The 57,671-nt window shown below is 44.6% G+C and carries 53 protein-coding genes (1 of these 53 running past the window's edge); 34 read left to right on the top strand and 19 right to left on the bottom strand.

What is annotated here, in order from left to right; all coding sequences use genetic code 11:
* Positions 1-76: 76 nt before the first annotated feature.
* From R7070_RS17120 to R7070_RS17155, 8 genes are read right to left on the bottom strand one after another with little or no spacing between them, the layout of a single operon-like run.
* Positions 77-847, bottom strand: a complete 771-nt coding sequence (locus tag R7070_RS17120) for an EAL domain-containing protein (protein ID WP_005375023.1) — start codon at positions 845-847, stop codon at positions 77-79.
* Positions 848-866: 19 nt separating this feature from the next.
* A complete protein-coding gene (flhA, locus tag R7070_RS17125) occupies positions 867-2,957 on the bottom strand; it encodes a flagellar biosynthesis protein FlhA (RefSeq protein ID WP_005375024.1) in 2,091 nt (696 codons plus the stop codon).
* 31 nt (positions 2,958-2,988) lie between these two features.
* A complete protein-coding gene (gene flhB, locus R7070_RS17130; protein ID WP_005375025.1) occupies positions 2,989-4,116 on the bottom strand; it encodes a flagellar biosynthesis protein FlhB in 1,128 nt (375 codons plus the stop codon).
* Positions 4,113-4,889, bottom strand: a complete 777-nt coding sequence (fliR, locus tag R7070_RS17135; protein WP_005375027.1) for a flagellar biosynthetic protein FliR — start codon at positions 4,887-4,889, stop codon at positions 4,113-4,115. The genes flhB and fliR overlap by 4 nt, the downstream gene beginning before the upstream one ends.
* Positions 4,889-5,158, bottom strand: a complete 270-nt coding sequence (gene fliQ / locus R7070_RS17140) for a flagellar biosynthesis protein FliQ (protein ID WP_005375036.1) — start codon at positions 5,156-5,158, stop codon at positions 4,889-4,891. The genes fliR and fliQ overlap by 1 nt, the downstream gene beginning before the upstream one ends.
* Positions 5,159-5,170: 12 nt before the next feature.
* A complete protein-coding gene (fliP, locus tag R7070_RS17145; RefSeq protein WP_005375037.1) occupies positions 5,171-5,929 on the bottom strand; it encodes a flagellar type III secretion system pore protein FliP in 759 nt (252 codons plus the stop codon).
* 18 nt (positions 5,930-5,947) lie between these two features.
* Positions 5,948-6,319 carry a flagellar motor switch protein FliN gene (gene fliN, locus R7070_RS17150; protein WP_005375038.1) on the bottom strand — a complete coding sequence of 124 codons (372 nt, stop codon included), beginning with the start codon at positions 6,317-6,319 and terminating at the stop codon, positions 5,948-5,950.
* Positions 6,316-7,134 carry a FliM/FliN family flagellar motor switch protein gene (locus R7070_RS17155; protein WP_005375039.1) on the bottom strand — a complete coding sequence of 273 codons (819 nt, stop codon included), beginning with the start codon at positions 7,132-7,134 and terminating at the stop codon, positions 6,316-6,318. The genes fliN and R7070_RS17155 overlap by 4 nt, the downstream gene beginning before the upstream one ends.
* Positions 7,135-7,513: 379 nt before the next feature.
* Between R7070_RS17155 and R7070_RS17160 the strand changes: the two genes are divergently transcribed.
* Genes R7070_RS17160 through fliJ form a run of 8 tightly spaced genes read left to right on the top strand, consistent with a single transcriptional unit; the run spans position 7,514 to position 15,537 of the window.
* Positions 7,514-8,533, top strand: coding sequence for an OmpA family protein (locus tag R7070_RS17160; RefSeq protein ID WP_248525440.1), 1,020 nt, complete (start codon positions 7,514-7,516; stop codon positions 8,531-8,533).
* Entirely contained in the window at positions 8,533-9,864 is a 1,332-nt protein-coding gene (locus R7070_RS17165) for a sigma-54 interaction domain-containing protein (protein ID WP_165935329.1), read from the top strand. Before R7070_RS17160 ends, R7070_RS17165 begins: the two co-directional genes overlap by 1 nt.
* 15 nt (positions 9,865-9,879) lie before the next feature.
* Positions 9,880-10,236 carry a flagellar hook-basal body complex protein FliE gene (gene fliE, locus R7070_RS17170; protein WP_005375045.1) on the top strand — a complete coding sequence of 119 codons (357 nt, stop codon included), beginning with the start codon at positions 9,880-9,882 and terminating at the stop codon, positions 10,234-10,236.
* Between the two features lie 3 nt (positions 10,237-10,239).
* Entirely contained in the window at positions 10,240-11,991 is a 1,752-nt protein-coding gene (gene fliF / locus R7070_RS17175; protein WP_005384024.1) for a flagellar basal-body MS-ring/collar protein FliF, read from the top strand.
* Positions 11,960-12,973 carry a flagellar motor switch protein FliG gene (locus tag R7070_RS17180; RefSeq protein ID WP_005375048.1) on the top strand — a complete coding sequence of 338 codons (1,014 nt, stop codon included), beginning with the start codon at positions 11,960-11,962 and terminating at the stop codon, positions 12,971-12,973. The genes fliF and R7070_RS17180 overlap by 32 nt, the downstream gene beginning before the upstream one ends.
* A gap of 4 nt (positions 12,974-12,977) precedes the next feature.
* Positions 12,978-13,733, top strand: coding sequence for a flagellar assembly protein FliH (fliH, locus tag R7070_RS17185; protein ID WP_064354936.1), 756 nt, complete (start codon positions 12,978-12,980; stop codon positions 13,731-13,733).
* Complete coding sequence (fliI, locus tag R7070_RS17190) at positions 13,726-15,072, top strand: flagellar protein export ATPase FliI (protein WP_005375057.1); 1,347 nt, start codon at positions 13,726-13,728, stop codon at positions 15,070-15,072. Before fliH ends, fliI begins: the two co-directional genes overlap by 8 nt.
* Positions 15,073-15,096: 24 nt before the next feature.
* Positions 15,097-15,537, top strand: coding sequence for a flagellar export protein FliJ (fliJ, locus tag R7070_RS17195; protein WP_005384016.1), 441 nt, complete (start codon positions 15,097-15,099; stop codon positions 15,535-15,537).
* 16 nt (positions 15,538-15,553) lie between these two features.
* On the opposite strand, the gene R7070_RS17200 is transcribed toward fliJ, so the two are convergent.
* Together R7070_RS17200 and R7070_RS17205 are read right to left on the bottom strand one after the other, a co-directional pair.
* Positions 15,554-16,612, bottom strand: coding sequence for a S1 family peptidase (locus tag R7070_RS17200; RefSeq protein ID WP_017634716.1), 1,059 nt, complete (start codon positions 16,610-16,612; stop codon positions 15,554-15,556).
* A gap of 73 nt (positions 16,613-16,685) precedes the next feature.
* Positions 16,686-17,579 carry a LysR substrate-binding domain-containing protein gene (locus R7070_RS17205; RefSeq protein WP_033906699.1) on the bottom strand — a complete coding sequence of 298 codons (894 nt, stop codon included), beginning with the start codon at positions 17,577-17,579 and terminating at the stop codon, positions 16,686-16,688.
* Between the two features lie 128 nt (positions 17,580-17,707).
* Here R7070_RS17205 and R7070_RS17210 point away from each other — a divergent pair, with 128 nt between their 5' ends.
* From R7070_RS17210 to R7070_RS17235, 6 genes are all read left to right on the top strand, one after another.
* On the top strand, positions 17,708-18,631 hold the full coding sequence (locus tag R7070_RS17210) for a DMT family transporter (RefSeq protein WP_053307934.1): 924 nt from the start codon (positions 17,708-17,710) through the stop codon (positions 18,629-18,631).
* Positions 18,632-18,730: 99 nt separating this feature from the next.
* Complete coding sequence (locus R7070_RS17215; RefSeq protein ID WP_005375065.1) at positions 18,731-19,177, top strand: SRPBCC family protein; 447 nt, start codon at positions 18,731-18,733, stop codon at positions 19,175-19,177.
* An 83-nt stretch (positions 19,178-19,260) separates the two neighbouring features.
* Positions 19,261-20,013 (top strand): phosphatase, encoded by a 753-nt coding sequence (locus R7070_RS17220; protein ID WP_005375066.1) that lies wholly within the window; start codon positions 19,261-19,263, stop codon positions 20,011-20,013.
* 156 nt (positions 20,014-20,169) lie between these two features.
* Entirely contained in the window at positions 20,170-20,559 is a 390-nt protein-coding gene (locus R7070_RS17225; RefSeq protein WP_256900241.1) for a cytochrome b562, read from the top strand.
* A gap of 173 nt (positions 20,560-20,732) precedes the next feature.
* Positions 20,733-21,092 (top strand): hypothetical protein, encoded by a 360-nt coding sequence (locus R7070_RS17230; RefSeq protein ID WP_122069469.1) that lies wholly within the window; start codon positions 20,733-20,735, stop codon positions 21,090-21,092.
* A gap of 151 nt (positions 21,093-21,243) precedes the next feature.
* A complete protein-coding gene (locus R7070_RS17235; protein ID WP_256900242.1) occupies positions 21,244-22,683 on the top strand; it encodes a PepSY-associated TM helix domain-containing protein in 1,440 nt (479 codons plus the stop codon).
* Between the two features lie 51 nt (positions 22,684-22,734).
* Here R7070_RS17235 and R7070_RS17240 read toward each other — a convergent pair whose 3' ends face one another.
* From R7070_RS17240 to R7070_RS17250, 3 genes are all read right to left on the bottom strand, one after another.
* Positions 22,735-23,118, bottom strand: coding sequence for a VOC family protein (locus tag R7070_RS17240; RefSeq protein ID WP_039975779.1), 384 nt, complete (start codon positions 23,116-23,118; stop codon positions 22,735-22,737).
* A gap of 11 nt (positions 23,119-23,129) precedes the next feature.
* Positions 23,130-24,059 carry a LysR family transcriptional regulator gene (locus R7070_RS17245; RefSeq protein ID WP_318141263.1) on the bottom strand — a complete coding sequence of 310 codons (930 nt, stop codon included), beginning with the start codon at positions 24,057-24,059 and terminating at the stop codon, positions 23,130-23,132.
* A 77-nt stretch (positions 24,060-24,136) separates the two neighbouring features.
* The gene (locus R7070_RS17250; protein WP_256900244.1) at positions 24,137-24,610 is read right to left on the bottom strand and encodes a hypothetical protein; all 474 of its coding nucleotides are present in this window, start codon (positions 24,608-24,610) and stop codon (positions 24,137-24,139) included.
* 565 nt (positions 24,611-25,175) lie between these two features.
* On the opposite strand from R7070_RS17250, the gene R7070_RS17255 reads away from it, so the two are divergent.
* The 4 genes from R7070_RS17255 (at position 25,176) to R7070_RS17270 (ending at position 28,932) form a co-directional block, all read left to right on the top strand.
* On the top strand, positions 25,176-25,859 hold the full coding sequence (locus R7070_RS17255; RefSeq protein ID WP_005384002.1) for a spondin domain-containing protein: 684 nt from the start codon (positions 25,176-25,178) through the stop codon (positions 25,857-25,859).
* 9 nt (positions 25,860-25,868) lie between these two features.
* Positions 25,869-26,564, top strand: a complete 696-nt coding sequence (locus R7070_RS17260; protein ID WP_215810084.1) for a spondin domain-containing protein — start codon at positions 25,869-25,871, stop codon at positions 26,562-26,564.
* A 146-nt stretch (positions 26,565-26,710) separates the two neighbouring features.
* On the top strand, positions 26,711-27,442 hold the full coding sequence (locus tag R7070_RS17265; protein ID WP_256900245.1) for a response regulator transcription factor: 732 nt from the start codon (positions 26,711-26,713) through the stop codon (positions 27,440-27,442).
* 116 nt (positions 27,443-27,558) lie between these two features.
* Positions 27,559-28,932, top strand: coding sequence for a sensor histidine kinase (locus tag R7070_RS17270; RefSeq protein ID WP_033906708.1), 1,374 nt, complete (start codon positions 27,559-27,561; stop codon positions 28,930-28,932).
* 27 nt (positions 28,933-28,959) lie between these two features.
* Here the strand turns inward: R7070_RS17270 and R7070_RS17275 are convergent, their stop codons facing one another.
* Positions 28,960-29,475, bottom strand: coding sequence for a superoxide dismutase family protein (locus R7070_RS17275; protein ID WP_017635497.1), 516 nt, complete (start codon positions 29,473-29,475; stop codon positions 28,960-28,962).
* A gap of 541 nt (positions 29,476-30,016) precedes the next feature.
* Here R7070_RS17275 and R7070_RS17280 point away from each other — a divergent pair.
* The 11 genes from R7070_RS17280 (at position 30,017) to R7070_RS17330 (ending at position 43,730) form a co-directional block, all read left to right on the top strand.
* Positions 30,017-31,426: an aminotransferase class V-fold PLP-dependent enzyme gene (locus R7070_RS17280; RefSeq protein WP_005375092.1), complete on the top strand. Its 1,410-nt coding sequence runs from the start codon at positions 30,017-30,019 to the stop codon at positions 31,424-31,426.
* Between the two features lie 62 nt (positions 31,427-31,488).
* Positions 31,489-32,421 carry a transporter substrate-binding domain-containing protein gene (locus tag R7070_RS17285; RefSeq protein WP_042521667.1) on the top strand — a complete coding sequence of 311 codons (933 nt, stop codon included), beginning with the start codon at positions 31,489-31,491 and terminating at the stop codon, positions 32,419-32,421.
* Positions 32,418-34,748, top strand: coding sequence for a putative bifunctional diguanylate cyclase/phosphodiesterase (locus R7070_RS17290; RefSeq protein WP_053303866.1), 2,331 nt, complete (start codon positions 32,418-32,420; stop codon positions 34,746-34,748). Before R7070_RS17285 ends, R7070_RS17290 begins: the two co-directional genes overlap by 4 nt.
* Before the next feature lie 212 nt (positions 34,749-34,960).
* Complete coding sequence (locus R7070_RS17295) at positions 34,961-36,154, top strand: glycine C-acetyltransferase (RefSeq protein WP_256900246.1); 1,194 nt, start codon at positions 34,961-34,963, stop codon at positions 36,152-36,154.
* Positions 36,155-36,198: 44 nt separating this feature from the next.
* Positions 36,199-37,230: an L-threonine 3-dehydrogenase gene (tdh, locus tag R7070_RS17300; RefSeq protein ID WP_005383983.1), complete on the top strand. Its 1,032-nt coding sequence runs from the start codon at positions 36,199-36,201 to the stop codon at positions 37,228-37,230.
* A gap of 389 nt (positions 37,231-37,619) precedes the next feature.
* A complete protein-coding gene (locus R7070_RS17305) occupies positions 37,620-38,165 on the top strand; it encodes a spore coat U domain-containing protein (protein WP_021035866.1) in 546 nt (181 codons plus the stop codon).
* A 39-nt stretch (positions 38,166-38,204) separates the two neighbouring features.
* The gene (locus R7070_RS17310; protein WP_017635493.1) at positions 38,205-38,702 is read left to right on the top strand and encodes a spore coat U domain-containing protein; all 498 of its coding nucleotides are present in this window, start codon (positions 38,205-38,207) and stop codon (positions 38,700-38,702) included.
* Positions 38,703-38,722: 20 nt separating this feature from the next.
* Complete coding sequence (locus R7070_RS17315; protein ID WP_053303865.1) at positions 38,723-39,478, top strand: molecular chaperone; 756 nt, start codon at positions 38,723-38,725, stop codon at positions 39,476-39,478.
* A complete protein-coding gene (locus tag R7070_RS17320; protein ID WP_411912990.1) occupies positions 39,478-41,904 on the top strand; it encodes a fimbria/pilus outer membrane usher protein in 2,427 nt (808 codons plus the stop codon). The genes R7070_RS17315 and R7070_RS17320 overlap by 1 nt, the downstream gene beginning before the upstream one ends.
* Positions 41,901-42,869, top strand: a complete 969-nt coding sequence (locus tag R7070_RS17325; protein ID WP_047102359.1) for a spore coat U domain-containing protein — start codon at positions 41,901-41,903, stop codon at positions 42,867-42,869. Before R7070_RS17320 ends, R7070_RS17325 begins: the two co-directional genes overlap by 4 nt.
* 141 nt (positions 42,870-43,010) lie before the next feature.
* Entirely contained in the window at positions 43,011-43,730 is a 720-nt protein-coding gene (locus tag R7070_RS17330) for a carbonic anhydrase (protein ID WP_017820518.1), read from the top strand.
* 72 nt (positions 43,731-43,802) lie between these two features.
* On the opposite strand, the gene R7070_RS17335 is transcribed toward R7070_RS17330, so the two are convergent.
* A complete protein-coding gene (locus R7070_RS17335) occupies positions 43,803-44,906 on the bottom strand; it encodes a mechanosensitive ion channel family protein (RefSeq protein ID WP_005375107.1) in 1,104 nt (367 codons plus the stop codon).
* A gap of 301 nt (positions 44,907-45,207) precedes the next feature.
* On the opposite strand from R7070_RS17335, the gene R7070_RS17340 reads away from it, so the two are divergent.
* Positions 45,208-45,555, top strand: a complete 348-nt coding sequence (locus tag R7070_RS17340) for a helix-turn-helix domain-containing protein (protein WP_005375109.1) — start codon at positions 45,208-45,210, stop codon at positions 45,553-45,555.
* A 90-nt stretch (positions 45,556-45,645) separates the two neighbouring features.
* Here the strand turns inward: R7070_RS17340 and lldD are convergent, their stop codons facing one another.
* Positions 45,646-46,785, bottom strand: coding sequence for an FMN-dependent L-lactate dehydrogenase LldD (gene lldD / locus R7070_RS17345; protein ID WP_033906713.1), 1,140 nt, complete (start codon positions 46,783-46,785; stop codon positions 45,646-45,648).
* A gap of 315 nt (positions 46,786-47,100) precedes the next feature.
* Positions 47,101-48,792, bottom strand: coding sequence for an L-lactate permease (locus R7070_RS17350; protein WP_005375111.1), 1,692 nt, complete (start codon positions 48,790-48,792; stop codon positions 47,101-47,103).
* 162 nt (positions 48,793-48,954) lie between these two features.
* On the opposite strand from R7070_RS17350, the gene R7070_RS17355 reads away from it, so the two are divergent.
* The gene (locus tag R7070_RS17355; RefSeq protein ID WP_005375112.1) at positions 48,955-49,854 is read left to right on the top strand and encodes a LysR family transcriptional regulator; all 900 of its coding nucleotides are present in this window, start codon (positions 48,955-48,957) and stop codon (positions 49,852-49,854) included.
* A gap of 120 nt (positions 49,855-49,974) precedes the next feature.
* A complete protein-coding gene (locus tag R7070_RS17360) occupies positions 49,975-52,008 on the top strand; it encodes a prolyl oligopeptidase family serine peptidase (protein WP_318141264.1) in 2,034 nt (677 codons plus the stop codon).
* Between the two features lie 242 nt (positions 52,009-52,250).
* Here the strand turns inward: R7070_RS17360 and R7070_RS17365 are convergent, their stop codons facing one another.
* Together R7070_RS17365 and R7070_RS17370 are read right to left on the bottom strand one after the other, a co-directional pair.
* On the bottom strand, positions 52,251-53,882 hold the full coding sequence (locus tag R7070_RS17365; protein ID WP_238966356.1) for an ABC transporter ATP-binding protein: 1,632 nt from the start codon (positions 53,880-53,882) through the stop codon (positions 52,251-52,253).
* Between the two features lie 85 nt (positions 53,883-53,967).
* The gene (locus R7070_RS17370) at positions 53,968-54,465 is read right to left on the bottom strand and encodes a hypothetical protein (RefSeq protein WP_017635485.1); all 498 of its coding nucleotides are present in this window, start codon (positions 54,463-54,465) and stop codon (positions 53,968-53,970) included.
* 187 nt (positions 54,466-54,652) lie between these two features.
* On the opposite strand from R7070_RS17370, the gene R7070_RS17375 reads away from it, so the two are divergent.
* Positions 54,653-57,013, top strand: coding sequence for a Lon protease family protein (locus R7070_RS17375; RefSeq protein ID WP_005375118.1), 2,361 nt, complete (start codon positions 54,653-54,655; stop codon positions 57,011-57,013).
* 293 nt (positions 57,014-57,306) lie between these two features.
* Positions 57,307-57,671, top strand: the beginning of a protein-coding gene (locus R7070_RS17380) for a methyl-accepting chemotaxis protein (RefSeq protein WP_005375120.1). It continues 1,264 nt past the right edge of the window; the window shows 365 of its 1,629 coding nt (coding positions 1-365); the start codon lies at positions 57,307-57,309; its stop codon lies off the right edge, out of view.

Genomic DNA, 57,671 nt, shown 5'->3' on the forward strand with positions numbered 1-57,671 from the left:
TGAAACTCAGTATGTTGTTTAAGAACTGAACAACATGGGGCTACCATGTCTTCTCATCGAATTAAGCAACAAAGCCCTATTCCTCATCAAAAGACTGAAAGGAGAGAGAGGTTGGGATATCGCTGAAATAACCAAAATAATAACTGGCACCCAATAAACGATAACGGTTAAGTTCCGTTTGACTCGCTACACGTCCGGCAACCCAAGTATATTTATGCTTTCTTAAGAACTTAGCAATAGGTAGGAAAGCGTGTCTTTCTTCTTTATCTTCTAGTGTGACTGACAATTTGATCATATCGGGACTAAAGTCTGCGACGCGCTCGAAGTTCACTTGCGATGTCGCGACTTCAAACCAAAGTGAATATGCATTCTCTTTTAACTTTTTGGTGAGTGTGGCGACTTTATCACGATCACATAACGTTTCATCAGCTTGAAGAGAAGGAATCACATGTTGAAAAGCAGAAGAGTGGAATTGAATCGTCTGTTCGAGAAAATAAACCCCAGGCTCCCACAGTAATGCATCAACGCGAATCGGCACGACAACATTACTAATCAAGTCGTGGTGAAAGGCTTCTAACTGAAATTGTGTTTGTCTTAGTGCAAGGTAAAGACTGAACAAATCCAGGCAGTACTGCATTTGTTCAGAGAGTTTGAATTGATAGACACTTTGTTCTCCACGCATACCAAATCTCAACGTCAGGTGTTGGAATTCTACTTCCCCTGATTGAGCTTCCCTAATTGCTTGGCATGCGTGTTGGACATCATTGTGTTTTAAAGCATCAAAGACTAATTGATCGTCATCCGTGACGATATGTTGTACTGCGAGACCAACCAAATGTTCGTACATCGCATGTGTTGAAATAAGATTAACCAAGGTTTCCTACCACATTGATTTGTTTGTTTTCTGGGATTTCGTTGTAAGACAATACTGCCAGCCCTTGTGTAAATGTACGAGCGTAACGCGCTAGAAGAGGGCGCAGCTGTGGCATAACGAGAAGGATCGGAGGTAGCCCCTGTTGCTTAAGCTGTTGTCTGATCAATGGCAAGTTTTGTTGGAACTGACCAAGAATGTTTGGCTCAATTGGGAAGCTATCTAGTGTTACCGTACCAGAAGATTGTGCTTGTTGCAGTGAAGTTAGTAGCATTTGTTCTAGCTCATCAGACAGTGCGTAGACATTTAACTCGTTCTTTTGTCCTGCAATTAAGTTAACAAGCGTACGCTTTAGTGCACAGCGTACATCAGATGCAAGTAGGATCGGGTCCTTTGTATTTTCCGCGGATTCCAACATTGTGTTGGCAATCGTGCGAATATCTTTTAGTGGCACTTGGTCCAATAAAAGCTGACGATATACTTTCAGCTGCTGCGCTGGATTAAGTGCTGCTGCTAATGCTTCTGCTAGTTTCGGGGCTTGTTGTGTCAAACGCTGGGTTATTGCTTCCACATCGTCGTGCGTAAACAATTCTGCAAGGTTTGTCTTCATGATTTTACTAATATGAGTGGCAATAACAGTGCCATCATCGACAACTTGGTAACCCATATTAAGTGCTTTTGCTTTATCTTGATGCTCAATCCACACAGCTGGCAACTGATAAGCAGGATCGCTACCCAAAATGCCATCTACCTCACCGTAAGTTTCGCCAACCGCTATCGCCATTAAACGCTCTGGTTCAATAAAACCTTGCTCAATGACTTCGCCATTTAGAGAAATTGTGTATTGGTTTGGCTTGAGGCTCAGGTTGTCACGAATACGAACTTCAGGTAATAAAAAGCCAACTTGTTCAGAAAGGTTTCGACGCACACCGCGGATACGTTGTGATAAAGGAGCCCCTTGTTCTTTGTTGACTAGATGGACGAGTCGATAACCAAGCGCAAGTGATAATGTTTGGACGTGAGGAATATCATCCCATGTCAGCGGTGTATCATCGTCTTGCATTGCTTGTGAAAGTGCTTCGACCTCTTCAATCTGGGAGTCTTGCACTGGCTTCTTGGTTTGACGCCACCCTGCGAACGCTAATGCGCCAGCAAACGCAAAAAAGGCTAGGTGTGGCATACCCGGTACCATACCGATTACCGCCATAATACCTGCGACAGTAAATAGCGTTGCAGGAGTTGCCAGTAATTGCTTTTGCATGGTTTCCGACATGCCATTATCGCTATCATTAATTCGCGTAACGATAATCGCGGCAGCCGTTGCCAATAGTAGTGAAGGAATTTGAGCAACTAGACCATCACCGATTGTGAGTAGGGCATAAGTTTTAAAGGCGTCAGACGCAGCGAGTCCATGCTCGAAGACACCAATACTGATACCACCAATGATATTGATAAACAGAATCAACAAACCTGCGATGGCATCGCCACGCACAAACTTTGATGCACCATCCATCGAACCATGAAAATCGGCTTCGTTGGCGACTTCTTTACGGCGTAAGCGAGCCGTTTCCTGATCGATAAGGCCAGCGTTTAAGTCGGCATCAATTGCCATTTGTTTGCCTGGTAAAGCATCCAACGTAAAGCGGGCTGAAACCTCAGAAATACGTTCACCACCTTTGGTGATTACGACGAAGTTGATGATCATCAAGATGACGAACACCACCATACCAACGACGTAGTTACCGCCAATGACGACTTCACCGAATGCTTGAATGACCTTACCCGCTGCGTCACCACCATTATGTCCTTCTAGGAGTACAATTCGCGTAGAAGCCACGTTCAATGTGAGGCGTAATAATGTTGCGACCAGCAAAATAGTTGGAAAAACAGAGAAATCTAATGGTCGCTTTGCGGTTGTGCTGACCAGCAATACTAGGATTGCTAAGACGATATTAAAGGTAAACAGCGCATCCAGTAGCAGAGGAGGCAAAGGAAGAATCACCATTGCTAATATCATTAGCAAGACGATTGGAATGCCAACGTAGCCTTTGGTTGATGTTTGAAGTTGTTTTAACCGGTTAAGCATACTTTCGTGTCCTTGGATAAACGCGGGTTAATCAGTGCTGCAAATGTTTTGGAATCGAAAAATGAGGTAAAGGAATTGGCTCTTTTCCCTCACCTTTACGAAAGGCTTTCAATTGCAAAACGTAAGTAAGAATATGTGCCACTGCGATGTACAGTTGGCTTGGGATTGCTTGTTCAATCGCCGTCGTGTGATAAATCGAACGGGTAAGTGGCGGGGAGTTAATGATTTCCACTTTGTTTTCTCGGGCGATACGTTGAATGTGCATAGCAGTTTCGTCTACGCCTTTTGCGACGACAAAGGGCGCGTCAGAAAGCGAAGGCTCGTATTTCAGTGCGACTGCGTAGTGCGTTGGGTTTGTGATGATCACGTCAGCCGTCGGCACCATTTTATCGATCTTACGGCGCGCAAACTGTTGCTGTATTTGACGAATACGTTGTTTTACTTCCGGACGACCTTCATTATTTTTAAATTCCTCTTTCAATTCTTGTTTCGTCATGCGGAGTTCTTTTAGGTGTTCCCAACGCTGATAAGGAATGTCGATAACCCCAAATAACAACAAGGCGAAGCCCATTAAGAGTAAGCCTTCAAACAGAATGGACATTACTAGAGAAAAACCTTGGCTGAGTGGGAGGTTTTGCATGCCAAGTAATGGCTGTAAGTGGTTGTCTAAATAGCCATATAAGATGCCGAAGATCACGGCTACTTTGAACGTCGACTTTAAGAGCTCAACCACTGAGCGGGTCGAAAAAATGCGCTTTATCCCGCTCAAAGGATTAATTTTGCTGAGCTTTGGCATCACGTTCGCGGGACGGAACATCCAGCCGCCTAGCACAAGGCTACTACCACAGGTCACGATAATAATGACGGTAAACAATGGTAATAGCATGTCGATGATGACTGCTAAACTTTGTCCCAATTGCTCGACAAGTTGTTTAGGATTTTCTAGGTCGGCTCGCGTCAGCATCATGTTGTAGCGAAAGATACCCGACATGCTTTCCCAAATACTATTAAGCTGAGAGTAAAAGTAGAGCGCCACCGCTAGAAATATAACCGCAGTAGTAAACTCTTTCGCGCGAGGAATTTGTCCTTCCTGACGGGCTTTCTTTACCTTCTGCGGTGACGCTTTTTCAGTTTTGTCTTGAGAAGATTGATCGCTCATGCTCCCCCCAACATAAAGTTACTCAAGTGTCTAATGGTGTCGTGAACGAGCGCCGTGTAGCGACCAGGAACACCAGAAACTGAGATTAATACGCTGAATAGACCCAGCAGCATCGTCATAGGAAAACCTAACGCATAGACATTAAGTGATGGTGCGGCTCGGTTCATTACACCAAAACTGATGTTGGCTAGAAGCATGGAAACAATAGCGGGTAAAGCCAAAGCTAGTGAAGAGGCAAACATCCAACCGAAAATATTGACAACACCTTGCAGAGAAAGCGATGTGATACCAGATCCGACTGGCCAAACAACAAAGCTTTGAATCACGATATCTATGACGAGTAAGTGTCCTTCTAGCGCAAGAAACAACAAGGTTGAGAAAATCAGAAATATGCGTCCCAAAATGGCGACAGAAAGCCCGTTAATAGGATCATTCATCATCGCCATACCTAAGCCCATTTGCAGAGAAATCACCTGACCAAGCATGGTGAAAACGTTAAAGAGCATGTGCAAAATTAACCCAAACATTACCCCCCAAATAGCTTGCTCAAAAGCAAGGAACAGGGAAGTCATAGAGAATAATTCGACTTGTGGCATGGGTGGCATTAACGGTCCAGTAATGACAACGATCGAGAGGGCCAGTAAAGTACGAACCCAAACAGGAATAATTGCATCACCAAAGAAAGGCATTGAAATAAATACGGCTCCCACACGAAAAAACGGCCACCAGAGTTGACCGAGTATCGCCGAGAGCTCTGCAAATGTGATGGCCATTAGCCAATCATCCCTGGTATGTTGTGGAACAAGAAATCAAACAGTTCCATGATCTTACGGAGCATCCAGTGACCTGCAAAAATCACCATTAATAAGGTAACGAGCAAACGTGGCAAAAAGCTGAGTGTTTGCTCGTTGATTTGTGTGGCAGCCTGAAATACGGCGATACACAAACCGACAATTAAGCCTGGAACAACCAATACGGCAACCATCAAAATGATCAGCCATACTGCATCGGAAAATAACGTTACGGTTAGTTCTGGGGTCATAACTGCTCCTAGTTAACCGAAGCTGGCAGATAAGGTGCCAACTGTCATTGCCCAACCATCCACGAGTACAAATACCACCAACTTAAAGGGAAGTGAGACAATCAAAGGTGATAGCATCATCATACCCATTGCCATCAGGACACTGGCGACAACCAAGTCGATGACCAAAAACGGGATGAAAAGCATAAAACCAATTTGGAAGGCGGTTTTCAGTTCACTAATGACAAATGCAGGCAAGACAACGGCAAATGAAATATCCTCAACGTTTTGGTCGAGAGGCTCATTGGCAATACGTAACATTTGTTCAAGAGAGCTTTGGTGCGTCTGTGCCAACATGAACTCTCTCACTGGTTTCTCTGCAACAGAAAAAGCCTGTATTAGCGTGATTTCGCCGTTGTCGTATGGCTGAAACGCATTTTCATAAATATCGCTCCAGACAGGGCGCATAATCAGTAACGTCAATGCGAGAGCGATCCCGACCAACACTCTGTTAGGTGGGCTTTGTTGAAGACCAAGAGCTTGGCGCAAAATCGCAAGGACAACGACAATTCGAGTAAAGCTCGTCGCCATCAAAATAAATGCTGGAAGAAAACTGAGCGCCGTCATCAACAACAGAATTTGCAGTTTAACGCTGTATTCTTGTTGTGTGTCGCCATCAGAAACGGACAAGATAGTTAAGCCGTTGTCAGCCGCCATTGTTGGGAAAGCAAACAAAAGTGACACCAATACCAAAAGAGGTAACCAACGGTGCCAAGCGCTCAGATTTTTCATTGTGATGCCTACCTAAGATTATTGACCAACGCCACTCAATGCAGAGTCATGTACATCGATCAGACGAAGTCCATACTTATCATTGACAACGACAACTTCAGCGTGGCCCATAAGAGAACCGTTTACTTTCACGTCTAAAGGCTCGCCATTGAGCTTTTCCAACTCGATAACCGTGCCTTCACCCGCTTTCATTAAGTCCCCAAGTGGGATCTCCTTACTCGCAACTTCCAGCGTGACTGTGACAGGAATGCTTTTGAAAAAGCTAAGGTCACGTTCCGCAGTGGCTGGTTCTTGTTGGAGCGTATCTTCGGCTTCAAAGTCTTCTAATTGAAAATCATCAAAGTTCAGTTCTTCTGCGTCGAATGCATTAGTTTCTAGCGCTTCGCTCATCGCTGCGGTTCCTTATCAGGGTTAAAGATCAAAACAAGTTGGCCGTCTTGCTCGGCAATACGACCTGTAAATAGAGATTGGTTGCCAATGCTTACTGGAACCGTGTTAAGAAGCTCAATAGGTAAAATATCGTTGGGTTGTAAGCCAACCACATCACTTAAAGGCATCTTCTTTTTACTTAGAACAACGTTCAGTCGAACGGGGGTCGTCTCTAAAGAACGACAGAAAGGTTGAAACAAATCGGTATCAGGCTGCAGTTCAAGCTGCTCGATTAGCGTTTGAATAAGATGACCATCTAGCTTGAGATGAATTGAGCCTTGATGATCGTCAAACGCAATGTTTAATTGAACGTTAATGCCAATACCTCTAGGGGTCTCATACTCACCCGTGTCCCACATTTCACCAGGAGCAAGCCAACCGATGATGATTCGACTGATGCGCTCTTGTAAACGTAAGTCACTGGCCGTCAGAGTAGCGGCTGAACGCTCTGCACTTGCACCATAAAATCTATCAGCCAACTTTATTAGCGTGTGAGGGTTACCATGGATGAATACCATGCCGCCTTCCTGATGTTGATAGGTCGACGTTTGCTCTTTGTCCATCTCAACCGATGTAAAGCGGTGCAAGTCTACTGAGGTTAAGCTAGCTTCCACTTTTCCTGTGCTGAGCCAATTTTGTAATTCAGTCGTAAGGTTTGAGCAAGATTCTGAAATTAAATTATCGAGCTTCTCACGAATGATATGAATAGGTTTGCCTAATAATTCTACATCAAGTAGTTGACTATCAGAAATAGGCTCGCTAACTCTATTTTCCATTTATATTTTACCGTGCGTTAACAATCGAAAGTGTTTTAACTTAATGGCGTGTAGTCTACACAGAAATTTTAATGATCTTTTAGCTCCAAACTCTAAGATTGTGACTTTAGTTCACATGTTGCTTTGTTCATATAGTCATAATCTTTTAATGAAATTTAAAAAGAGTTAGTTTTCTTTATAAATCTCTTAATAAATAAAATAACAATGTTGAGCGTTTTAGTTGTTATAGATTTTTTAAATTGCCTTTATGGCGTAACAACAACTTCAAATAAATAAATTATAAGATACTGTTTTTTATGCTTAAAGCTTCCGTTGGAGGCTAAGCGTGCTCTCTTGAGCGTTTTGTAACCAATTTTAATATTCAGAATAGGTAATTAAAATGATTAGCTATGCCAGTTCTCTCGGCTTGGTGGCATATTTAATTAAACGGTTTAAGTCATGGGAATGTAAGATATACATGAATCATGTCCGTTTGATAATTTGTAACACAATTATTGTTATCAGTTTTATTTTTTCAAAAGTGTCATATTCAGAAGAAGTCTTAACAATCCCTATGGACCTCTCTAAATGGACATATGAGGGAAATAAATTCAAATGCAACTTGTTGCAATTAAATAATGACTATGGGAAGTTTTATTTCCTAGCGGAACCTAATAATAAATTCTATTTTATTTCCGATATAGAATATGAAAACAATAAATGGAAAACGATTGCTTTAACAACTCAAAATGCTCCTTGGAGTGATGAGCTTTATAGGAAAGAATTTGGCTCCCTTGAATTTACTAAGCCGTCTCAGCGTTTCATCTTTAATAAAGGCGCTGAAGAATTCATGGATTCAATTGCTTCGGGTAGTTGGGTGACGCTGTCACTTAAAGGAAGTAATGCTTCCTCTGTTTCAGAAATTGTGATTCCTACTCTTCAAATTCAAAACGCATTGAAATCATTTAATGCGTGTCGCGCGCGATTGCCTAAATTGTCTTTTTCAGAGGCAAGGGATATGGCGCTCTCATTTGAGTTTGGTCAGAAGACGTTAAGTCGTGGACAGAAAGCAACACTAGAAGCGCTGTATAGCTATGTATCTGTGGATGATCGAGTGACCAAAATCCTCATCGACGGTCACACCGATAACGTTGGTTCAAGTTTAACGAACCTTTCTGTGTCACGTACTCGAGCAGAGCAAGTCACCAATGCTTTGATTGAGCTTGGGGTCGACGAGTCGATGATCGAAACACGAGCTCATGGTTCACGTTACCCAATTGCCAGCAATAACTCGGTTAATGGCCAAGCAAAAAACCGACGTGTCACCCTGCGTTTAGTGAGGGACAACGAGTATACGGCTACGAAACACCACCCAGATCTACAATCACAAAATCAACAAACGAAAGTTAAGGTTCAATGATGACGAAAACGAAAATTTTGTTGGTTGAGCCAAATGAAGCTCTTGCTCAACCAGTATTGGATGTGTTGCAAAATGCAGGTTACACCGCGAAACACACTCGTACTGGTCGAGGCGCTTTGCTTGAAGAGCGAGCAGAAATCACTTTAGTGAGCTCTACGCTGCCGGATATGTGTGTTCGTGAGTTTGTCGCGTGTCACCAAAAGCAGCGAAATTCGGGTGTTGTTATTGCGATTGTCGATCAAGAACAAGGCATCTTGGCTGCTGAGACGATGAAAGCGGGCGCTACTGATTATCTATTACGCCCATTTGAATCTAATCAGTTGGTTAATCTGCTTAAACGTGTTGAAGCGTTAGGTAAGCCAATGGCCAACATTGTTGCGGAGTCTTGGAGAAGCAAACAAGTTCTGCAATTGGCGCATCGTGCAGCATGTACTAACGCGAGTGTGCTTATTACAGGTGAATCGGGAACGGGTAAAGAAGTGCTGGCGCGATATGTGCATGAGCACTCTCCGCGTATCAATGGTCCATTTGTGGCGGTTAACTGTGCCGCCATTCCAGAGTCAATGTTAGAGGCTGTGCTATTCGGTCATGTAAAAGGCGCGTTCACCGGAGCGACAAATTCTCAAAGCGGTAAGTTTGAAGAAGCAAATGGCGGGACGATTCTGCTTGACGAGATTGGTGAAATGTCACCTGCGGTTCAAGCGAAATTGTTACGCGTCCTTCAAGAGCGTGAAGTAGAACGTGTTGGTAGCCATAAAGCCGTTCAGCTCGATATTCGTGTTATTGCGGCAACCAACAAAGACTTACGTGAGGAAGTTCAAAAAGGCACGTTCCGTGAAGATCTTTATTATCGATTAGATGTGCTGCCTCTGCACTGGCCGCCTTTGCGTGAAAGAAAAGAGGACATTCTACCGATTAGCCAATTCTTTATTGAAAAGTATCAAGATAGCAGCCGCTGTCACTTATCCCAAGATGCGATTAGTGCGCTGAGTCAGTATCACTGGCCGGGCAATATTCGTGAGTTGGAAAATATCATTCAACGCGCTTTGGTCATGCGTCATGGTGATTACATTACAGCCCATGACCTGATGCTGCCTATTGAGCTTGTCGCGTCAGTTCCTACAGCAGAGCCAACTTCAAGTTTTGGTCATGTAGAAGCGAAGAAGCAAGCTGAATATCAGTTTATTTTGGAAAAGTTACGTCAGTTTGGTGGAAACCGAACGAAAACCGCAAACGCGCTTGGAGTCTCTACTCGAGCGCTACGCTACAAGCTCGCAGCAATGCGAGAACATGGTATTGATTTACAGTCGGCACTAGGCTCGGCTGCCTAATAGGAGAAAAAATAGATGGCAAGTCAACCTACTCATGCGGTCTCGGCAGAGCAACTTATGTTGTCAAAAATGCAGGCGATGCAGGCACAAGTGCAGCCGCCAGAGTTTATCGTGAGTGCAAATCCTTTAGATCAACAATCACTAAACGCACCTTTATCGTTCTCACAAGCGATGACAAATGTGTTGGATACAGTGAATCAACATCAATCAGTGGCTAGTCAAAAAATGACGGCCGTAGAAACAGGAAAAAGTGATGACCTAGTTGGTGCAATGGTCGCGAGCCAAAAAGCCAGCTTGTCCTTTAATGCTTTGATGCAAGTGCGCAACAAAGTCGTGACCTCATTTGAAGATATTATGAAGATGCCGGTGTAATTCATGTCAGAACTAACCCCCCAAGTCGCCGGAAACACAGCTATGGCTACCGGCACAGCACAGACATTTTCTACTGCCAACGGCATGGACGATGTGACAACGAAGCTGAAGCAAATCTGGTCTAGCAGTCAGAGAAACTTAGTGCTATCTGCGGTGTTAGCTGCGATTGTTGCAGCGATTATTGTGGTTGCACTATGGAGTTCCTCGCAGAGCTTTCGTCCGCTCTATAGCCAGCAAGAGCGTTTTGATATCGGCGAAATTGTGTCGGTATTAGAAAGCGAAGGCGTAAGCTACCGCATGCAAGAGCAAAATGGACAAGTTCTTGTACCAGAAGGTGAGGTTGCGAAGGTACGCATGTTGCTTGCATCAAAAGGTGTTAAAGCTAAGCTGCCGACAGGTTTGGATTCGCTCAAGGAAGATAGCTCTCTTGGTACGAGCCAATTTATGGAAACGGCGCGTTATCGTCATGGTTTAGAAGGTGAGTTAGTACGTACTATCATGTCTTTGAACTCAGTAGCGAACGCGCGTGTTCATTTAGCAATACCTCGTCAAACTCTATTCGTCCGCCAAAACAGTGAGAATCCTTCAGCATCTGTCATGCTTGAGCTCAAACCTGGTGAAGACTTAAAGCCTGAACAAGTTGAAGCGATCATTAACCTAGTGGTCGGCAGTGTCACGGCAATGAAGCCAGAATTTGTTTCTGTCATTGACCAGTATGGCCGTCTTCTTAGTGCGGATGTCGCTTCTGCGGAAGCTGGTAAAGTAAATGCGAAATATCTTGAATACCAGAAGAGTGTTGAAAAACAGATCATCCAACGCGCAGCAGATATGCTTACGCCGATTGTGGGGCCGAGTAACTTCCGAGTACAAGTCGCTGCCGATCTGGACTTTAGCCAAGTTGAAGAAACACAAGAAATTTTGGATAACGCACCGGTTGTGCGTAATGAGCACACCATTCATAACAACTCGGTTGATCAAATTGCGTTGGGTGTTCCTGGTTCTCTAAGTAACCAACCGCCAGTGACAGGATCTGGTGAAGTGGAAACGAACGATAGCCAAAACACGAATGCGCGATCTGAAGTGAATCGTCAATATGCTGTAGGGAGCAGTGTTCGTCGTACTCAATACCAACAAGGCCAAATAGAAAAGCTTAGTGTCTCGGTTCTGTTGAACTCCAAAGCTTCGCCAGATGGTGTCGCGTGGAGTGAAGCCGATAAAGAGCAAATCTCAAACATGATCATGGATGCTGTTGGTATCTCTGCCACACGAGGTGACAGCTTAAGTTTAATGAGTTTCAACTTCACCCCAATTGAAATTGATGCTCCTCCTGCACTGCCGTGGTGGCAAGACCCTACAGTACAGCAGCCAATACGCTACGTTATTGGTGGCTTGTTAGGCTTGGCGATGATCTTCTTCGTACTGCGTCCATTAATCATGCACCTAACTGGCGTTGATAAACCTGTGCCTGAGCTAAATTTTGCTGAGCCTCAGGAAGAACCTGACTACGAAAACTTGCAAACGCGTGAAGAACGCGAGCATGAAGAAGTACTTGATCGCCGCCTATCTGAAAAAGGCATCTCAGCCTCTTCAGGTTTAGATGTAAACAGCGACATGCTACCGCCAGCAGGCTCGCCATTAGAAATTCAATTGAAACACCTACAGCTTATTGCTAATGAAGAGCCAGAGCGCGTAGCCGAAATACTGAAACAATGGGTAAACATCAATGAACACAGTTCTATCAAAGCAGACGCTTAGTTATGTTGAACAAACCGCGCTCGTGCTATTAGGCATGGGCGAGGATGCCGCAGCGAAGGTTTTGCAACACTTTAGCCGTGATGAAACCCAGCGTGTGACTCGTGCAATGGCGAAGTTAAATGGCATTAAGAGCGATTCTGCTCGTGGTGTTATTCAAACTTTCTTTGAAGATTTCCGTGAGCACAGCGGTATTCGAGGAGCCTCTAAGGAATACCTATCTAATACATTGCGTAAAGCATTGGGTAACGATTTGGCAAAAGGGTTATTAAATACCTTATATGGCGATGAAATTCGCAACAATATGCAGCGCTTACAGTGGGTGGAAGCAGAAACTCTCGCTCGTTTCATTGTGAACGAGCACCCACAAATGCAAGCAATTTTTCTAGCGTATTTGCCAGCAGACAGCTCTTCAGCGGTATTGAAGCACTTGCCACAAGATTACCATGACGAAATCTTGTTCCGTATTGCTCAATTGCAAGATATCGATCATCAAGTTGCCGTTGATTTGCATGAACTCGTTGAGCGTTGCATCGAAAAAGTATCCGCAAGTCAAAGCACGCCGTTATCAGGTGTTAAGCAAGCAGCAGATATCATTAACCGCTTTGAAGGTGACCGTGGTTCATTGATGGAAATGCTGAAGTTGCATGATGAAGATGTTGTTAATGCAATTGAAGAAAACATGTTCGACTTTATGGTTCTTGGCCGACAACGCGAAGAAACTATGGACATGTTGGTGCAGCAAATCCCGCTAGAGTTGTGGGCAGTTGCGCTAAAAGGTTCCGATATTACCTTACAACAAGCTATTAAGCGTTCAATGCCGCAACGTATGGTGAAAGCGCTAGAAGATGACATGGACGCACGCGGCGCTGTTGCGTTAAGTCGAGTTCAAAAAGCACGTCAAGACATCATGCAAATGGTACGTGAGCTGGATGAATCTGGTGAAGTTCAGCTGCTTCTCTATGAAGAGCCAACGGTGGAGTAAGGTCATGCTAGAGATAAAATCAAGTACTATGCGATTGCCTCCGAGCGGGTATCGTTTACACCGTTTTCCTCCTTTAGCGCAACCTAAGACTATCGAAGACGAATTCGGGCTAGATAACCAAGGCTGGCAAGAACCTCAAATTGATATCCAACAGCAACTTGAAGAAGGTTTTCAACAAGGTTTGCAACAAGGACATGAGGAAGGCTTACGCCAAGGTATCGAACAGGGCAAGCAACAAGGTCTGTTGGAAGGCCAAAAAGAAGGTTTCCAAAAAGGCTTTGTTTCCGGTGAGCAGTCTGGAAAGCAAGGCTTTTTGGAGGCGGCGAAGCCTGTCAATGAACTTTTTCACGCCCTTTCTCGTTGGCAGGATGAAAAAGAGCAGCAACAACGTCATATGATTTGTGAACTGGTACAAAAGGTAGCTCAGCAAGTGATTCGTGCCGAGCTCACTTTAATGCCTCAGCAGATCCTAGCTTTGGTGGACGAGACATTGTCTGCCATGCCTGGTAAAGCGGAAACAGTAACTGTGCATTTAAATCCGCAAGATTTAGAGCGCATTACTCACATCAATGCTGATTTGCCGCAATCTTGGAAACTGGTCCCTAATACGGAGCTTCCTATTGGTGGCTGTCAGTTAGTGACTGATGACGCAGAAGCGGATGCGAGCTGCGACTCTCGTTTGGAAGCCTGTATGGACAATGTAAAGCAACACCTTTTGGATGAAGTCAGTATTCCACAGGTAGAGTCTGAGCATGAGTAATACCCTAAGCCATGAACTATTAAGTGAGCGTTTGAGCGAAGCCTTGGCTTCGCTCGATTCAATCCCTGTTGCTCGCGTAACAGGGCGATTGATAAAAGTAAACGGCTTAATGTTACAAGCCGTAGGGTGTCGGTTTAAGCTTGAGCAGCGTTGTCTCGTAGAAACCGCGGAAGGCGATATGATCGAAGCGCAAGTTGTGGGCTTTGAACACACTATTGCTTACCTCATGCCTATCCGCCGTTTAGGCGGTCTGTTTGCAGGTGCAAAAGTCATCCCTCTTGATGGTGACAGTACCGTGCAGCTAAGCTCTCAGTGGTTAGGACGCGTACTGAATGGTTTAGGTGAGCCGTTAGATGACGGGGCACCGCTTAAGGGGGGTGATCGAGTTTCACTTGAACCAAAACCGATTAACCCACTGAAGCGACGCCCAGTTGATACGCCACTCAACGTAGGCGTGCGAGCGATTAATGGACTATTGACGGTAGGCAAAGGCCAACGTATTGGTTTGATGGCTGGCAGTGGCGTCGGTAAAAGTGTGTTAATGGGGATGATCACCAAAAACACGGAGGCCGATGTAATTGTGGTCGGGCTTATCGGTGAGCGAGGCAGAGAAGTACGTGAGTTCATTGAGAGAAACTTAACCCCAGAAGCGCGCAAGAAAGCGATCATTATCGCGGCTCCTGCTGATGAATCCCCGCTAATGAGGTTAAGAGCGACACTACTTTGTCATCGCGTTTCAGAGTATTTCCGAGACCAAGGCAAAGACGTTCTACTTCTGATGGACTCTCTAACCCGATACGCCATGGCACAGCGCGAAATCGCTCTTTCGCTCGGTGAGCCTCCAGCTTCTCGTGGTTATCCGCCCTCAGTCTTCAGCGTGTTACCTCAACTCCTAGAGCGAGCGGGTAACAGTGAAAATCAACATGGTAGCTTAACGGCAATTTATACCGTATTGGCAGAAGGGGACGACCAACAAGATCCTGTCGTGGATTCCGCGCGCGCCATCTTAGATGGGCATGTCGTTTTATCGCGTCAACTGGCTGAGCAAGGGCATTATCCCGCGATAGATATCAACGCGTCTATTAGCCGTTGTATGAATACTTGTACGCAGGACGCACACAGCACGATTGCGAATAACTTCCGTCAAATGTACTCCAACTACCTTCAGGTTAAAGAGTTACTGCCATTAGGGGGTTATCAACCAGGACAAGATCCTGAGTTAGATCAATCTGTTGCTATGTATCCAAATTTGCGTGCATATCTACAACAAGCTGCCAACGAGTCTGTAGATTACCCAACCAGTTTGACCGAGCTCGCGCAGCTTTTTCAAAGTGCTTAATCAAATGGGAGTGACAAGGCTGAAATGAAATCCAAGTTAAAAGCCGTAGGCAAGTTACAGCAAATGGAAGAAAAACAGCGTGACCGTGTGGGTCAACAACTTGATGCCATGCGTCAGCGTCACTCCCATCTTTCAATGCAATTGGAACAGTTGTCGGCGTTGAAAGGCCACGCTGGACAATCAACCCGAACCGGCCCGACGCTGACGAGCGCGGCTTTGATGAACTTTAATCGTGTTGACCAAATGCTACAAAGAATGCTTCGTCACCACGAGCAAGAGCAAGCCGTTATGCAAGCGGAATGTGCATCTGTACAGAAAACGCTAGAACACAAGCACGCACGCGTTCAAGGGTTAGAAAAAGTGCTTGAACGTTGGCGTACTAAGCAGAACTATGAAAAAGCGAAAAAAGAGCAAAAGATGATTGAAGACATCATTAACTCTCGCGTTAAGCGCAAGATATTATGATGTCTTGTTGACGCTACTAGGAGCGCGAATAATTTCTGCGGTGTCTTAGCCAACCAAACCAGCCTCCAAGCATGATCAACCCTGATCCGAGAGCACCGCCGCCACTGCTGCCGTTGTTACCAAAGCCAGATGTGTTGGTATCGACAGGCTCAAAGCCAGAGTCCCCTTCGCTATGATAATCTTCCGAACTTGCTAAGAGGGCGTTATAACTGGTTTTTACACCTGAGCTGGTTTGGGTCTCAATCCATGTTGCATAGTTCAAAATCTCGGTAAACACACTTGGAATCGCAGCGGATTCGCAAACTGAAGAACCGTAGCTCACAATGCCAATTTGCTGATACATGCCATTATTGTCTTGATAGGTGAGAGGACCGCCTGAGTCACCACGACAGATGCCAGTGTAGCTTCGTTCAGGAAATCCATTCGCACATAAACTTTCCTGAGCGTTAAACCCTGTTACCAACGAAACGCATTGGGTGTCGGTAAGGGGTTTTACTTCTGCCCAGCGTAAATAGTTAGGGGGGCTTTCATCATTGGTTGAGGTCTGACCTAAACCGAATATCTGATAAACTGACTTGCTGCTGTAGTCTCCAAAGTCTTGCGGTAAAGTGATGGATTGGACGTTATCGGTGATAGGTCTAGTCAATTCAAGGACAGCGATGTCATTAATCCATAAATCGCTAGGCACATAATCAGGATGAATCGTGATAGAGCGAACATCTTTGAATTCTTCAACAAACACGTCATTCATCGTAGGGTTTTTGACTAACACTCGTAGGTCGTTGATTGTCCAGCCGTCAGTAAAAACGCTTGGTTCTACGCAGTGGGCCGCAGTTAAAATGAAGCGGTCGTTTACAATGGTTCCCCCACAAATATTGGCAAACTGATTCGCGCCAGTTTTATGTAGAATAAGACGTGCAAAAAAAGGAAGTTGGTTTTGGGTAGCCTGCTGACCCCCAATAATTGCCGTGGAGATCCCTTGTTCTGAAAGGCGGTTATCATTTTCTACTTCAGCGGTCGTACTCAAAGATACTGCAAAACAGAGTGCGCTTAGCCATATTTGATACTGCTTCATAAACCATCCTTGGATGAAAAGTGCTCTTCTAACTTTATACTAGTTTTTCAGTGAATGCGCTTAACAAAAGTTTCTAATAGTTGAATGATTGTTGTAGCCAAGATCGCAACAGATGAAACGATTCAAGCTTTAGCTTGTGTGGCGGGCATACAAAGTAAAGCTGTTGATGAGGATTAATGACGGGTTCACCCAGCTCGATTAGCTGACCATATTTGATGTCATCCTTCACAAACAAGCGATGAGTGACCAATAACCCCAAACGACGAGTTGTGGCCTGGACGGCTTGTATCGACATGTTAAAAGTGATTGGTTTTTTATTTTTAGGTCGCTGGATACCCGTCGCGTCCAGCCACACGTTCCAGTCATTTTTTCTTCGTTCGTTAGTAACTTCAATGATGGGGTACTGCTTTAAGAGTTGAGTGATGTTTGAGTCCTTTGTCTTCGCTATCAATTCAGGACTGCACACCAAAACCAGTTCATCTTCACTGAGCTTTTCGCAGTAGTAATCCTGCCATTCTTCGGGATTTCCATGCACCAAAGCCGCGTCGATACCTTCTTGTTCTAAATTGAATCTGCCAGACAGGTTTGATAAACGAACGTCTAATTGAGGAGCAAACCCTTGTAAATCTGACATTCGAGGAATCCACCAGTGAAGAGCCAATGAATTCACCATATTGAGCGTAACACGTTGCAAATTCTGATCTTGGATGAGTGCTTCCGTTGCATCGACAATTTGCTCTAAAGCGGGTGCCACCTTTCTGTAATACTTTTTACCGTCCGCATTGAGTTGAACTTGTCTGCCTATGCGATCAAACAGAGGCTTGTTGACTTGACTCTCCAGCGATTTAATTGCCTGACTTACGGCTGAGTGGCTCACACTTAATATCTGTGCTGCTTCTGTCATGCTGCCAGACTCAGCTACTGCAACAAATGCGTAGATGGACTTTAAGGGGACTAGTTTCCGCATAATTTAAAAACCGTAGCTGGTGATAGATAAGTTAAACTGTAAGTTTTTCTTACATCAATGGTTAATATTACTCGCTATTTACGATAAGTGATGTCTTTTAAAATGCTCCATATATTAAGGAGTATTGAATGAATGCTGTAAATAAATCTATCCTTTTCATGTTGATGTCTACGTTAAGCTTATCTGTTACTGGACTGTTAGCAAAGCAGTTGTCAGGCGAACTTTCCGTCACACTATTTAGCTTCTTACGTTTTTTGGTGCCTGCGCTTATCTTACTTATCTTACTTCGTGTGAAAAACCTTACCTTTCCTAAAGCGGGCACGCTAAAGCCTATTTTATTGCGTGCTCTTTGTATCGGTTTGTCACAACTTTGCTTTATCGCGTCATTACAAACGTTAACGCTCGTTGAAGGGGTTGTGTTGTTTGCTACTGGCCCATTATTTATTCCCTTGGTTGAAAAGCTGTTCATGAGGGGGCGCATTCGTGTTTCAACATTGGCGGCTTTAGCAATGGCGTTCACTGGTGTGGTTATGTTGGCGGGCGGTGGAAGTGAGATTACATGGCGAGCGGATTTATTGCTCGGCTTGGCTGGTGGACTCTTCAATTCTGGTTCTCAGCTTACGTTATATAAAGTGAGTAAAACAAATATGTCGCCGCTAGAAATCAACTTTTGGGCGTTTGGTTTTGCTGCCGTATTTCTGTTGCCGCTAACTTTGTTTAATGACTTCGACGCGTTACTTAATATGAGTGTTATGGCGCCTGAGATTTCTTCAAATACGCTGTGGATCGGTATGATGTCTCTGATGATCATTAACACCCAAGTTTTTCGCTCCAAAGCATATAAACTGGCAAGCAGTGGCTCTCAACTTGCGCCACTCATTTTTACTAACTTATTGTTCACTGCGGTTTGGCAGAGCCTGTTTTTTGAAGACCGAATGAGTCAAAGTCAAATTGTTGGGATGAGTTTAATAGTGCTCGCAATCATACTGAACACATGTTGGGTTCGTTTTACGGCGCATCGCAGTGGCGGTTTACAAGCGAGAACTTCTTAGTCTGTCGGAAAATGAAGGGGGCAGGTAGATAAATTGGTCGTGTGGTTTGATTTTTCCTGAGTATGGGCTAGCGTCAAGAAAGGTTCAGGGAGAGAAATCATGCTTACGCTAAATTATTACGTCGAAATTTCGGCGACACCGCAACGAGTGTGGGAAGTGCTAACCGATGTTGAGTTGTATAAACGTTGGGCACAAGCCTTTTCACCGCAGTCTCAATTTGAAGGAGCTTGGGAAGAAGGAGGTGGCATCACTTTTTTTGATCCAGATATGGGCGGGACAAGGGCGATCATAGATACGGTGCTACCGCTTCAAAAACTTGAATTTCATCATGTTGCCATTTTTAATCCGGATAATCGTCAACAACTCGATGCTGACCTAGCATCTAGGTGGATCGGATCGCGAGAGATCTACCAGATCGATACCAACAACGATCGTTTACTACTCAATGTTACCATTCATACTCACAACGACTTTGTTTCCATGTTTAATCACGGATGGGAAAAAGCTTTACCCTTGATAAAAGCCATTAGTGAAGAGCAAGCTTAGGGTTCTTGCTTATCTTGGGCTGACGATGCGTTGCCTGAAGGTATACAATAGCACGCAAGATAGCGCACCTAAGAGAGTGGATGATGGAATTTAAAGTTGATACCCATACACATACGTACGCAAGTGGTCACGCGTACAGTACCTTGATTGAAAATGCAAAGTTGGCAAAAGAGAACGGGCTGGATATGTTCTGCACGACCGATCACGCAGAATCAATGCCGGGTGCGCCTCATTACTGGTTCTTCTCTAACCAGAAAATTCTGCCTCGCTTTCTTGAAGGCGTTGCGATTATTCGTGGCGTTGAATCTAACATTATGAATACCGAAGGCGACATTGATATTCCACTGAGTGTGGACCGCAACTTAGATTGGGTGATCGCGAGTTTTCATGAACCCGTTTTTCGTCCTGCAAACAAGCAAACTCACACGGAAGCACTTGTTAATGTCATTCAGAGTGGTCGTATTGATGCGCTCGGTCATCTTGGTAATCCAAATTTCGACTTTGATTTTCAGACCGTTTTAGCGTGCGCGAAAGAGCACAATGTCGCGATTGAAATTAATAACACCACGCTGAAAGGCAACAGCCGAGTAGGCAGCGTAGACCGTTGCCACGAGATTGCACAAATCGGGAAAGATCTCGGTGTTTTCTTCACCACGGGCAGTGACGCGCATTTCTGTCACGATGTTGGTAATCTGGATTTGGTTGGAGAGTTAATGGACAAAGTGGGTATTGATAGCAAGAAAGTGATTACTCACACCGCTCAGCAGTTTTTGTCTTTCTTAGCTTTGAGAGGCCGTAAACCAATTGCAGAATATGACAGCATTCTCAACGCATAAACTTGATTACATTTAAGGTATGCACCCGACGCCAGATTGCTTTACACTGCGACCCGGAAATACTCAACTAAGCTAGTTTTTCGCCTCTTATGGCGTAGGTTGTTTGGGTGAATAAAGCCGACACAGAATTCGGCACTATAAATGGAGAAGTGAAAAATGTTACGTCCTTTAGTCCTAGGGTGTGCGATTGCGTTTGGCTCAACATACGCAATGGCAGAAGCGGTTGATTTAAAACAAAACATGAAACAGATGAAGATGGAATTCAAACAGGCGGCGGAAGCGTCTGATGTTGAAACCATGAAATCTGCGATTGATAGCTTGCAAGCGATTGTTGAACAATCTAAGCGTGGTAATTACCCACCAGAGAAGTTTGATACTTACTTAGAAGGCTTTAACAAGCTGACGGTAACGCTAGATAAGATTGAAGCGGATCTTGATGCAGGCAAGCTACAAGAAGCAAAAGCTCAACTGCGTGAAATCGATAGCCTTCGTGAAGAGTACCACGACAAACGCAACCCAAGTATCTGGAGCAAACTGTTTAGCTAACCGTTTATCCAACTTGAAGAAATGACCATCAGCCTGCCACTTCGGCGGGCTTTTTTGTGCCTGTCAATCGAGGTATTCAAGAAAACCTGTGAGGTAGCAGCCACTTATTGATCCTGTTTTTGAGCTACCACTCAGAATTGGTTACGCTGTGTGAAATTTGTTAAGTCACCGTTATGCGTAGATTAATTCCTTTTTACCGCTCGATGTTATTTGCTAGTGCTCTCAGTTGGGTGCTAGTGACGCTGATGCCTGTTATCAATGCTCATGGTAACAGCATGGGCGTGTGGGCGACGTTATGTACGCTTAACGGTTTTGAGTTGGTTCAAATAGAAGAGGGCGACAATTCTGTCAGCCACAAAGGTAAGCCTTGTCCTTTTAGCCACTTCTCGACTTTTCATCACGATACACTTCCAACGACACCAATACTCTCAAGACTGAGCTTGGTGATTTCTGACAGCTACGCTTATTTGGCTCTAAGTGTGCGATTTGAAACACCAGTTCCTAGAGCGCCGCCAGTTTTCCTTTTCTCATAACAAAAACCATTACAAGTAAAGTCACATAACACTGCCACTTCGAGCAGTGGTACTCCCAAATCTAAGTCAAATAGCACCGCATACGAATGCGTATGTGCAGGATGCGTTTGGCTGAATTTGGGTGTTCAAGAATGAAAAAAGGAAAATACACATGTTGAGAAACTCGGCAAAGCCTCAACTCAAGGAAGCCTCACGCGCAAAATCCATCTACTTTATGACGTGGCGATGGCACTTCTACGCAGGTTTGTTCGTCATTCCATTTATGCTCATGCTTTCCCTCACAGGGTTGGTAATGTTGTTTGATGACGAAATCGAACTGGCTCGATACGAAGCGACATTGCAAGTTTCACCACAAGAGCAAATGGTTCCTGTATCTGCACAACTGGAAACCGTAAAGCAGGCGTATCCCGATTTTAATGTCACTCAATTTGTACCTGCTAAAGCGGCCGATATGGCCAACCGATTCTCGATTCAAAACCAAGAAGGCAGCTCGCTGATTGTTGCAGTAAATCCTTATACAGGAGACGTACAAGGCACCATTAATCGTGGTGATAGCATCTATGAACTGATGAACAGCATTCACGGCACGTTGCTCATCGGCGACCTAGGCGACCGTTTGATTGAAATCGCCGCAAGTCTGGGGATTTTGCTGTTGGTGTCTGGTTTGTACCTTTGGTTACCGAGAGACAACGCCAGCCGCGCCGGCTTTTTGAAAATTCGCCTTAACAATGGCCCTCGAATTTTGATGCGTGACCTGCATGCGAATTTAGGTGGTGTACTGTCGCTTGTTCTGTTGTTCTTTTTGATTTCAGGATTGTCGTGGGCAGGGATCTGGGGGGCGAAAATGGTGCAAGCTTGGAATACCTTCCCAACCTATTACACATGGGGTGAGAAACCGGAATCCACACTGACACATAAAGATCTTAACCACGGTGCTTCAGAAGAGATGCCATGGAACTTAGAGCTTGCTGCTGTGCCAGAATCGAAAGATAAGCCCGCTCATGATCATGCCAATATGAAGGAAGAGATGGCATACGCAGGCAACCATGATGCGCTCTCTATTGATGATATTATCCTCAAGGCTGAAATGATGGGCTTCACTGGCTATAAGCTGTTTTTGCCACGCTCTGAGACGGGCGTTTACACCGTTGCAGCTAACTCCATGGGCGGCGATATTTCCGACCCAAGACAAGATCGCACCAGCCACTTTGACCAATATTCCGGTCGCTTGTTGGTGGATGTCACGTGGCAAGATTACAGTTTGTTTGCCAAGTTCATGGCGGCAGGTGTGTCATTGCACCAAGGTGATGTCAGTGTACTTAACAAAGTACTCAACGTGGTGTTCTGTCTGGCGTTCATTTTAATCTCAATCACTGGGGTTGTGATGTGGTGGATTCGTAGACCAAGTCGCAGTGCTGCATTGGGTGCGCCACCTAAGTTTCAGCAAGACGGTATTTGGAAGCTTGGTTTAGTAACGTTGGTAGTATTGTGTCTGGCGTTCCCGATGGGCGGTTTGGCGATTGTTACGGTTCTCGCACTGGATTGGCTGTTGTTCAACCGCGTTGAGAAGCTGAAAACAGCGTTGAATTAGTAACAGACAAAGAGTGGAATAGTAGAAGAGCCAGCGAAGTGCTGGCTCTTTTTATTTCTGATAAATTTCCAGCGGTAAGCCATCTGGATCTTGGAAGAAGGTAAAGGCTTTGCCTGTGAATTCGTCAATACGAATTGGCTCAACTTCAACGTCATTCGATTCTAGGTAAGCTTTCACCTGTTCAACATCATCAACCAAAAACGCGAGATGTCGTAGCCCTTGTGCTTCAGGAAAGCTCGGTCTCTCTGGCGCGCCCGGAAAGCTAAACAGTTCCACTTGGCTGCCGTCAGGTAAAGCGAGGTCAAGCTTGTAGGAGTCTCTGGCTTCACGATAGTTTTCAGCAATGACTTTTAATCCCAACACTTCAGTGTAAAAGCGTTTTGACTTTGAGTAATCGCTGCAAATGATCGCGACGTGATGAATAGCATTAAACATGGTTAGCCTCTTCAAACATGGTTAGTATCCTTGGAGACTAAATGCTCCTTAACGAAGTCGATAAACACGCGCAGACGAGCAGGCATGTATGTGGTTTGTGCATACTGCATCGCGATAGCGCCGTGGTAGTTACTCTTGATCATCCAATCCGGCAGAACCTCCATCACTTCTCCTTGCTCTAACGCGTCTTTGATCACGAAGTCATGGAAGATCCCAATTCCCAAGCCAGACTTAACCCCATTCAAGCGCATTTGAGAGTGGTTGACGGCGTAACGCCCGCTTACTGCAATCGAATGAAAGGCTTCCTCTTTAAAGAACGACCAAATGTTGTCTTTGTCGTTCTCGGCAAGGTAAATACAATCGTGCTGCTCAAGCTCGGTTGGGTGCTCAGGCATACCGTGTTTGGTGAGGTAATCTGGAGAAGCGCACAAAACAAGATTGGTCTTGCTGATCTCTTTGAGCACTAGATTCTCATCGGGTTTGTCGGTGAGCTTAAAGGCGACATCAATACCTTGGCGGAACAGATCGATCTCACCATCTGCTGCACGCAGCTTAAGCTGTATATTTGGATAACGTTCTAGGAATGGCAACACAAACGGTTGAAGCACCGAATTAAGAAATGCTTCAGGGGCTGCTACTGTGAGTGCGCCTGTTGGCTCGGCATGATCTTCCGCAGATAGCTCAACGGCTTGCTGCGCGGCATTCACCATTGCAATGCTTTGGTCGTAAACCTTTTGCCCAGCTTGAGTGATGATCAACTTACGAGTCGTGCGCTCAAACAATTTGACCGAGAGGGCTTGCTCTAATCGTGTGATCAACTTACTTAAAGCCGATGGCGTGACGCCGAGTTGTTTGGCTGCAGCGGTAAAACTGCCTTCGTTTACCACTAAGATAAACGAAGCAAGATCAGGAAGTAGGGCAATGAGTTTTGGATTAACCATAATTGTTCAGTTCTGCGCAGCGGAATAACGATATTGTCTGGTACGGTTTCACGGGGTTCAAGTGTCACCATCTCGCTTTAACGATATTTTGCCAAAAATGCATTGAGTGCAGGCAAGCCAGATTCACCAGTATGGTATTGCTGCCAACAGTGATAAATGGCCGTTTCGTGGTCTGCAATCAACTCGATAGCTTCTCGCTCAGCGATTGAATACTGCTGTGAAGCTTTCACTTCTTCATGCCACTCTCGATACTTGACCTCATAAGGTTCTACCCACTTCAGAAGAGTCGCCACCAACTCTTGCCATGGTAAACCAATCCATTTGGTTGCATCTGCCAAGCCTTTATCCAACATCTCTTGGTGTCGACTTTCGACATTCATGCCATTTGTCAGCAGTACAGGTTTGAGCTTTTCTGCGGTGAGTTCTTCCACTTCAATCAAGGTTTGCCACAGCGTTTGTTGTTCACTTTGGGCGTAATGGCTCAAGTAGTGGTTGAAAAAAGCGATGCCGTAGATTTCGCCATAGTAGGCAGACAAAACGTTATGAATCATGGTGAGAATCGTGATTTAAACAGGGAATACCGCATTGTAGGAGGGGAGAGCGCGAAGTGTAAATACCAAAATATACTCAAGTGACTTCAAGATACATGGTTCAGAGCGTTGTCACTGATTCCCTATTTATCGAAAGCAAGCAAGGAAAACAACGAAGCGGAATAGTGAGCTCTTTCCAAGTTGTTTGACGAAGAAATTGCTTCAGTGGCACGCTCCCGAAAGGCGAGTTGCCTTGGTTCGCATGCTTCGTTAACAATTTTCGATTTAGAACCACTAGATTTTCAAATTGTTGCCTCGCCTTCAAACCAAGTCATCCTCGCTGAACCAAGCATCTCGAGGTTACTTGAGTATAAATAAAAAAGTGCTGCTGACAGAATTCGAACAGAACTTGTGAGAATTTTATGAGAATTCGATGAAGTTGCTGATAGATTTGCTCGTCATTCTTAGAGGCAAGAACGCAAAACGTTCGAAACGTAATGCTTAACCTACTCAAGTCACGAACAAAGAAGTAAAGCCGTACACATGGGCTTGGGTAGTTCAACCCTCATTAAAGGATGGAATCACAATGAAAAAACGTACCCAACTCGGACTCGTCATGACTTCAGTCGCTATGGCACTAGGCTCTGCATCAGTGAATGCGGCGGAATTGGAAATCACCGTGACAAACGCAACCAAAGGTATCTACTTTACGCCACTTATTGTTGCCGCACATGGCTCTGATCTTCAAATGTTCAGAACGGGTCAAGCAGCAACGCCAGAACTAGAAGCAATGGCAGAAGGCGGTGATATCTCTGGGCTTGCTAGTGTGATTGGTAATGCTGGTGGTGCGGTGGTTGAGAACCCTGCTGGTGGTATTTTGAATCCGGGTGTTGCAACCACCTTCACCTTGGACAGTGGCGACCACGGATATCTTTCTCTGAGCGCGATGTTGCTGCCAACCAATGACGGTTTTGTCGGTCTAGATAGCTGGAAGATTCCAACGGAAGCGGGTACATACCGAGCAACGCTAAGAAGTTACGATGCCGGTACAGAAGCGAACGATGAACTTGCGTCTAGCATGCCAAACCCACCTTTCATTACCTTTGGTACTGGCGGCACAGGCGTTGAAGCAACGGTAACTAACGACAAAGTTCACGTGCATCCGGGTAACCTTGGTGATAGCGACCCAACCGGCGGCATCAGTGACCTAGACAGCAGCAGCCATCGTTGGTTAAACCCAGTCGCAACCATCACAATCGTTGTGAAGTAAGGGGGATGTATGAAATACAGAATCTTACTAGTAGCAGCTTCAGTCGGCTTGCTCGCCGGTTGTCCAAGCGATGATGATAATGACGTAGTGAAATCGTACCGCTACACCGTCAACGTGGCGAACTTGACTGCGAATCAACCTATGTCTCCGCTTGCGGTACTCACTCACAATGGTGACTACCAACTGTTTGAAATTGGACAAGCGGCATCTGTTGAACTTGAGCATCTTGCCGAGGGCGGTAGTAACGCCGAACTGATTGAGTTGATGAACAGCAATGACAGTGTTTACGAAGGTATTTCGGGTAATGGATTGGTGTTGCCGGGGGCATCGGACGAAGTCACCATCACGGTTGACCCTAGTCGTTACGGTTACTTGTCTGTGGCGTCTATGTTTGTGAATACCAACGATGCCTTTGTTGGCGAAACGGGGCTATCGCTCAAATCGCTCGCAGTGGGTGAAAGCTATGAAATGAGCATGAACGTTTGGGATTCCGGTACAGAGCTAAACGATGAGCTTGCCGCAACCATTCCTGGCCCAGCAGGTGGCGGTGAGGGCTTCAATGCCGCTCGTAATGACAGTAATGACGTTGTTGCATTCCATGCAGGGGTAGTTAGCCAAGATGATGGATTAGCAAACTCAGCACTTTCTGCGAACCATCGTTTCTTGAACCCAGGTGCGAAAGTCACCATCACTCGAGTCGAGTAACACAGGCTCCGATGACGTCTCCTTTCCAAAGCGCTTGTAGCCGAGCGCTTTATCCCTCATGGCGTCATCGGAACCTTTTTTGAAAGAATTTCTAATTTGTTCCGGTCATGTGCAAAGTGAGGATACTCGAAGGCAAGGAAAGGACCATGGAACAACAGGCAATCAATTTAGTCGCGAACATCTTGTTGGTGGAAGATGACGATGATTTGGCAGAACTGGTTCAGATGCATCTCAAGTTTCAAGGACACCAAGTATCGCGAGCCACAAATGTCGCCGATGCTAAAGCGCAATATCAGCAACAACCCTTTGATTTATTGATCCTTGACCGAGGTTTGCCAGATGGTGATGGTCTAGACATCTGCCATTATTTGCGTCAGCAACAAGATTGGAGCCCAGTGCTCATGCTGACAGCCAGAGACGGTGAAATGGACAAGGTTGACGGTTTAGAAGCGGGCGTTGATGACTACATCACTAAGCCATTTAGCGTATTAGAATTCCAAGCACGAGTGCGAAACGTGCTGCGCAGAGTCAGCCAAACCGCAGAAGCCAAATTAGCAAATGAAGTTCTCGACGACGCGATGGATTTTGGTCCGCTGAGAATCATTCCGGAGTTGCACCAAGTATCCCTAAACGATAAAGATGTCACGCTCACCGCGACAGAGTTTACTTTGCTGCAGTTTCTCGCGACTCGTCCGGGCAGAGTCTACAGTAAAGATGAATTGCTCGATCACGTTTGGAACACCAATCATTCTGGTTATCACCACACGGTGTGTAGCACCATAAACCGTTTACGCAGCAAGTTGTCTTTGTCTGATTCTGATCATCACTTCATTCAAACTGTTTGGGGTGTTGGGTATAAGTTTCAACCAAGACACTAATGCAAGAAAGTAAGTCAAAACATCAAGCCAAGACAGTAAGTCGGCAGTTGTTTTCACCGTCACTTTTCAATCATCACGGGTGTTTCTAAAACATCGCTGTTTAAGGAGGCGATAGGATGAGCTTCAAATCTCGCTTAGTGGTATTTACTAGCTTGTGGTTCTGCCTCGCGGCGGTGGTGATTGCACTGACTTACAATTGGCAAAAAGAAACCATTGAGTTACGCACCAAGCAAAGCCTGCATAAAGAGCTAGCCAGCCACATGCGTGATGATAATCCGCTGATGATCGGAACGGATTACAACCCTAAAGCACTTAAGTCGATCTTTCACACGCTCATGCTGATTGGCCCTGATTTTGAAATCTACTTCCTCGATAGCCAAGGCAATATCACCACTCATGCAGCACCGGAAGAGGCGGAGATCATGGGGAAGGTGGATCTCAATCCCATTAAGCAATTCTTAAATGACCAGCCTTTTCCTATTTTGGGTGAAGACCCACGTAATCGTGGTGAGCACAAAGTCTTTTCTGTCGCGGCGATAGAGGAATTAGGTTCTACGGTCGGTTATCTCTACGTGGTGATTGGCAGTACCCGACATGATGCCATTGCCAATGCTCAAGTCGATACCCCTTACATCGCGCTGGCAGGACTGGTCTTAGTTTCCATTTTAGGCTTTGCTCTTGGAGCTTATGTGCTGGTGAAACGTAGCCTATTGAACCCGATTGAGCGTGTGACCAAGCAACTTCAACAGCAAGCCGAACATGATTTCCGCCTGCAACCTGATTTTACTCACCAAGTGCCGGAGCTCGTGCCGATTGCGCACTCTTATCAGATGATGGCGAAGCACATTCAGCAGCAGTTTTTACAGTTGGAGTATCAATCGTCTCATCGTCGTCAAAGCTTGTTGCAGCTTAGTCATGATTTAAAAACGCCGTTATCGAGCGTGCTGGGTTATTTGGAAACATGGCGTTTGCAACATCCGGAATCCGATCCTTTGATTGACGTCGCTTTCCGAAATTGTGAGAAGCTCTCAACTCAATTGCATTCTTTGTTAGACGCCGCGCGCAAAGAAGCTCCAATGCCAAACTACGAGTACCGCCCCGTAGATCTTGGCGCGTTGATGGCAGAATGTGCCGAAACGATGCAGAGCCAGTTTTCTCGTAAAGAAGTGGTGTTGAAAGTGGATATCGATAGCGAAATCCAAACCGTGGGTGACAAGGGGCTATTGGAGCGGTTGGTATTGAACCTGCTTGAAAATGCATTGCGCCACAGCCCAATCGGCTCGGAAGTGCATTGCCAAGCACATTTGAGTGAGGATAAGTCGCGTATCCACTTTACCTTCGTCAATCACATCGAGGAAGAAGCGGAGGGCGGTTCTTTGGGGATCGGGACGAAGATTGTCCAATCGATCTTAATGCTTCACCACAGCTATCTTGAGACCAATGCAACCTCCTCTCAGTATCAACAGAAGTTCACACTTCTCGCAATCTAAAGAGAAGTGTGAGACATAAGTTAATGTTTATTCAATAACACCACATACGACGCGAGCGCCACCACCACCTAGCTTATTTGGGTGATCGGAGTGATTGTCACCACCTGCATGGATCATTAACGCTCGACCTTTTAAATCCGATAATTTTAGGCGAGGTGCGACAACGGGCTGATTGGCATTGCCGTCCATGTCCACATAGAGTGGAGGCAAGTCGCCTAAATGATTGTCATCGGTCCAAGGATAGCCATGCTTCCCTGTGTTGTTAGGATCATAATGGCCACCTGCTGCGCCGCCTAATACGGTTTTGTCATCCTTTTCTATGCTATCGCAAGATGGATTAGTGTGAACATGGAAACCGTGCACACCTGCTGACAAACCTGATAATTGAGGCGTAAAAACAACGCCATAATCACTTTGTGAAATCTCAATGGTACCCGCACTCTCATTGGTGTTGAGAGCAGTCATTTCTACCGTTTTTGCTAGCGCGTTAGGGGCGGCGACAAGAGCGGATGCAACTGAAATGCATAGCAATCCTTTTAACATGGGACCTCCTTCTTTTAGGGTGTACGCTCAAGCACATATTAGTGAAAACCTGTTTTACTTATGTATGTTGAGCGGTGAGTTTATGTCATAGAGTGATGTGTATCACTTTATGGTCTTAAACTGATATCTCGATCCGAAATCAGCTTTCTTTTATTTAGTCTTAACATATTGAGATCGTTAAGATATAAAAAGAATAGACGCCAATCTTAAAATAGCCTGAATATTTTTAAATTAACGCAAAGTTAAATTTTTAATGACTTTATAACAAAGCTCATAATTGTTTTATAAAGAATTTGGTGGAATTGTCCGCAATAAAGAATAGTCAAATTAACGAATATATTAATGTGAACATTGTTGTTTATAGATTTGTGGTCAAACTGTTGCTTATATCATCAAATAAGATAAAAAATTGGAACTAAAGTCACTTAATGGCAGAGGAAAAAATTAAACTCTGATTGTAATGGGTAATAATGTTTTAGTAACAGATAGTTACGCACTTAAAATTAATAATATGGCTAATTTCCGACAAGGATTGAAAAAGATGAAAGACAAGGAATCTATTCAGACTAATAGCAGCCGCCGTAATTTTCTGAAAGGCGCAACAGGAGCTGTTGTTGCTGGTGTGAGTGCTTCCGCTTTCTCAGGCGTAGCTCAAGCACGAGAACAGAAAATTGATTGGAGCAGCCGCGGGCTAGGTAGAAAACACGATAAGCGCTTCTGGCGTAAAGTGCGAAGGCAGTTCGTTTTGGACAAACGAACCACTTACATGAACATTGGTACAACAGGTTCAATGCCAAAACATGTTCTTGAAGATTACGAGCATAACAACAAGCTGGTGGCTAAATATCCTTGGGATATGAAAGGCAAATTTGGCTCTTGGCCGTATGTTTCTGAGATGGTTAAAGACGTCGCACCAGGTTTTGGTGCTAACCCAGAAGAGATCATTCTCAGCCGCAACACTACTGATGGCTTATGCTCGATCATTAATGGCTTACACTTTGAACCAGGTGATGTGATTCTAACGACACACCATGAACATATTGCTGCAACATCACCTATGAACGTAGCGAAACATCGTTTTGGTGTGGATGTGGTAGAAATTCAACTACCAGTATTTACTGGTACTGAAAACGTTTCTGAGCAAGATTACATTCAAGCGTTCCGAGACGCGCTTGATGCGAATCAAAACGTTCGCCTAATTGTTTTCTCTCATATCACATACAAAACAGGAACCGCGCTACCAGCAAAAGCCATTTGTGCTTTAGCAAAAGAGTATGGTGTGCCTACTCTTGTTGATGGCGCGCATACGGTCGGTATGTTTGACCTTGATTTCCACGATATGGATTGTGATTTCTATGCAGGATCTGGTCATAAGTGGCAGTGTGGTCCGGGCGCGACAGGTATTCTGTATGTTCGTGATAATGGTAACCGTTTGAATGAGTATTGGAGTGACCGAGAGAACCCGTTATGGTTGATCAACTCCTCACTTTCTCATGCTGATTACCTGGGTAAACAGCTGCAAATGCAATACATTGGTAACGATAACTATCCTGCGAAACAAGCACTAGTTGATAGTTGCAAAATGTGGGATGAGATTGGTCGAGACCGTATCGAAGAGCGAGTTGTAAGCCTTGGTAGTTTATGTAAAACCTTGCTTCAAGAGTACTTACCACAAGCCAAAATGTATTCACCAAACGTGGAAGGCTTAACCAGTGGCTTAACGACGGTTAATCCGTTCTCCGATGTAACTAATGAAGAGATACTGACGGAATTCCGAGATCGTTTACGTGAAGAGTATGGTTACATCATCCGTACGACTAGCTTTAAGCTGCATAAGGATGATGACTTTGATACTTACGCGCTGCGTATCTCTACGCATTTGTTCCATGACGAACAAGATGTGGAAGGGCTCGTAGTGGCGATGACGAATTTGTATTACTCGTCGTTCTAACATCGTTGTTTATCACTCAAGCGCCCATTATTGGGCGCTTTGTGAAAGGTAAGGATATTATTATGTCAGTCATAACATTCAAAAGAACTTTAGCGACGGTGGCGCTCATGGTTACCTCTGTTGCGTCATCTGCCGCTTGGTCAGACGATTTACAACAAATCCGTGAACGCGGTGTACTGCGTCACATTGGTGTCCCGTACGCTAACTTTGTCTCCTATATTGAACAAGGTGAAGTGGAAACTTTGACTGGCTTGGATGTAGAGATAATAAAAGGTTTTGCCAAGTCGTTAGGTGTTCAGTACCAGTATGTTCCAGCACAGTGGAGCGACGTGGTTGGTAAGTTGACAGGGCAAAATGTGCAATATCACAACAAGCAGGCTGTTGTCGGAGAAAGTGTTCCAATTGAAGGCGACTTGATCGCAAATGGCGTTACTATTCTTGATTGGCGCTCTGAGGTTGTCGATTTTTCACAAGATTATTTTCCTTCAGGTGTATGGTTGGTTTCCAGATCCGACTCTAGTCTGAGCCCGATTAAACCAAGTGGGTCGGTCAATGAAGATGTTAAAAACGTCAAGCAGCTGATCGATGGTCGCGAAGTGTTAGCTTTAGAACATTCTTGCTTGGATCCTAACCTTTATGACTTATATGACACAGGTGCAAAAGTTATATTACCTGATGGGGCGCGTCTCCTTAATGAGATGGTTCCAGCGATAATGAAAAATGATGCGGAAAGCACATTATTAGATGTTGCGGATACGCTAATTGCCCTCGAAAAATGGCCGGGCGAAATAAAAGTCATTGGCCCTATATCTGAAAATCAAAAAATGGCTGTTGCATTCCGTAAAAATTCCCCTGAATTACGCAAAGCATTTGATCGTTATTTAAACTCGATAAAAAAAGACGGTTCATACGAAAAATTAGTAAAAAAATACTATCCATCTATTTACTACTTTTATAACGATTACTTTATAGAAGATAAAAAGAAAGTCCGATGAATAAGGCCGTTAAAAAATTTTCCAGTAAAAGATTTATTACAATAAGCGCAATATTAGTTTCAATTTACCTAGCTATGCTTATTACTGTGACTAGCGTAGGTCAAAATAAATTAAAAGAATCTCAATACAGAGAACTAGATTTAAAAGTTAAAAGTTATGCAAGCACACTCGATAATTTATTTACCATAGCGAGTGAAGATGTTGATAATCTAGCTACAGATAAAACAATACAAACATTCTTTGGTAATTTAGCTTCTGGAATGTCAATGGAGTATGGGTTAGGTGCCAGTTTAATTAATTTAAAGCGTCGCTTCGATGAGAAGATAGACAGTAAGCTAATTAATAGCAGCCAAATCTATAAAAAGCTCACGCTGGTCGGCAGTGATGGAGTCACCATTGTCACCACTGGATCTGAAAACCTTGCCGAGCACAAAATGGACATACAAACCTTAATGACTCAACACGGGCATCCCGAAGAGGTTTGCGCGACGCGATACAATGATGACGTTCGCATTCAAGTCATTAAGCAAGTTAAGTTCTCCGGAAAGCCTGTTGCCTTTTTAATTGCCGATCTTAATAAGAATATTGTTATTGACCAACTTACTAACCAAGAACACGAAGATAGTTATAGCCGAATGGTGCTAAAAATAAAAGACGTGGAAATGGTTGTATGGGATACCATAAATAAAACACCTTCTCACAATAAGGATGAGAATTATTTCGTTTCTGAGGCTGTAGACGGAAAAATTTACTTTGAAGTGCCTGTGGATAAACATCACTTCAAATTGATGGCGTGGTTCGAGCCTTTGAGTGAACGAGATATATTTACATCACGGCTCTTTATTATTGGTTTGAGTATTCTGGCCGTTATGATCGTCATTGCTTTATGTTATGCATTCATCACGAACAATAATAGGATTGAATTGAAAATTAAGCTTGAGGAAGAAAAAAAGCGTAAAGATATTCTTTCTCAACAGAATAAAAAATTAACGAACGAAATTGAACGTCGAAAAGCGTCTGAAAAAGAACTCGCCTTCCAAGCTAAATATGACATATTAACTAATTTGCCTAATCGTAGTTATGGTTCCGAGCGATTGGCTTTGGAGTTAATTAGGGCATCGCGTAGTGGGTCTAAAGTTTTGGTGATGTTCATCGACTTAGACCACTTCAAGCAGATTAACGATTCAATGGGACACTTTGTTGGGGATGAAATCCTTAAACTCAGTGCTCAGCGACTGTATCAAGTCGCGAGAAAAACAGACTTATTGGCGAGAATTGGTGGGGATGAGTTTTTACTCGTCATCCCTGATTTGCCTGATAATGATACTGCAAAGCGAGTTGCTTCAAGTGTGCTTTCGGCGTTTAACGATCCGTTTGTTTGGAACAACCATGAATTCTTCTTGAGTAGCAGCGTCGGAATGTCTGTGTTCCCGGATGACGGAGACAACGCTGAGCAGCTTCTTGCATGTGCAGATATGGCAATGTATCGGGCGAAACAAGATGGGCGTGATGGCTTTTGTTTTTATAACCATAATATGAACCAAGACTTGCAACGCTACTTAGATCTGGAAAATCGTCTGAGAAGTGCGATCTCCAATCAGTTGTTAGAGCTGTATTATCAGCCAATTATTGAGCTGAGTAGTGGTAAACTCGTAGGGGCAGAAGCGCTAATGCGTTGGAATGATGACAAGTACGGATTCGTAAACCCTGAAGAGTTTATCTCTATTGCAGAGAAAAATGGTTTAATTCATCAAATTGGTGAGTTTGCTATTCAACAAGCGTGTCGACAAGCGGCACAATGGCAAAGTCTGACTCCGTTGTTTGTTTCTGTCAACTTTTCTAGTGTTCAATTTAGGTACTGCGAGCGCTTACTTACGTTTATTAAACACAGCCTTGAGGAGTCTGGTCTTCCGTCAGATAAGTTCGATATTGAAGTGACAGAAAGTCTCCTCTTCAATCACGATTCTGAGCTATTAGACATGCTTAATAACTTACGAGCGTTAGGCACCAAACTTACTATTGATGATTTTGGTACTGGTTATTCTGCGCTGAGTTACTTGCAGAAGTTTCCGTTCGACCGCTTAAAGATTGATCGTAGCTTTATGCAAAATATGTTCGAGAACGACTCAGACCGCGAGCTTGTGAACGTAATCATAGCAATGGCGAAAGCGCTGGATCTTAAGATCGTCGCAGAAGGCATCGAAGAACAGCGTCATGTGGATTACCTGAAAAACCTAAACTGTGAGTTCGGACAAGGTTTCCACTATAGCCGACCATTACCTGCTAAGGACTTTGAAGCACTTTTGGCTAAGCCTACCTGGCTATAATTCCTTTTATAACAACCTCATAGAAAAGCATTAATTGAATTTGTGCCTAGGATTCATTAATGCTTTTCCACCTTAAGGTATAATCCTTCCTCCTTCCTTGAATTACACTACAATTAATTGATGAGTGATAGCCCGTGACGCCCGTCACATAAAGGCTAAGCCTAATTCTAAACGAGTAAATACTCGCCAAAATAACTAGGAAGGAATTTCAAATGTCTTCTGCATTCTACCAACAGATTCAGCAGCAAATCGAAGAAGTAAAGGTGGAAGGCCTTTACAAATCAGAGCGTGTCATTACGTCTCAACAGCAAGCGGCTGTTAAAATCTCTACTGGTGAAGAAGTACTAAACTTCTGTGCGAACAACTACCTTGGTCTTGCTAACCACCCGGCACTTATCGAAGCGGGTAAAGCAGGCATGGACGAGCACGGCTTTGGTATGGCTTCAGTACGTTTTATCTGTGGTACGCAAGACATCCACAAAGAGCTTGAGCAGAAGCTTTCTAAGTTCCTAGGTAAAGAAGATACGATTCTTTACACATCATGTTTCGACGCAAACGCGGGCCTATTTGAAACTATTCTAGGCAAAGAAGACGCAATCATCTCTGACGCTTTAAACCACGCGTCAATCATCGATGGTGTTCGTCTATGTAAAGCGATGCGTTTCCGCTACTCAAACAACAACATGGAAGAGTTAGAGCAACAACTGATCGCTGCGAAAGAAGCAGGTGCTCGCCACATTCTTATCGTAACGGACGGTGTGTTCTCAATGGACGGCGTAGTAGCAAACCTTCCGGCTATCTGTGACCTAGCAGAGAAGTACGGCGCGTTGACTATGGTTGATGACTCTCACGCTGTTGGCTTCATGGGTAAAACTGGTGCAGGTACGCACGAGCACCACAACGTGGTTGACCGTATCGACATCATCACTGGTACGCTAGGCAAAGCAATGGGTGGCGCTTCAGGCGGTTACACGTCTGGTAAAGCGGAAGTGATTGACTGGCTACGTCAGCGTTCTCGTCCATACCTATTCTCTAACTCTGTTGCACCAGCAATCGTAAGCGCTTCTATCCGCGTTCTAGATCTGCTAGAAGAGAGCGGTGACCTACGTGATCGTCTATGGGAAAACGCAGCACACTTCCGTACTCGTATGGAGGACGCTGGTTTCACAATGGGTGGTGCTGACCACGCAATCATCCCAATCATGCTTGGCGACGCAAAAGTAGCAGCAGAATTTGCAGAGCGTGCGCTGGAGAAAGGCATCTACGTAATCGGCTTCTCATTCCCTGTAGTACCAAAAGGTCAAGCACGTATCCGTACTCAAATGTCTGCGGCGCACTCTCGCGAGCAACTAGACCGTGCAATCGACGCGTTCATCCAAGTTGGTAAGGACATGGGTCTTATTTAAGATTCTAGGCCTTAGACAATAGGGCCTTTAATTAAGGTTACATTATGAAAATTAAAGCATTATCAAAGCTAAAGCCTGAAGAAGGCATCTGGATGACTGAGGTTGATAAACCTGAAGTTGGCCATAACGACATTCTGATCAAAATTAAGAAAACCGCTATCTGTGGTACAGACGTACACATCTACAACTGGGACGAATGGTCACAAAAGACAATTCCAGTGCCTATGGTTGTTGGTCACGAATACGTGGGTGAAGTGGTTGCGATTGGTCAGGAAGTTCGTGGCTTTGAAATCGGTGACCGCGTATCTGGCGAAGGTCACATCACGTGTGGTCATTGTCGTAACTGTCGTGGCGGCCGTACTCACCTATGCCGTAACACGATTGGTGTGGGCGTTAACCGCGAAGGTGCATTCGCAGAATACCTAGTTATCCCAGCGTTCAACGCGTTCAAGATCCCTGAAGGCATCTCTGACGATCTAGCGTCTATCTTTGACCCGTTTGGTAACGCAGTACACACAGCACTTTCTTTCGACCTAGTAGGTGAAGACGTGCTTATCACAGGTGCTGGCCCAATCGGTATCATGGCAGCAGCGGTTGCTAAACACGTTGGTGCTCGCCACGTAGTGATCACAGACGTGAACGAATACCGTCTAGAACTTGCTCGTAAGATGGGTGTAACACGCGCAGTAAACGTGGCTGAAGAGAAGCTAGAAGACGTAATGGCTGAGCTAGGCATGACAGAAGGCTTCGACGTTGGTCTAGAAATGTCTGGTAACCCAGCAGCATTCAACTCAATGCTAACCACAATGAACCACGGTGGTCGCATTGCACTACTAGGTATTCCACCGTCAGACATGGGTATCGACTGGAACCAAGTTATCTTCAAAGGCTTGGTGATCAAAGGTATCTACGGTCGCGAAATGTTCGAAACTTGGTACAAGATGGCTTCACTGATCCAATCTGGTCTGGATCTATCGCCAATCATCACGCACCACTACAAGATTGATGACTTCCAAGAAGGCTTCGATGTAATGCGCAGCGGTATGTCAGGCAAAGTTATTCTTGATTGGGAATAACTTATTCAAGTAAGAAATGCGCTCCTTTTTGGGGCGCATTTTTGTTTCATGAAGATTTTTGTTTCGGGAAGAAATGGTCGCCAATCTTTTCTAAACTTCTCGTATCGTTCTGCTACTTTTTTTAGATTTTTTCCACTCAACTTCACCCTACCTTCTAACTAATTGTCAATTCTGTATTTGGAATAAGATAATAACCATTTGTTTTTAGTGGTTATTTTTTAGCATTACATGCTTAAAAATCGTCATTTTTAAGTTTAATGTTTTTATTTTCTGTTCGTCTTTATCCTTATCCTGCTTCTTTTTATTGTTTTATATTTTATATGCATTTGGTTTGTCATAATTGAGCTATAACTAATAAAAAGGTTACCGATATACAGTGGAATGTAAAAATGGAGCTTTATATGAAAAGATTTTATCTGATGATGCCTCTGCTCTTAACCTCATTTAGTTGGCAAGCGAATGGAGCGTCAGTGAGCGGTACGATTGATGTTTCAATTAACCTTGTACAAGGTTGTGTGATTAATGGAAATAATGCGGTAGATGCAGCTTCTGGCGTTGGCTTTGGCTCACTTGCCTTTGGAGACGTGCCTGCAATCTTCAGTGAACAAGATGGTGTGGTAAATGGTGGTAGTGCGACGGGTATTGAAGTGCTTTGTAGTAACGGTGTGACACCGACGTTTACATTGGGCACCGGATTGTATGATGCAAGTGCGACCGTTGGTACCTACGCGATGTCAAATGGCGCGCAATTTATTGATTATACGTTGTTTACCGATTCAGACCGAAGCACACAAATTATACAAGGCGGGACGGTAGCTCTGTCTGAATTTACTAGTGCAACATCGCAAACTATTGAGCTTTTTGCGAAAGCTTACGGTACGAGCAGCATTGCCGGCACATACTCCGATACCATCAGTGTGACGCTAAGCTGGTAAAACGTGACGCTGGTTGTTAGGGGCTTTTCACTTGTCGCGATGAGTTTGTGTTCTTTAACTGTGCTGGCTGATGCGACACAAACTTTTCAGGTGTCTGCCACCGTAGATACAGGTTGTTTGATTAACGGCGCAGTACAAGAAGAAAGCGCAACCCAAGCCGGGCAAATAGGCACGTTAGATTTTGGTGAGCATTCTTCAGTTTACGCGACGGAAGTACAAGGCAGCATCACTTACAGTTCATCACTCACATTAAGTTGTACTCCGGGTATTACGATGAATGTTTCCGTAAATGGCGGGATGAATGCATTGGACGGTGTACGTAAGCTAAAGCACAGTGAAGAAGCGACAACGGTAGATTACTTTTTGTTTCAAGATCTAAATTATACGCAGGTGCTTGATATTGACACGCAATACTCCGTCGATACCGACCAAGACCCAGATAATATTCAGTTTCCTATCTGGGCAAAGGCGACAATAAATGGGAATGAAATGGCTGGAATTTATATGGATACGCTTACGCTGACATTAGAGTGGTAAGTGAACTTTGGAGGGGTGAAATGGAATTCATACTCAAAAAACTATTATTAATAACCTTCCTTTTTGTTTTTTTCTCAAATGCCAATGCTAACTCATTATTAATTTGGCCGATTTACCCCAAAATATCAGAGGAGAGTAATGCAACGTCACTTTGGATGGTGAATAAAGGCAGTGCTGATTCTTATTTGCAAGTGAGAATTTTTAAGTGGGAACAAAACGAAGGAGAAGATAGCTATTCAAGTCAAAGCCAGTTAATTGCAACTCCTCCGTTTGTCAAAATTGAACCAGGTGAAAAGCAGTTAATCCGCATCATCAACCAAGATGAGGCCTCTGCGGGTAAGGAGTATGCATACCGAGTGATCATAGATGAATTACCGCCAACTCAAAACCCTCAAACAGAATTGACGGAAAATGAACTCGCTGTAAAAGTCCGAATGCGTTACTCGATACCTTTGTTTATTTACGGGAAAGGGCTGACTGATACTCAAAAACCAAACCGTGACAGTGAATTATGGGGTGATTTACAGGCACAGTTTATTAAGAAAAATAATCAGCGTTTTGTTCACATTAAAAATTCAGGAAAACACCATGTTCGCTTAGTGAATTTACAGTTGAATCTACCAAATAAAGATCCTGTCGTTATTTCCGATGGACTAGCTGGCTATATTCTTCCTGAACAGTATAAGGTTTGGTCTATTCCCCATAGTAATGTCAGACCCTTGAGTTTGAGCGCGAATATTGGAGGTAAACGTTACCAAATACCATTGAAGCAATAATGAATAGATTTAATACAATGAATGCTTTCTTTTGGTTGGTATTACTTAGCGTAACGTGGAGCAGTATTGGTCTCTGTGCAAATTCAGCAAACCACTTCTCTGAGCTACCGAGTCCTGAAAATTTCTCTTTAGAAAAGTTTGAGAATATTAGCCTCAATCTGGAGTTGGTGATCAATCAAAGAGCAACAGGGCTTGTTGCGAAAGTTGAGCGAGTTGGCGATCAGTTCTTTTTGCTCCGGGAGGACCTCATTTCAGTTGGGGTTACCGCCACGTCGTTGCCTGGAACCGAAGAGAGACTTGAGGTTACGTCTATCCCAGGTGTTAACGTGCGTTACTTGCAATCGTCATTGCAACTTGCAATTGACGTACCGCCTAATTGGTTACCGATGCAGAGCTTATCAGCGCAGGATATGGGGCGATTTTCCCCGGCTCAGTTTGGGCGTGGTGGCCTGCTTAACTACAACGTATTTGGTGTGTACGAGAACGAAAACCGACAAAAGGAGGTTTCTATAAATCATGAAGTCAGAGCCTTTTCTGAGTTTGGCGTTTTTTCTACTACCGGGATATTTAAATCTAACTTTCATCGCGATGTTCAGTCCCAGCAAAGCAGCCAGTACACTCGTTTTGATACGAGTTACGAGTACGTCAATCAAGAGAAGCGAATTCGTATGGAGGTAGGGGACTATATTGTTCGCCCTTTATCTTGGAGCCAACCAGTAAGACTGGCGGGTATTCAGTTGTCGCATGATTTCTCTATGCGTCCGGATGTCGTGACGACGCCGTTACCTGCATTTTACGGTGAGGTCACAGCGCCCACTACGTTAGATTTGTTTATCAATGGCTTTAAAACTGACTCAATGAATGTTGGGCCCGGTCCTTTCATTATTAACGATATTCCAATGCTCTCTGGTGCTGGGGAAGCAACGGTAATTGCAACGGATGCTCAAGGTAAGCAAACGGTCATGACCAGCCCATTTTTTCTCTCTTCCGATCTACTGAAGACCGGATTTACATCTTACAGTGCGAGTATTGGTGCGATCAGAGAAAATTTCGGTAATGCATCTAACGACTATGGAGACGGTGGCGTGGTTACCGCTCTGCGTCATGGCATGACTGATTGGTTAACATTAGAAGCTCAAGCCGAAGCAAAAGATGACCTGATCGTTGCGGGGCTGGGCTTTGTCACCAATGCTTTCAATTTAGGTACGGTGGATGCCTCGTTTCGCGTGAGTAATTTTCAGGATCAATCTACCTCATATGCGCTAGGTTATAGTTATCAGTCTCGGCGGTTTAGCTTCGCTGCTCGAACTCAAGTAGAACAAGCCGACTTTTATACCTTATCTCATTTACCAAATTACGAAATGCTCGATGACGGCAAGGACGCTTCACTCGCGTCGCGCCATCTATCACAAATCAATATGGGAGTCCGTTTGGGAGATTGGGGCTCACTTTCTGGTGGGTACTTTGATATTCAACAATCCGACTCAGATTCACGTACCCTAAATCTTACTTATAGCTACGCTCTGCCTTTTAATATCAATATGTCCCTGTCTTACAACCATAGTATTGGTGGTCAGAGTGTTACGTTGGCGCAATTCTCTCTACCTTTCAGTTCTTTGGGGGGAAGTTCGGGGCTAACGCTGAAAAGAGAGGATGATGGCGATGTGCGAGGGCGAGTGGGTTACAGCCGCCTTGCGCCAATACGAGGTGGGTGGGGCGTCAATTTAGCGCATGATATTAACGAACACCCAGAAAACCGTAAACAGGCTGATTTGACCTACCGTGCGTCATGGGCGCAGTTCAGAGCGGGGTTAAATGGCACCAGTGGCGACTATGATTATTTTGCGGAAATGGCAGGTTCGGTCTCTACGTTGGATGGAGAAATATTCCCGGCGAATGAAGTGTATGACAGCTTCGCTGTGGTGAGCACCAGTGGTTTTGAAGGTATTCCGGTTAAATATGAAAATCAAATTGTCGGAGTGACAGACGATGAAGGTTACTTACTTGTTCCTTGGGCTACGGCGTATTACACCGCCAAATATGAAATCGATCCACTTAATTTACCTGCCAATGCTGCGTTTTCTGCAACAGAGCAGTTTGCTTCGATACATTCGGGCTACGGCTACCTGTTAGAGTTCCCAATAGAGCTACAAATTGCACTGAGCATGACGGTGGTAGACGAAAATCATTTGTTCCTTCCGATTGGTACATATGGCCGCTCAGAAACGGGCTTAACAAGCCAAATTGGTTGGGATGGTTTTACCTACTTTGAAGGTGTTGACCCAGGCCGCTACATTCAGTTTTATCCTCAAGGACAGCCGCCATGTAAAGTGTTTATTGAGGGGTTGTATCAGCGTGAGAGTCAAAAAATACAAACATTGCCTGAGCAGGTTTGTATCAAAGCCGAAGAAGAGACCGCACTATGATTTTGCGCCGCTGGCTTGCTAGCCTACTTCTCTTTTTCTCGTTCTCGACAATGGCTTGTCAGCTCACGGCGGCAACACCTTTAATCTTGTTTGGCAATGTTTCTTCGTTTACTGTTTCAAGCTCTCAGCAGCAAAGCTCAGCTCAGCCTCATGCGGGGATTACGTGTGACTTTTCTACACTTGTGTCTTTGTTAAGTGGCGACTACGTATCAGCAACGTTTAACAGTATAAATAATGGTTTGCTATTAAATGAGGATGATCCGAGTTCGGAGCTCAGCTATCAGATTTTTGGCGATCCAGGTCTTTCACAAGAGTATGTATTCGGCCAAACTTACAATTTTTTTGAAATTGGGTTACTCGATTTACTCGGGTTGTTTGGCACTCAAGCTGAGTTTCCGCTTTATGCTCGGACGGGAGTGGGCAGTAATCTTTCCGCTGGGACTTATAAAGACCAAATCACCGTATCCTGGATTTGGGATTACTGTAAGGGTATCGGGGTTCTAGGAGTATGCATTGGCCGCGCCAATGGCAGCGCTCAAAGCGTGATTACGGTTGAGTTGGAAGTGACCCCTGATTGTATGATCACGGCGCCAGATATTGATTTTGGTTCGTCCCCATTAGTGGCCGGTTTTGAGCCAGTCAGTCAGGTTATATCGTTAACTTGTACCAAGAATAGTTCCTTCTCCATTGGCTTGAATGACGGCCTAAATGCGTCCGGCGGTCAGCGGCGAATGATTTCTAGTGGTCACTATTTGGAGTATGAAATCTATAAGTCATCATCGATGGATCGCTGGGGAGGAACCAGTTCTGAACGTCGTGAACACAGTGACGTCGATACTGGCGGCTCTATTCCTGATGGTATCACTCCACAGAATTATAATTATCGCGCGCAGATACTAACCAGCCAAACGACCCCTCCTGCAGGTACTTACACCGACTCAATAATCGTTGACGTTCAATTTTGAGCATCATGTCAATTACATCATTAGAGGCTTCTATTCCAAAAATCTTTTGTAATCATAGTTTTCACTCTGTCACTGCTTAATTTTGTGAGATTAGTATGGCTTTATTCTCACGGAATTTAACTTTCAGAAATAAGGAAAATGATGAAGAAGTCACTAACAACATTAGGTTTGGCACTGGTATTTACAGGAACAGCTTATGCAGCAAGCTGGGGCTACGAGGGAAACCATGGACCTGCTCATTGGGGTGAGTTTGCATCTGAGTGCGCGAAAGGTCAAAACCAGAGCCCAATCAACATTGAATCGGCGACCGAAGCGAAGCTAGAAAAATTGAATTTCGACTACGAAGGTAAGGCAATTTCACTGCTGAACAACGGTCACACTTTACAAATTGGTTTAGAAGGCAAAAACACACTCACCATTGATGGTAAAGAGTTTACGTTGAAACAGTTCCACTTCCATACGCCATCTGAAAACCATGTGGATGGTAAAGAATACCCACTAGAAGTACACTTTGTGCATGCCGACAAAGTAGGTCATCTAGCTGTTGTCGCGGTGTTCTTTAAACTGGGTGGCGCGAACCCAGATCTAGCTAAGATGCTAGCTAACATTCCAACTAAAGATCAAGATGTTACCATCAAGGTTCCATTTGATGCGGATGCCCTTATCCCAAGTGATAAAGACTACTACCGCTTTAACGGCTCACTAACGACACCACCATGCTCTGAAGGTGTGCGTTGGTTGGTGATGAAAGAAGCACAAACTATTTCTCCTGAGCAGATAAAATCTTTTTCGGAAGTCATGGGGAAAAACAATCGCCCAATCCAACCGCTGAATGCACGTATGGTGTTAACGCAACAATAACCACTTCATGCGAAGAAAAATAAAAAGCCCGCTTAAACACAGCGGGCTTGATTATTTGGGTATTGGTGAGAACTAGAAGCCGTGATCTTCTTGCTCTTCCGCTTTTACCATTTGTATAGGATCAAGCTTAAGCGTCTGAGTAGGGAACGCGATATCTGCATCGTGTTCTTTAATGATGTTGATTACCTTAAGCAGTATGTCCTGCTTAACCTCATGGTATCTCACCCAATTTACGGTTTTAGTAAAGGTATAGATAAAGAAGTGCAACGATGATGGACCGAATGTATCGAAGTTGACGATAAGTGTTTGGCGTGCATCAATGTCTTTGTGATTTTTCAGCATTTCTTTTACCGCGGTGATAATTTGCGGCATTTTTTCTGCATCGTCGTAACGAAGTCCAATTTTTTCGTAGATGCGTCGGTTCAGCATGCGAGATGGGTTTTCTACGACAATGCTGCTAAACACTGAGTTTGGCACATACAGTGGACGCTTATCGAAAGTTCGGATAATGGTCATACGCCAGCCAATGCGTTCTACCGTCCCCTCTATTTGTCGGTCTGGAGAACGGATCCAATCGCCAACTTTAAATGGACGATCGAAGTAGATCATAAGACCTCCAAAAAAGTTAGACAGCAAATCCTTCGCCGCTAAACCGACGATCAAACCACCAACACCACCGAAGGTAAGTAGGCCCGATAGTGACAGACCAAATGCCTGCATTACGGTTAGAATTCCGACGGTAATAAAGAACAGGCGCGCGACCTTAGCTATCGCTTGTACTGTTGTTTCATCTCGGTTCTTTTGTTCGAGAACATGCTCTTCAACATTGGTAATGAGCCGCATAACGGTCCATACGAAGATGCTGATGATTAAAATCAGTTTCAGCGTACTTAACCAGTTTATTTTATCGTTGAGCTCGCTCTCTAATATGATGCCGATAGAGACGGTTGCTGGCCAACACCAAATGAGTGTACTGACTGGCGCTTTTAGCGCATCAAGCAACATGTCATCCCAGTGGAAGGGTGTTTTCTCTACGAGCGCAGCGAGGCGAGAGCGGATCAGCCGCCAAGCTATCCAAGCTATAAAGCTAGCGAGCGTAATGAAAAGGACGCTCCCACTCCAATTTTGATGAGACGTTTCAATGTAGCTTTGTAATTCGGTAAACCACTGTGGCATATGTAACTTATTTCTAGTGAACCATGGAAGGAAAGGTAGCAGATATTACTCCTTCACCCCAGTGATTTCCTTTAAATCATTTACTTATGTCTAAACCGTCCGAGATGGACTTTTCCTTCCGATGACAAGAGAGTCACCTCAATGTTCTGTTGAGCGACCGCTTCATGCATGTTCAGAGGTACGCTACCAATGATTGAGGGTTGATATTTGGACGATCAATTATAACTTCTCTGACTTATCGCTAACATTTATCTTAAGTAAGTGTGAGAGTGTATTGGCTCTTGAATTAGCGGAGGCAGATATGGAATTTACAGAGCTGGATCGAAACGCGCTCTACGACATCTGGATGTCACAAAAAGCCAAAATGCACATCACTCAAATGGAAATGGCGAAGCGCCTTGGTTTGAGTCTACACGAGTTTTCTGGCTTGTTACGTGGTAATTCTCCACTGACGCTAGGTTTTGTAAAACAGCTATGCGAGCAGCTACATGTACGTCCTGGTCAGGTGATTCCGTCTTTGACGGAGCGTGATCTATCTGCATCTGGTACCGTTTATTTACAAAATCGTGTGACGGTGGATGGTGATATCAGTAACGTGTTTATCGACGGAAACCAAGTCGTGATCGAGTACGTTCACCAAGTTAGCTAGCTTGCTCGTCAAATTATCGGGTTGAAGAGCAATAAAAAACGAGCCACTGTTGGCTCGTTTTTTCGTTTCTGTTTTGCTCGATTGCAAAGATTATGGGATTTTCACTAGCGAATCGTGTGAAAGATCCGCGATAGACTTAGCGCCAGTCAGCGTCATTGCTACACGCATTTCTTTATCGTACAGATCCAGTAGATTTTCAACGCCTGCTCCGCCTTGTGCTGCCAATGCGTACACAAATGAACGGCCAAGAAGCGTACAGTCTGCACCAAGTGCGAGCATACGAACGACATCAAGACCAGTACGAATACCAGAGTCTACGAAGATCTTAAGATCACCTTTTACCGCATCCGCAATGCTTGGTAGTGCTTTAGCACTTGAAAGTACGCCATCTAACTGACGGCCACCATGGTTAGATACCACAATGCCATCTGCGCCGAAACGTACCGCATCTTTCGCGTCTTCTTCATCTAGAATGCCTTTGATAACCATTGGGCCATCCCAAAAATCACGAATCCACTCAAGATCTTTCCAGGAGATAGAAGGGTCGAAGTTTGCGCCTAACCAGCCGATGTAATCTTCTAGCTTTGTTGGTTCGCCACGATAAGTTGAGATGTTACCTAAGTCGTGCGGTTTACCAAGTAGACCCACATCCAGCGCCCAGCTTGGGTGGCGCATCGCCTGGAATACACGACGCATGGCCGCGTTAGGGCCACTCATACCTGAGTGCATGTCACGGTAACGTGCGCCAGGAACTGGCATATCAACGGTAAACACCAGCGTTGTTACGCCTGCTGCTTTTGCACGCTCAAGTACGTTTTTCATAAAGCCACGATCTTTAAGCACGTAAAGCTGGAACCACATTGGACGTTCAATTGCAGGTGCGACTTCTTCAATCGGACAAACCGAAACAGTCGACATAGTAAATGGGATGCCTTTTTTCTCGGCTGCTTTTGCTGCTTGCACCTCGCCTCGGCGCGCGTACATACCAGTTAGACCAACAGGAGCTAGCGCGATTGGCATTGCCAGTTTCTCACCGAAGAGCTCGGTTTCGAGGCTCAAATCTGTCATATCGCGTAGGACGCGTTGGCGAAGAGCGACATCACCTAAATCGTCAGTATTACGCTTCAGCGTGCGTTCGTCGTAAGAGCCGCCATCAATATAATGGAATAGAAACGGGGGAAGCTTGGCTTTCGCGGCAGCGCGGTAGTCAGTAGAAGCTGAGATAATCATAATGGTGTCCTAGCGGTTATTCTAAGCAAAGTTGTGGAGCAATTTGCTCTTTCGTTGAGCCTTCATCGCAAAGCAGTGAAGACATCAAAATGAGTATAGTTACCTATGGTTCACTTACGTTTGAATCGGTGATGTTGGTAACCCATTTACATAATTGGTTGAAAAATTTTGTTAAATCACTCAATCAGTTATGCAAACTGGAAAGGGTGACACAGCTGTCGGGGGAATTGATGTAGCAAGCTAAATCAACATGTCGGGGTAGTAGTGCAGACAGCTGTGTCAAATTAGGCAGGGCTGTAAACCCTGCATTTCGCGTTACTTCATTAAGACATCTGTCATTTGGAAGCCATAAATCAGCACCAATCCAATAATGCCTGTCATTACAATGTAGTAGAACGTAGGAATAATCGTCTTACGCAATGTTGCGCCTTCTCGACCAAGCAAACCTACCGTGGCTGATGCGGCAACAACGTTGTGAATCGCAATCATGTTACCTGCGGCAGCACCGACGGCCTGGAGTGATACAACAATCACACTCGAAATAGACAACGTTTGTGCCACTTCGAATTGGAACTGGCTGAACATCATATTTGATACCGTGTTTGAGCCAGCGATGAACGCACCCAGTGCACCAACGGTGGCACTCAGCGCTGGGAACGCAGAACCAACAAGGTCAGAGGCGAAGTTTGCGGTTGTGACGGGCATACTTGCTAGGTCAGCACCGTTGATGCCTGAGTTGATAAAGATACGAACCATCGGAATGGTAAATACCAAGACAAAACCCGCCCCAATCAGTGTTTTGCTTGACTCGCCAAATGCTTCACGCAATGGCTTTACGCTGCCGCTTTGTAACATTGCAGCAAGTAGTGCGACAAACACCAGAATGCCACCAGGAAGGTATAACGGCTGAATCGCAGCGCTAACGCCAGTCTCACCAAGAATGTTGCTGAACGACAAACTTACGCTTTGTACAAAGCCTTTCAGCTCAGGGCTTACGCGGCTTGCGACGAGAATAACTGCCAGCATTACATATGGAACCCAAGCTTTTACGATGCTCATTGGCTTGCCCGGATTGTCGTTTAGATCGACTTTTAGCGAGCCTAACCACTCTGCAGGCCACTTGTCTTCGCTTTCGAAATCCCACTTAGTCTTTGGTACTAAGAAGCCTTTTTTCGCTGCGGTAACAACGATAGACAGACCAACCAAACCACCGATAAGTGAAGGGAACTCTGCACCTAAGAAAACACCGGTTAACGCGTATGGAACGGTGAAAGAGACACCAGCGAATAGTGCAAATGGTAGAATATCCAGACCTTCACTCCAGCTTCTGTTCTTGCCGAAGAAACGTGTTAACATCATCGCCATTAATACTGGGATCATCGTACCTACGACTGCGTGAATGACAGCAACGTGCGCTGTGATATCTTGCAGGTACATTTCCCACGTTGCACCTTGTGCGGCCAACGACTCACTGATGTTATGGGTGTCTAAACCTTTGTTTACACCTACGATGATAGGCGTGCCTACCGCGCCGAATGAAACAGGCGTTGACTGAATCATCATGCCCATAAGGACAGCGGCTAGCGCAGGAAAGCCGATTGCAACCAGTAGTGGTGCAGCGATTGCTGCCGGGGTACCGAACCCAGATGCGCCTTCAATGAACGAGCCAAAGCACCAAGCAATGATGATGGCTTGTACACGGCGGTCAGCCGAAATATCGGTAAATCCATTACGGATTGTGGTGATCGCTCCAGTGTGTTTTAAAGTGTTGAGCAAGAAGATGGCACCAAACACGATCCATAGAACAGAGACAGTAATGCCGAGTCCTTGGAATACGGAGGCCAGTACGCGATTGGCTGACATATCCCAAAACATAAGTGCGATAGCGACGGTTAGACCGAACGCAACAGGCATGGCTTTTTTAGCAGGCCAGTTGAGACCAACCAATAAGATGGCGGCAACAACAATTGGCGAAAATGCCACTAGGGCAAGTAGGGTTTCACTCATTTGTACATCCTTCGTACGCTGACTTCTCGAACGGTGTCAATCCGCTGTAGAGGTGACTTTTTGTTGTAATGGTTTTGTTAATTTGGCGTGAATTTACTCCTTTATTTTTTGTTGATATAGGGAAATAATGAAAATAATTAATTCCAAAAGTGACATAATGGTATGAGAGCAGACGACTTAATTCTATTTTCTCAAGTAATCGAACTTGGCAGCTTTAGCAAGGTTGCAGAGGCAAATAACCTTACAAATTCGGTAGTTAGCAAAAGAATGGCGAGGTTGGAGGAAGAAATAGGGGCTCAGCTATTATATCGAACAACGCGCAAATTAACCTTGACTGAGGCAGGTAAGGTGTTACTCCACAGTGCTAAAAATGTGAAGCAGGCCACTCAGGAGGCTATGGATGCTGTTGCAGGCTTTGGAGAGAATGTGAGCGGTCATATAAAAATGTCCGTGCCGTGTATCTCTGGAGATTTGATACTTGCTGATGCTGTTGCCGAGTTTTGTAACCTTCATCCGGGTCTGACTGTGGACATGTCATTGGATAACCGCTTTGTCGATTTAGTGGCTGATGGTTACGATTTAGTCATTCGAACTGGCTACCTAGCCGACTCCAGTTTGATCGCACGACATATTCTCGATTCCCAATGGGTGGTATGCGCGTCCCCTTCATATATCGCTAAAAATGGGAAACCGATCGAGCCGATTGATCTCACCACGCACAATTGTCTGCAATACGCTTACCAAACCACAGGTGCAACGGATTGGGAGTTTAAAGGAGAAGATGGCAATTACATCGTCAAAGTATCGGGCTGCTTTTCTACTGATAACGCGACCGCATTACGTAAAGCCGCTCTGGGCGGCCATGGTATAGCTTACGTCCCGCGATGCTTGGTGTATCATGATATTCGCAATGGCCAACTGGTGGATATTTTTCCTGAACTAGTAGGTAAAAAGTTGGGTATCTACGCGGTGTATCCGTTTACTCGTCAACCACCGAACAAAGTGAAGCTGCTTATTGAGCACATTCGTGACCGGTACTTAACGATATCTCATTATTTCTAGGTTCTTCATAGATTTAAAACAATGTCGTTGAAATCAAAATTGGGTGCTCTAAGGTAATCACCGCAATAAAACGATTGAAGATAAACAACTTAATAAAAACAACGGAGTAACACGGACGTTATGCATTACCCAAAAACACGTAAAGATTCTGTCGTGGACACTTATTTTGGTCACGACATTGCCGACCCTTATCGCTGGTTAGAAGATGATCGCAGTGAAGAAACCGCACAATGGGTTTCGGGTCAAAATTCGGTCACCTTCGATTTCCTTGGTCAGATACCGTACCGCCAACAAATCCGTGACTTAGTGGCGAACAGTCAAAACTACGAAAAATATTCCCAGCCATTTGTACGTGGTGACTACACCTACTTCTACAAAAACGACGGTTTGCAAAACCAAAGCGTATTGTATCGACGTAAAGGCGAGGGAGAAGCCGAGGTTTTCCTTGATCCAAATACTTTCTCCGAAGAGGGCACGACCTCTCTTGGCGAAGTCAGCTTCTCTAAAGACTACCGTTTGGTCGCGTATTCCATCTCAGAAGGGGGTAGTGATTGGCGTAAGATCTTTGTCATTGATACGGAAACCAAAGAACAGTTAGAGCCTGAGATTGTTGATGCGAAGTTTACGTCGATTTCTTGGCTGGGCAGCAAAGGCTTCTATTACTCAAGCTACGATAAGCCGCAAGGCAGCGAGTTGTCTGCTCGAACTGAGCATCACAAGCTTTATTATCATGAACTTGGTACCCCTCAATCTGAAGATAAAGTGATTTTTGGTGAGTTGGATACGCAAGTTCATCGTTATGTGTCTGGTACGACGACGACAGATGATCGCTTCCTCATTATCTCTGGCGCAGAATCTACATCGGGTAATCGTCTGTTTTATATCGATTTACAGTCTGACTCCCAAGCAATTGTGACGCTGCGCGATACAACGCAAGGCGACACCTACTTAATTGATAGCCAAGACGCAACCTTGCTGCTTTACACCAACCTAGACGCGCCGAATGGCAAAGTTGTCAGCTACAACACTCAGACAGAACAATGGGCTGACGTGATTGCTGAACAAGAACAGCCGTTAGAAATCAGCAAAGGTGGCGGTTATCTGTTTGCGACTTATATGGTAGATGTGGTTTCTAAAGTGCAGCAGTTTAACTACCAAGGTGAGTGGATTCGAGATGTACAATTGCCGGGAGAAGGCACGGCTTATGGTCTGGCGGGTAAAAAAGAAGAAACCACACTTTATTACACATTCACTAACTACGTGACGCCTCCGACGATCTTCTCATTTGATGTCGAATCTGGTGAATCGACACTGTTTCAGGAATCAAAGGCACCGTTCGATCGTAATGAGTATGAATCAAAACAGGTGTTTTATACCTCAAAAGACGGCACGCAAGTTCCTATGATCATTTCATACAAGAAGGGCATTGCACTTGATGGTAGAGCACCAACCATGTTGTATGGTTACGGCGGTTTTAACATCAGCCTCACTCCAATGTTTTCTGGCAATGTAGCCAACTGGCTAGAGTTGGGTGGTATATACGCTGTCGCCAACATGCGAGGCGGCGGTGAATACGGTAAAGCCTGGCACAACGCAGGCACTCAGCAGCAAAAGCAAAACGTGTTTGTTGACTTTATTGCGGCGGCGGAATACCTGATTGAAAACGACTACACTAGCTCGGATCGCCTAGCGATTCGCGGTGGTTCTAATGGTGGTTTGTTAGTTGGAGCGTGTATGACGCAACGCCCTGAACTATTCAAAGTCGCGCTGCCTGCGGTTGGCGTGCTTGATATGCTGCGTTATCACACGTTTACTTCTGGAGAAGGCTGGAAGTATGACTATGGCACGTCGGAGCAAAGTGAAGCGATGTTCCAATACTTGCTTGGTTACTCTCCTGTTCACAATGTAAAAGAAGGCGTGCAATATCCTGCTACCTTGGTGACAACTGCTGATCACGACGACCGAGTTGTGCCAGCACATTCGTACAAATTTATTGCGGAGCTGCAAGACAAGCAGCAAGGCGCTAATCCAGTATTGATACGCATTGATGTTAATGCCGGTCATGGTGCAGGAATGCCGCTGAGTAAGCAAATTGACCTCACCACAGACGTGTATGCATTTACGTTACATAATATGGGTATTGAGTCGATTTAATGCCCTAGTTGTTAGAAACTTCTGAGAATAAAAAAATGCCGCGACAGTGTCGCGGCATTTTTCATGGTTGGGGGAACTCAATTCATACTGTTTGCCAGTATTTGAGCCAGGTTGACTAAGTCTGACTCTTGAACCAACCAGTCTCGGCGGCCAAACCGAAAGGCAGCTACGCCATTCTTAAGACAAGATGAATTTATCACCTTTTCTTAATCCTAGTTTATGAATATGAAACTGTGATGAACCTAAGCCGCATTGTGCTGATTTTCACTGTTTTCAAGATCAAATGAGGCATCTATCAGTTTTTTCGTGTAGTCATTTTTAGGGTTTTGGAAAATCTTTTCGGCCGTACCTTGTTCCATGACCTCGCCCTTTTGCATGACTAGAACACGATCAGAGAGTGCTTTAACTACTGATAGATCGTGGCTAATAAACAAGTAGCCAATATTGTGTTTTTTCTGCAAATCTTTCAGAAGGTCAATCACTGTCAGTTGCACCGAGCGGTCTAATGCAGAGGTTGGCTCATCAAGCAGAATAAACGAAGGTTCAAGGATCAGTGCTCGCGCGATAGCAATACGCTGACGCTGGCCTCCTGAAAACTCGTGCGGATAACGGTTGATGGACGCGGGATCTAAGCGGACCTCACGGAGCACGTCGCGTGCTTTCTGCATACGTTCTTTTTTACTCAACATTGGTTGGTGGACAGTTAATCCTTCTGTGATGATCTCGCCGATAGTCATACGAGGAGAAAGCGAACCATAAGGGTCTTGGAATACCATCTGAACGTCTTTTTTCAGCTCAAAACGTTCTTTGTTTGTCAGCAAGGCTATATCTTGGCCTTTATATTCTATTTTGCCAGTTGAGGGCAGTAGACCTATCAAAGCTCGGCCGAGTGTAGACTTACCTGAACCGGACTCCCCAACGATCCCGAGGGTCTCTCCTTGTTTAAGCTCAAGAGAAATGCCTTTTACCGCTTCGAAGTACTCATTCTTGCTCGCAATAAAATGCGACTTTACCAAGAATTTGACTCGTATATCGTCGGCCTTTAAAAGCTGTGTAGCACTTTCGCTAATAGGCTCCTTACTGCCTTTAGGAATCGAGTTGATTAGCATACGTGTGTATTCGTGCTTTGGGTCCTCGAAGAGTATTTGCGTTTCGCCTTCTTCGACGACTTCTCCTTTACACATCACAATGACACGATCTGCAAAGTGTTTTACGACGCCTAAGTCATGAGTAATAAATAGGATTGCCATGCCCATCTGAGCCTGAATTTCTTTAATCAGGTGCAACACTTCTGCTTGAACCGTGACATCCAACGCTGTTGTAGGTTCGTCGGCGATCAAAATATCGGGCTCGTTAATCAGTGCCATCGCAATCATGATGCGTTGCAATTGACCACCAGAAAATTCGTGTGGGTACTTGTTGTACGCTTTTTCTGGGTTTGGCATATGAACTAATTCAAACAGCTCTAACACCTTTGCTTTTGCTGTTCGTCTGTCGACCGGGCGGTGACACATGATGGCCTCAGCGACTTGGATACCCACCCGCATGTACGGGTTTAGTGAGGTCATCGGCTCTTGAAAAATCATGCCAATGCGATCACCGCGAATACTTTGCATTTCACGCTCTGTTTTATCCAAGATGGAGCTACCCTCAAACATGATGGATGAGTTTTCATGCAAAATAGCGTTGTCTGGCAGTAGTTTCATCAGTGCATTGGTTGATACTGACTTGCCAGAGCCAGATTCGCCAACGATGGACAGCGTCTCGCCTGCTTTTAAATCGAAGCTAACATTCTTTACTGCATCGACGATCCCATCGTTTGTCGTAAAGCTGACTGATAGGTTGTTCACCGAAAGAATGGTTTTAGAAGACATCACAGATCCTTGTGGTTGATAAAGCAAATGATACTTAAGCAATGGACAGTACAAACCTAGCTGGCCTCAATGCTTGAGCTTTAGATTAATTATACAGGTGAGAAGGCGAAGCTTTTGCCGAACTCATTGCTTGCAAATGTAAGAACTGCTCATGCGCGCGCGTTACGTGCTCGAGTTCTATCATCCATTGAGCATTACGTTGGGCAGAGCAAAATGCCGCCATGTGAGCTAACAAGTCTTCGCTCTGTTGACCAAGTAGGTGACCTACGCGCTCAATCAGTTCATGGCTCTCTAGCTGCAAAAATTGAAATAGCGCGTAAGTTTGATTGAGTATTGAGAACGCATCATGTTGTAAGCCGAGTTTGTTGAGAATCTCTGATTGCGTCACGCTGGCATCTCTAAGCCCCGTAATGAGACATACAAACTGGCAAGGTTTAGTTTGTGCATTTTCTAGCGCTAAATGAATGTGGTTGGGTAGATTGTTGAGCACGTCGTCATATAAACGATGAGCTTCTGGCCAATGGCCTTGTTCCATCAGTTGCTCCGCTTTTAAGTAGCGCATCCAGCATTGCTCAATATTCATATCCATCTCCACAACATTTGATTTGTTTAGATATTAAATGAAATTGATTATCAATTGCAAGTGCGTGTTAATATCACTTATGTGTTCATAAAATGTCCAATCAATCTAGGGTGGAAGGTAAATCACTTAAAATTAAGCAAATAATCTCTACACTCAAATAACGAAAATAAGAAAAAAGGAAGTGGATATGGCAATACTAAGATTGGAAGCTAAGCAGCTATATTCTGTAGCAGATCTAGAGAATATGCCATGTAAGTCGACCAAGGAGTTACCTCCAATTGATGAAATCGTGGGCCAAGAGCGCGCGCAAAAAGCGGTCGAGTTTGCGATGTCCATCAAAGAGAAAGGGTATAACATCTACGCCATTGGTCAGAATGGGCTAGGTAAACGCACCATGATCTTGCGCTATCTGAATCGTCACCAGCACGATGCAGCAGCCCTGTTTGATTGGTGTTACGTTGCGAACTTTGAGGATACCCGTACACCAAAGGTATTAAAGCTGCCTTGTGGTATCGGAAATAAACTACGTGTTGATATTGAAGCTTTAATGGGCAAATTATTGAATGCTTTACCCCTAGCATTCGACAATGAAATGTACTTTAGCCGCGCTGAGCGATTAAAAAATCAATTGGCAGCTAAGCAACAAAACGAGCTGGATCGTATTAGTCGAGAGGCAAAAGAAAAGGGCATCAGCCTAACACTGACTACGCAGGGGGATTATCAGTTTGTCGCCATGAACGGTGATGAGCTTCATACGGAAGAGTCTTTTGATGTACTAAGCAAAAAAGAACAAGAGCAATTCAGCGATGCTATTGATGAACTCGAAGTGCGATTGCGCTCGATGGTTCGTGAGCTTACGGAGTGGGAAGAGACATACAGCGATAAAATCAAAAAGCTCAATGATGAAGTGACGCTTGATGTGATTACTCACTTCATCAAAAAACTCAAAGTGGATTACGCGCAATATTCCGAAATCAAAACCTACTTAACTGAGCTGCAAAAAGATATTGTTGAAAACGCAGATATCTTCCTTGACCAAAGTGGCGAGCAAGGCGAAATTGCGACGGCATCCTTGGATAAAAAATTGCCACGTCGTTATAAAGTGAACGTCTTGGTAAGCCGTAAAAGCAGCGAATTTCCTATCGTTGTTGAAGAAAATCCCAACTATCATTCACTCTTCGGGTCGATTGAGACTGCCACTTTCAAGGGAACGGTGTTTACCGACTTCTCGCTGATTCGCGCAGGGAGCTTGCATAAGGCGAATGGCGGCGTTCTATTAATGGATGCTCAGAAAGTACTTGAACAGCCTTACGTTTGGGATGGTTTGAAGCGCGCATTGCGTGCTCGTCAATTGAGTTTTACGTCTCTAGAAAAAGAAGTCACATTGACGGGGGCGGTATCACTCGATCCTGAACCGATTCCGCTTGATATCAAAATTATCTTATTTGGTGATTACCGAACTTACCAATTACTCCAACATTACGATCCTGAGTTCAGCGAGTTGTTCCGTGTGACGGCAGATTTCGAAGACGAAATGAAACGTACGCCGGAGTCTGAGCTGCATTACGCGCGCTTTATCTCTAGCGTGGTGCATGACAACAATATGCTGCATTGCGATCGCAAAGCCATTGCTCGAATCATCGAATACAGCTCACGTTTGTCTGGCGACCAATCCAAGCTATCTCTGCATTCGGCTAATATCGCCAACTTGCTTCGAGAGTCGAACTACGTGGCTCGTCAAGCCAACTCTAACATGATCCGTATTGGTCATGTTGAAGAGGCGCTCAATAACCAAGAAATGCGAGTAAGCCGATTACGCGATAACGTAATGGAAACCTTTATTAACGGCACAACGCTGATTCGCACCGAAGGAGAAGCCGTAGGCCAAGTGAACGCACTTTCGGTATTGAGCACTAGTGACTACATGTTTGGTGCACCGAATCGCATCACAGCGACGACGTGTTACGGTGATGGGGATGTTATCGATATCGAGCGCAGCGTGGATTTGGGGGGCAGTATTCACTCTAAGGGCGTGATGATTTTGTCTGCCTACTTATCTTCCGTATTTGGTAAAACGGCACGAGTGCCATTAACTACAACCATTACCTTTGAGCAATCTTATGGTGGTGTTGATGGTGATAGTGCCAGCATGGCTGAGTTATGTGCGGTTGTGTCTGCTTTTTCAAAGCAACCAAACCGACAAGACATTGCGATAACAGGGTCGATGAATCAATTTGGTCAAGCTCAGCCTATTGGTGGCGTAAACGAAAAGATCGAAGGCTTTTATGATGTGTGTGTAATTAAAGGTCGTCATGACGGGCAGGGGGTCATTATTCCGCGCTCTAATGTTCACAATCTAATGCTTCGTTCCGACATCGTGAAAGCAGTCGAAAAAGGCGAGTTTAATATTTGGGCGATTGACCATGTTACTGAAGCTATCGAATTGTTTACGGGGAAAGTTGCTGGTGAGCCAACCGATGAAGGCTCTTATCCAATCGATACCATTTTTGGCCTTGCTCAAGCTAAGCTCAATTCGTTGAGAAAATAGGCTGAAACCGTCCTAAATGTGAATGTATCTCATCATAAGTGATCATAATTTATCATAACGACAATATCCCGACGATACTGTCGGGATATTGTCAATAACAGATTGAAAATGGAGAGTTTTTGTACTAGACAAAAGTGTGATCGATCTCTAATATTCGCCACTTGTTTATTCGTCTGGGATTTATCCCGTCGCAAGGAAGCATAGATATTCAAACTGCCGAAAAGTAACGTTGTTATAAGTACTGCTCGAGTTTGTTTGGATATAGACATCACGCATACAACTGAGGCCCTGTCATGCAGTTATCACTGAAAAATTTGTCAGTACGAACGCAAATTTTGGTTCCGGTATTATTTACCGCGATTGTTTTGTTTATTGCTCTTTGGATTACTAAAAACAATCTTCAAGCAGAGCAAGATGTTATTGCTTCCAACCAAGAATCTTTGGTTTTTCACAAAGACACATTGGCGAGTATTGACGACCAAATTTACCCTCTGCGCATAAGCGCGGTTTACGCTATTTACGATGCTTCTCGTCGTGAGAATTTTCTAACCGAGTTGAAAGAAGGCTTAAAGCAAGTTGATGCCGATTTAAGCGCAATTGAAGCCCGAAACCTATTCCGTGACGATGCCGTTAAAGTTCGCCAAGCAATTGAATCCTA

Origin of the sequence: Vibrio sp. 1557, from assembly GCF_033340175.1 — a bacterium.
Taxonomy (GTDB): Bacteria; Pseudomonadota; Gammaproteobacteria; order Enterobacterales; family Vibrionaceae; genus Vibrio; species Vibrio alginolyticus.

What these genes read in the sequence shown, in the direction of transcription:
- fliE (WP_005375045.1), top strand. Translation starts at nt 9,880, where the DNA reads ATGGCAAGTCAACCTACTCATGCGGTCTCGGCAGAGCAACTTATGTTG.
- R7070_RS17290 (WP_053303866.1), top strand. Translation starts at nt 32,418, where the DNA reads ATGAATAAGGCCGTTAAAAAATTTTCCAGTAAAAGATTTATTACAATA.
- R7070_RS17280 (WP_005375092.1), top strand. Translation starts at nt 30,017, where the DNA reads ATGAAAGACAAGGAATCTATTCAGACTAATAGCAGCCGCCGTAATTTT.
- R7070_RS17205 (WP_033906699.1), bottom strand. Translation starts at nt 17,579, where the DNA reads ATGCGGAAACTAGTCCCCTTAAAGTCCATCTACGCATTTGTTGCAGTA.
- fliR (WP_005375027.1), bottom strand. Translation starts at nt 4,889, where the DNA reads ATGGCCATCACATTTGCAGAGCTCTCGGCGATACTCGGTCAACTCTGG.
- R7070_RS17200 (WP_017634716.1), bottom strand. Translation starts at nt 16,612, where the DNA reads ATGAAGCAGTATCAAATATGGCTAAGCGCACTCTGTTTTGCAGTATCT.
- R7070_RS17265 (WP_256900245.1), top strand. Translation starts at nt 26,711, where the DNA reads ATGGAACAACAGGCAATCAATTTAGTCGCGAACATCTTGTTGGTGGAA.
- R7070_RS17330 (WP_017820518.1), top strand. Translation starts at nt 43,011, where the DNA reads ATGAAGAAGTCACTAACAACATTAGGTTTGGCACTGGTATTTACAGGA.
- tdh (WP_005383983.1), top strand. Translation starts at nt 36,199, where the DNA reads ATGAAAATTAAAGCATTATCAAAGCTAAAGCCTGAAGAAGGCATCTGG.
- R7070_RS17230 (WP_122069469.1), top strand. Translation starts at nt 20,733, where the DNA reads ATGCGTAGATTAATTCCTTTTTACCGCTCGATGTTATTTGCTAGTGCT.
- R7070_RS17365 (WP_238966356.1), bottom strand. Translation starts at nt 53,882, where the DNA reads ATGTCTTCTAAAACCATTCTTTCGGTGAACAACCTATCAGTCAGCTTT.
- fliN (WP_005375038.1), bottom strand. Translation starts at nt 6,319, where the DNA reads ATGAGCGAAGCGCTAGAAACTAATGCATTCGACGCAGAAGAACTGAAC.
- R7070_RS17225 (WP_256900241.1), top strand. Translation starts at nt 20,170, where the DNA reads ATGTTACGTCCTTTAGTCCTAGGGTGTGCGATTGCGTTTGGCTCAACA.
- R7070_RS17155 (WP_005375039.1), bottom strand. Translation starts at nt 7,134, where the DNA reads ATGGAAAATAGAGTTAGCGAGCCTATTTCTGATAGTCAACTACTTGAT.
- R7070_RS17255 (WP_005384002.1), top strand. Translation starts at nt 25,176, where the DNA reads ATGAAAAAACGTACCCAACTCGGACTCGTCATGACTTCAGTCGCTATG.
- fliF (WP_005384024.1), top strand. Translation starts at nt 10,240, where the DNA reads ATGTCAGAACTAACCCCCCAAGTCGCCGGAAACACAGCTATGGCTACC.
- R7070_RS17275 (WP_017635497.1), bottom strand. Translation starts at nt 29,475, where the DNA reads ATGTTAAAAGGATTGCTATGCATTTCAGTTGCATCCGCTCTTGTCGCC.
- R7070_RS17120 (WP_005375023.1), bottom strand. Translation starts at nt 847, where the DNA reads ATGTACGAACATTTGGTTGGTCTCGCAGTACAACATATCGTCACGGAT.
- R7070_RS17305 (WP_021035866.1), top strand. Translation starts at nt 37,620, where the DNA reads ATGGAGCTTTATATGAAAAGATTTTATCTGATGATGCCTCTGCTCTTA.
- R7070_RS17340 (WP_005375109.1), top strand. Translation starts at nt 45,208, where the DNA reads ATGGAATTTACAGAGCTGGATCGAAACGCGCTCTACGACATCTGGATG.
- flhA (WP_005375024.1), bottom strand. Translation starts at nt 2,957, where the DNA reads ATGCTTAACCGGTTAAAACAACTTCAAACATCAACCAAAGGCTACGTT.
- fliJ (WP_005384016.1), top strand. Translation starts at nt 15,097, where the DNA reads ATGAAATCCAAGTTAAAAGCCGTAGGCAAGTTACAGCAAATGGAAGAA.
- R7070_RS17355 (WP_005375112.1), top strand. Translation starts at nt 48,955, where the DNA reads ATGAGAGCAGACGACTTAATTCTATTTTCTCAAGTAATCGAACTTGGC.
- R7070_RS17270 (WP_033906708.1), top strand. Translation starts at nt 27,559, where the DNA reads ATGAGCTTCAAATCTCGCTTAGTGGTATTTACTAGCTTGTGGTTCTGC.
- fliP (WP_005375037.1), bottom strand. Translation starts at nt 5,929, where the DNA reads ATGAAAAATCTGAGCGCTTGGCACCGTTGGTTACCTCTTTTGGTATTG.
- R7070_RS17375 (WP_005375118.1), top strand. Translation starts at nt 54,653, where the DNA reads ATGGCAATACTAAGATTGGAAGCTAAGCAGCTATATTCTGTAGCAGAT.
- R7070_RS17370 (WP_017635485.1), bottom strand. Translation starts at nt 54,465, where the DNA reads ATGAATATTGAGCAATGCTGGATGCGCTACTTAAAAGCGGAGCAACTG.
- fliH (WP_064354936.1), top strand. Translation starts at nt 12,978, where the DNA reads ATGCTAGAGATAAAATCAAGTACTATGCGATTGCCTCCGAGCGGGTAT.
- R7070_RS17165 (WP_165935329.1), top strand. Translation starts at nt 8,533, where the DNA reads ATGACGAAAACGAAAATTTTGTTGGTTGAGCCAAATGAAGCTCTTGCT.
- R7070_RS17360 (WP_318141264.1), top strand. Translation starts at nt 49,975, where the DNA reads ATGCATTACCCAAAAACACGTAAAGATTCTGTCGTGGACACTTATTTT.
- flhB (WP_005375025.1), bottom strand. Translation starts at nt 4,116, where the DNA reads ATGAGCGATCAATCTTCTCAAGACAAAACTGAAAAAGCGTCACCGCAG.
- R7070_RS17210 (WP_053307934.1), top strand. Translation starts at nt 17,708, where the DNA reads ATGAATGCTGTAAATAAATCTATCCTTTTCATGTTGATGTCTACGTTA.
- R7070_RS17325 (WP_047102359.1), top strand. Translation starts at nt 41,901, where the DNA reads ATGATTTTGCGCCGCTGGCTTGCTAGCCTACTTCTCTTTTTCTCGTTC.
- fliI (WP_005375057.1), top strand. Translation starts at nt 13,726, where the DNA reads ATGAGTAATACCCTAAGCCATGAACTATTAAGTGAGCGTTTGAGCGAA.
- R7070_RS17310 (WP_017635493.1), top strand. Translation starts at nt 38,205, where the DNA reads ATGAGTTTGTGTTCTTTAACTGTGCTGGCTGATGCGACACAAACTTTT.
- fliQ (WP_005375036.1), bottom strand. Translation starts at nt 5,158, where the DNA reads ATGACCCCAGAACTAACCGTAACGTTATTTTCCGATGCAGTATGGCTG.
- R7070_RS17245 (WP_318141263.1), bottom strand. Translation starts at nt 24,059, where the DNA reads ATGGTTAATCCAAAACTCATTGCCCTACTTCCTGATCTTGCTTCGTTT.
- lldD (WP_033906713.1), bottom strand. Translation starts at nt 46,785, where the DNA reads ATGATTATCTCAGCTTCTACTGACTACCGCGCTGCCGCGAAAGCCAAG.
- R7070_RS17320 (WP_411912990.1), top strand. Translation starts at nt 39,478, where the DNA reads ATGAATAGATTTAATACAATGAATGCTTTCTTTTGGTTGGTATTACTT.
- R7070_RS17235 (WP_256900242.1), top strand. Translation starts at nt 21,244, where the DNA reads ATGTTGAGAAACTCGGCAAAGCCTCAACTCAAGGAAGCCTCACGCGCA.
- R7070_RS17250 (WP_256900244.1), bottom strand. Translation starts at nt 24,610, where the DNA reads ATGATTCATAACGTTTTGTCTGCCTACTATGGCGAAATCTACGGCATC.
- R7070_RS17240 (WP_039975779.1), bottom strand. Translation starts at nt 23,118, where the DNA reads ATGTTTAATGCTATTCATCACGTCGCGATCATTTGCAGCGATTACTCA.
- R7070_RS17285 (WP_042521667.1), top strand. Translation starts at nt 31,489, where the DNA reads ATGTCAGTCATAACATTCAAAAGAACTTTAGCGACGGTGGCGCTCATG.
- R7070_RS17215 (WP_005375065.1), top strand. Translation starts at nt 18,731, where the DNA reads ATGCTTACGCTAAATTATTACGTCGAAATTTCGGCGACACCGCAACGA.
- R7070_RS17315 (WP_053303865.1), top strand. Translation starts at nt 38,723, where the DNA reads ATGGAATTCATACTCAAAAAACTATTATTAATAACCTTCCTTTTTGTT.
- R7070_RS17160 (WP_248525440.1), top strand. Translation starts at nt 7,514, where the DNA reads ATGATTAGCTATGCCAGTTCTCTCGGCTTGGTGGCATATTTAATTAAA.
- R7070_RS17260 (WP_215810084.1), top strand. Translation starts at nt 25,869, where the DNA reads ATGAAATACAGAATCTTACTAGTAGCAGCTTCAGTCGGCTTGCTCGCC.
- R7070_RS17350 (WP_005375111.1), bottom strand. Translation starts at nt 48,792, where the DNA reads ATGAGTGAAACCCTACTTGCCCTAGTGGCATTTTCGCCAATTGTTGTT.
- R7070_RS17180 (WP_005375048.1), top strand. Translation starts at nt 11,960, where the DNA reads ATGAACACAGTTCTATCAAAGCAGACGCTTAGTTATGTTGAACAAACC.
- R7070_RS17220 (WP_005375066.1), top strand. Translation starts at nt 19,261, where the DNA reads ATGGAATTTAAAGTTGATACCCATACACATACGTACGCAAGTGGTCAC.
- R7070_RS17335 (WP_005375107.1), bottom strand. Translation starts at nt 44,906, where the DNA reads ATGCCACAGTGGTTTACCGAATTACAAAGCTACATTGAAACGTCTCAT.
- R7070_RS17295 (WP_256900246.1), top strand. Translation starts at nt 34,961, where the DNA reads ATGTCTTCTGCATTCTACCAACAGATTCAGCAGCAAATCGAAGAAGTA.